Annotated in this window: 46 protein-coding genes (1 of these 46 cut by a window edge); 20 read left to right on the top strand and 26 right to left on the bottom strand. The window is 73.9% G+C overall.

Going from position 1 to position 47,670, the window contains the following annotated elements; all coding sequences use genetic code 11:
* Nucleotides 1–117: 117 nt before the first annotated feature.
* Nucleotides 118–765, bottom strand: coding sequence for a hypothetical protein (locus tag ACGFI2_RS17330; RefSeq protein WP_393517601.1), 648 nt, complete (start codon nt 763–765; stop codon nt 118–120).
* A gap of 209 nt (nt 766–974) precedes the next feature.
* Between ACGFI2_RS17330 and ACGFI2_RS17325 the strand changes: the two genes are divergently transcribed.
* Together ACGFI2_RS17325 and ACGFI2_RS17320 are read left to right on the top strand one after the other, a co-directional pair.
* The gene (locus ACGFI2_RS17325) at nt 975–1,217 is read left to right on the top strand and encodes an ABC transporter permease (RefSeq protein ID WP_393517598.1); all 243 of its coding nucleotides are present in this window, start codon (nt 975–977) and stop codon (nt 1,215–1,217) included.
* A 7-nt stretch (nt 1,218–1,224) separates the two neighbouring features.
* Complete coding sequence (locus ACGFI2_RS17320; RefSeq protein WP_393517595.1) at nt 1,225–6,150, top strand: FG-GAP-like repeat-containing protein; 4,926 nt, start codon at nt 1,225–1,227, stop codon at nt 6,148–6,150.
* 93 nt (nt 6,151–6,243) lie between these two features.
* Here ACGFI2_RS17320 and ACGFI2_RS17315 read toward each other — a convergent pair whose 3' ends face one another.
* From ACGFI2_RS17315 to trmB, 3 genes are all read right to left on the bottom strand, one after another.
* Nucleotides 6,244–6,927 (bottom strand): FkbM family methyltransferase, encoded by a 684-nt coding sequence (locus ACGFI2_RS17315; RefSeq protein WP_393517593.1) that lies wholly within the window; start codon nt 6,925–6,927, stop codon nt 6,244–6,246.
* A gap of 253 nt (nt 6,928–7,180) precedes the next feature.
* Nucleotides 7,181–9,685: a DEAD/DEAH box helicase gene (locus ACGFI2_RS17310; protein WP_393517590.1), complete on the bottom strand. Its 2,505-nt coding sequence runs from the start codon at nt 9,683–9,685 to the stop codon at nt 7,181–7,183.
* 62 nt (nt 9,686–9,747) lie between these two features.
* On the bottom strand, nt 9,748–10,434 hold the full coding sequence (trmB, locus tag ACGFI2_RS17305) for a tRNA (guanosine(46)-N7)-methyltransferase TrmB (protein WP_393517587.1): 687 nt from the start codon (nt 10,432–10,434) through the stop codon (nt 9,748–9,750).
* An 89-nt stretch (nt 10,435–10,523) separates the two neighbouring features.
* Here trmB and ACGFI2_RS17300 point away from each other — a divergent pair, with 89 nt between their 5' ends.
* Nucleotides 10,524–11,102 (top strand): hypothetical protein, encoded by a 579-nt coding sequence (locus tag ACGFI2_RS17300; RefSeq protein WP_393517585.1) that lies wholly within the window; start codon nt 10,524–10,526, stop codon nt 11,100–11,102.
* A gap of 425 nt (nt 11,103–11,527) precedes the next feature.
* Nucleotides 11,528–12,130, top strand: a complete 603-nt coding sequence (locus ACGFI2_RS17295; RefSeq protein ID WP_393517582.1) for a class F sortase — start codon at nt 11,528–11,530, stop codon at nt 12,128–12,130.
* A 27-nt stretch (nt 12,131–12,157) separates the two neighbouring features.
* Here the strand turns inward: ACGFI2_RS17295 and ACGFI2_RS17290 are convergent, their stop codons facing one another.
* Nucleotides 12,158–12,430: a winged helix-turn-helix domain-containing protein gene (locus ACGFI2_RS17290; RefSeq protein ID WP_393517579.1), complete on the bottom strand. Its 273-nt coding sequence runs from the start codon at nt 12,428–12,430 to the stop codon at nt 12,158–12,160.
* A 209-nt stretch (nt 12,431–12,639) separates the two neighbouring features.
* Here ACGFI2_RS17290 and ACGFI2_RS17285 point away from each other — a divergent pair, with 209 nt between their 5' ends.
* The gene (locus tag ACGFI2_RS17285) at nt 12,640–12,849 is read left to right on the top strand and encodes a hypothetical protein (protein WP_393517576.1); all 210 of its coding nucleotides are present in this window, start codon (nt 12,640–12,642) and stop codon (nt 12,847–12,849) included.
* 187 nt (nt 12,850–13,036) lie between these two features.
* Here ACGFI2_RS17285 and ACGFI2_RS17280 read toward each other — a convergent pair whose 3' ends face one another.
* The 3 genes from ACGFI2_RS17280 to ACGFI2_RS17270 are packed head-to-tail and all read right to left on the bottom strand — an operon-like array spanning nt 13,037 to nt 15,133.
* Nucleotides 13,037–13,357, bottom strand: coding sequence for an antibiotic biosynthesis monooxygenase family protein (locus tag ACGFI2_RS17280; protein WP_393517573.1), 321 nt, complete (start codon nt 13,355–13,357; stop codon nt 13,037–13,039).
* Between the two features lie 20 nt (nt 13,358–13,377).
* Nucleotides 13,378–14,175 carry an exodeoxyribonuclease III gene (locus ACGFI2_RS17275; protein WP_393517570.1) on the bottom strand — a complete coding sequence of 266 codons (798 nt, stop codon included), beginning with the start codon at nt 14,173–14,175 and terminating at the stop codon, nt 13,378–13,380.
* 37 nt (nt 14,176–14,212) lie between these two features.
* Nucleotides 14,213–15,133, bottom strand: coding sequence for a proteasome assembly chaperone family protein (locus tag ACGFI2_RS17270; RefSeq protein ID WP_393517567.1), 921 nt, complete (start codon nt 15,131–15,133; stop codon nt 14,213–14,215).
* A 390-nt stretch (nt 15,134–15,523) separates the two neighbouring features.
* Here ACGFI2_RS17270 and ACGFI2_RS17265 point away from each other — a divergent pair, with 390 nt between their 5' ends.
* From ACGFI2_RS17265 to ACGFI2_RS17255, 3 genes are all read left to right on the top strand, one after another.
* The gene (locus ACGFI2_RS17265; RefSeq protein WP_393517564.1) at nt 15,524–16,402 is read left to right on the top strand and encodes a peptidase M23; all 879 of its coding nucleotides are present in this window, start codon (nt 15,524–15,526) and stop codon (nt 16,400–16,402) included.
* Between the two features lie 93 nt (nt 16,403–16,495).
* A complete protein-coding gene (locus ACGFI2_RS17260) occupies nt 16,496–16,645 on the top strand; it encodes a hypothetical protein (RefSeq protein WP_393517561.1) in 150 nt (49 codons plus the stop codon).
* Between the two features lie 41 nt (nt 16,646–16,686).
* Nucleotides 16,687–17,427, top strand: a complete 741-nt coding sequence (locus ACGFI2_RS17255) for an EcsC family protein (protein WP_393517558.1) — start codon at nt 16,687–16,689, stop codon at nt 17,425–17,427.
* A gap of 89 nt (nt 17,428–17,516) precedes the next feature.
* Here the strand turns inward: ACGFI2_RS17255 and ACGFI2_RS17250 are convergent, their stop codons facing one another.
* Both ACGFI2_RS17250 and ACGFI2_RS17245 read right to left on the bottom strand, forming a co-directional pair.
* Nucleotides 17,517–18,359: a GDSL-type esterase/lipase family protein gene (locus ACGFI2_RS17250; RefSeq protein ID WP_393517555.1), complete on the bottom strand. Its 843-nt coding sequence runs from the start codon at nt 18,357–18,359 to the stop codon at nt 17,517–17,519.
* Between the two features lie 126 nt (nt 18,360–18,485).
* A complete protein-coding gene (locus ACGFI2_RS17245) occupies nt 18,486–19,085 on the bottom strand; it encodes an antibiotic biosynthesis monooxygenase (RefSeq protein WP_393517552.1) in 600 nt (199 codons plus the stop codon).
* Between the two features lie 172 nt (nt 19,086–19,257).
* On the opposite strand from ACGFI2_RS17245, the gene ACGFI2_RS17240 reads away from it, so the two are divergent.
* The 3 genes from ACGFI2_RS17240 (at nt 19,258) to ACGFI2_RS17230 (ending at nt 22,000) form a co-directional block, all read left to right on the top strand.
* Nucleotides 19,258–19,521 (top strand): DUF6343 family protein, encoded by a 264-nt coding sequence (locus tag ACGFI2_RS17240; protein ID WP_393517549.1) that lies wholly within the window; start codon nt 19,258–19,260, stop codon nt 19,519–19,521.
* A 12-nt stretch (nt 19,522–19,533) separates the two neighbouring features.
* Nucleotides 19,534–20,946, top strand: a complete 1,413-nt coding sequence (locus ACGFI2_RS17235; protein ID WP_393517546.1) for an NADP-dependent succinic semialdehyde dehydrogenase — start codon at nt 19,534–19,536, stop codon at nt 20,944–20,946.
* Nucleotides 20,947–21,034: 88 nt separating this feature from the next.
* Nucleotides 21,035–22,000 (top strand): TIGR03885 family FMN-dependent LLM class oxidoreductase, encoded by a 966-nt coding sequence (locus ACGFI2_RS17230; protein WP_393517543.1) that lies wholly within the window; start codon nt 21,035–21,037, stop codon nt 21,998–22,000.
* Between the two features lie 107 nt (nt 22,001–22,107).
* On the opposite strand, the gene ACGFI2_RS17225 is transcribed toward ACGFI2_RS17230, so the two are convergent.
* The 3 genes from ACGFI2_RS17225 to ACGFI2_RS17215 form a co-directional block, all read right to left on the bottom strand.
* Entirely contained in the window at nt 22,108–22,641 is a 534-nt protein-coding gene (locus tag ACGFI2_RS17225) for a GNAT family N-acetyltransferase (protein ID WP_393517540.1), read from the bottom strand.
* A gap of 12 nt (nt 22,642–22,653) precedes the next feature.
* Nucleotides 22,654–23,919 (bottom strand): MFS transporter, encoded by a 1,266-nt coding sequence (locus ACGFI2_RS17220; RefSeq protein WP_393517537.1) that lies wholly within the window; start codon nt 23,917–23,919, stop codon nt 22,654–22,656.
* Between the two features lie 287 nt (nt 23,920–24,206).
* A complete protein-coding gene (locus ACGFI2_RS17215; RefSeq protein ID WP_393517534.1) occupies nt 24,207–24,809 on the bottom strand; it encodes an HAD family hydrolase in 603 nt (200 codons plus the stop codon).
* Nucleotides 24,810–24,870: 61 nt separating this feature from the next.
* Here ACGFI2_RS17215 and ACGFI2_RS17210 point away from each other — a divergent pair, with 61 nt between their 5' ends.
* Nucleotides 24,871–25,383 carry a GNAT family N-acetyltransferase gene (locus tag ACGFI2_RS17210; protein WP_393517531.1) on the top strand — a complete coding sequence of 171 codons (513 nt, stop codon included), beginning with the start codon at nt 24,871–24,873 and terminating at the stop codon, nt 25,381–25,383.
* Nucleotides 25,384–25,449: 66 nt separating this feature from the next.
* On the opposite strand, the gene ACGFI2_RS17205 is transcribed toward ACGFI2_RS17210, so the two are convergent.
* The 3 genes from ACGFI2_RS17205 to ACGFI2_RS17195 form a co-directional block, all read right to left on the bottom strand.
* Complete coding sequence (locus ACGFI2_RS17205; protein WP_393517528.1) at nt 25,450–26,340, bottom strand: hypothetical protein; 891 nt, start codon at nt 26,338–26,340, stop codon at nt 25,450–25,452.
* A 411-nt stretch (nt 26,341–26,751) separates the two neighbouring features.
* Entirely contained in the window at nt 26,752–27,075 is a 324-nt protein-coding gene (locus ACGFI2_RS17200) for a DMT family transporter (protein WP_393517525.1), read from the bottom strand.
* A 132-nt stretch (nt 27,076–27,207) separates the two neighbouring features.
* Nucleotides 27,208–29,817, bottom strand: coding sequence for a glycoside hydrolase family 9 protein (locus ACGFI2_RS17195; protein ID WP_393517522.1), 2,610 nt, complete (start codon nt 29,815–29,817; stop codon nt 27,208–27,210).
* A gap of 215 nt (nt 29,818–30,032) precedes the next feature.
* On the opposite strand from ACGFI2_RS17195, the gene ACGFI2_RS17190 reads away from it, so the two are divergent.
* The gene (locus ACGFI2_RS17190; protein WP_393517519.1) at nt 30,033–30,758 is read left to right on the top strand and encodes a PP2C family protein-serine/threonine phosphatase; all 726 of its coding nucleotides are present in this window, start codon (nt 30,033–30,035) and stop codon (nt 30,756–30,758) included.
* Between the two features lie 10 nt (nt 30,759–30,768).
* On the opposite strand, the gene hrpB is transcribed toward ACGFI2_RS17190, so the two are convergent.
* Nucleotides 30,769–33,330 carry an ATP-dependent helicase HrpB gene (gene hrpB / locus ACGFI2_RS17185; protein WP_393517516.1) on the bottom strand — a complete coding sequence of 854 codons (2,562 nt, stop codon included), beginning with the start codon at nt 33,328–33,330 and terminating at the stop codon, nt 30,769–30,771.
* 107 nt (nt 33,331–33,437) lie between these two features.
* Nucleotides 33,438–34,262, bottom strand: a complete 825-nt coding sequence (locus ACGFI2_RS17180) for a SigB/SigF/SigG family RNA polymerase sigma factor (RefSeq protein ID WP_393517513.1) — start codon at nt 34,260–34,262, stop codon at nt 33,438–33,440.
* A 298-nt stretch (nt 34,263–34,560) separates the two neighbouring features.
* Between ACGFI2_RS17180 and ACGFI2_RS17175 the strand changes: the two genes are divergently transcribed.
* A complete protein-coding gene (locus tag ACGFI2_RS17175; RefSeq protein WP_393517510.1) occupies nt 34,561–35,295 on the top strand; it encodes a hypothetical protein in 735 nt (244 codons plus the stop codon).
* Here the strand turns inward: ACGFI2_RS17175 and ACGFI2_RS17170 are convergent.
* The gene (locus ACGFI2_RS17170; protein WP_393517507.1) at nt 35,244–36,833 is read right to left on the bottom strand and encodes a phospholipase D family protein; all 1,590 of its coding nucleotides are present in this window, start codon (nt 36,831–36,833) and stop codon (nt 35,244–35,246) included. The genes ACGFI2_RS17175 and ACGFI2_RS17170 overlap by 52 nt on opposite strands.
* Nucleotides 36,834–36,979: 146 nt before the next feature.
* On the opposite strand from ACGFI2_RS17170, the gene ACGFI2_RS17165 reads away from it, so the two are divergent.
* Nucleotides 36,980–37,108, top strand: coding sequence for a hypothetical protein (locus ACGFI2_RS17165; RefSeq protein WP_255292629.1), 129 nt, complete (start codon nt 36,980–36,982; stop codon nt 37,106–37,108).
* 52 nt (nt 37,109–37,160) lie between these two features.
* Here the strand turns inward: ACGFI2_RS17165 and ACGFI2_RS17160 are convergent, their stop codons facing one another.
* Complete coding sequence (locus tag ACGFI2_RS17160) at nt 37,161–38,147, bottom strand: pirin family protein (RefSeq protein ID WP_393517504.1); 987 nt, start codon at nt 38,145–38,147, stop codon at nt 37,161–37,163.
* A 10-nt stretch (nt 38,148–38,157) separates the two neighbouring features.
* Entirely contained in the window at nt 38,158–38,640 is a 483-nt protein-coding gene (locus ACGFI2_RS17155) for a MarR family winged helix-turn-helix transcriptional regulator (RefSeq protein ID WP_393517501.1), read from the bottom strand.
* A gap of 127 nt (nt 38,641–38,767) precedes the next feature.
* Here ACGFI2_RS17155 and ACGFI2_RS17150 point away from each other — a divergent pair, with 127 nt between their 5' ends.
* The gene (locus tag ACGFI2_RS17150; protein WP_393517498.1) at nt 38,768–38,989 is read left to right on the top strand and encodes a DUF1684 domain-containing protein; all 222 of its coding nucleotides are present in this window, start codon (nt 38,768–38,770) and stop codon (nt 38,987–38,989) included.
* A gap of 53 nt (nt 38,990–39,042) precedes the next feature.
* Here the strand turns inward: ACGFI2_RS17150 and ACGFI2_RS17145 are convergent, their stop codons facing one another.
* Complete coding sequence (locus tag ACGFI2_RS17145) at nt 39,043–39,630, bottom strand: general stress protein (RefSeq protein ID WP_393517495.1); 588 nt, start codon at nt 39,628–39,630, stop codon at nt 39,043–39,045.
* Between ACGFI2_RS17145 and ACGFI2_RS17140 the strand changes: the two genes are divergently transcribed.
* The 3 genes from ACGFI2_RS17140 to ACGFI2_RS17130 are packed head-to-tail and all read left to right on the top strand — an operon-like array spanning nt 39,629 to nt 42,888.
* Nucleotides 39,629–41,575, top strand: a complete 1,947-nt coding sequence (locus tag ACGFI2_RS17140) for a glycoside hydrolase family 15 protein (protein WP_393517492.1) — start codon at nt 39,629–39,631, stop codon at nt 41,573–41,575. The genes ACGFI2_RS17145 and ACGFI2_RS17140 overlap by 2 nt on opposite strands.
* The gene (locus tag ACGFI2_RS17135; protein ID WP_393517489.1) at nt 41,572–42,351 is read left to right on the top strand and encodes an SDR family oxidoreductase; all 780 of its coding nucleotides are present in this window, start codon (nt 41,572–41,574) and stop codon (nt 42,349–42,351) included. The genes ACGFI2_RS17140 and ACGFI2_RS17135 overlap by 4 nt, the downstream gene beginning before the upstream one ends.
* A gap of 36 nt (nt 42,352–42,387) precedes the next feature.
* The gene (locus tag ACGFI2_RS17130) at nt 42,388–42,888 is read left to right on the top strand and encodes a metallophosphoesterase family protein (RefSeq protein ID WP_393517486.1); all 501 of its coding nucleotides are present in this window, start codon (nt 42,388–42,390) and stop codon (nt 42,886–42,888) included.
* 6 nt (nt 42,889–42,894) lie between these two features.
* On the opposite strand, the gene ACGFI2_RS17125 is transcribed toward ACGFI2_RS17130, so the two are convergent.
* Nucleotides 42,895–43,116 carry a DUF3072 domain-containing protein gene (locus ACGFI2_RS17125; protein WP_393517629.1) on the bottom strand — a complete coding sequence of 74 codons (222 nt, stop codon included), beginning with the start codon at nt 43,114–43,116 and terminating at the stop codon, nt 42,895–42,897.
* An 80-nt stretch (nt 43,117–43,196) separates the two neighbouring features.
* Between ACGFI2_RS17125 and ACGFI2_RS17120 the strand changes: the two genes are divergently transcribed.
* Nucleotides 43,197–44,156, top strand: coding sequence for an NAD(P)/FAD-dependent oxidoreductase (locus ACGFI2_RS17120; RefSeq protein WP_393517483.1), 960 nt, complete (start codon nt 43,197–43,199; stop codon nt 44,154–44,156).
* 65 nt (nt 44,157–44,221) lie between these two features.
* On the opposite strand, the gene ACGFI2_RS17115 is transcribed toward ACGFI2_RS17120, so the two are convergent.
* From ACGFI2_RS17115 to ACGFI2_RS17105, 3 genes are all read right to left on the bottom strand, one after another.
* Nucleotides 44,222–45,514: a cation:proton antiporter gene (locus tag ACGFI2_RS17115; RefSeq protein ID WP_393517480.1), complete on the bottom strand. Its 1,293-nt coding sequence runs from the start codon at nt 45,512–45,514 to the stop codon at nt 44,222–44,224.
* 101 nt (nt 45,515–45,615) lie between these two features.
* A complete protein-coding gene (locus ACGFI2_RS17110; RefSeq protein ID WP_393517477.1) occupies nt 45,616–46,293 on the bottom strand; it encodes an HAD family hydrolase in 678 nt (225 codons plus the stop codon).
* Between the two features lie 18 nt (nt 46,294–46,311).
* Nucleotides 46,312–47,670 carry the 3' portion of a SpoIIE family protein phosphatase gene (locus ACGFI2_RS17105; RefSeq protein ID WP_393517474.1) on the bottom strand. Its footprint extends 750 nt past the window's final position, so only the last 1,359 of its 2,109 coding nucleotides appear in the window; its start codon lies beyond the right edge, outside the window; its stop codon occupies nt 46,312–46,314.

The following is a 47,670-nucleotide window of genomic DNA, read 5'->3' as shown; positions in this document are numbered from 1 at the left end:
GAAGATCAACCACCCCCCGACCAGCCCACCAACTACCAGACACCCCACCGTCAACCCCACCCCACCAGCCCAAACAAGATGGAACTACTCCCGTGAATCAGCGCGCCTGGCGCCGCGCTAGGCGGCGGTGGACCAGATGGCGCGGAACGCGGCGGCCTCGCCGGCCAGCCACTGCTCGATCTGTTGGGGCTTGGCGTCGGCGGGCATCCGGTGCGCCTCGCCGCGCCGCACGTCGACCAGCACCGGCTCGGCGTGCGGAAGCACGGCGTCCATGTGTCGGGCCATCAGGTGCAGCGTGGCCAGGGTGGCCTCCTCGCTCGGCGGCGCCTCGTCGAAGTGCAGCCGGATCGCCTCGGCCCGGCCGTCGGCGAAGCGCACGCCGAACTGCGGGTTGATCTTCACGGGCAGGTCGCCCAGCATCGCCAGGGCATCACGGGCCTGGACCAGGTCGACGCCGGCCGGCTCGCCGAGCGATTCCAGCCAGCGGGTCGCGCCCGGCACGAGCGCCTCGTAGAGCGGGCGCCAGCGCGGCTTGACCAGGTCGGCCACCTGGGCCAGGTGGGTGCCGCCGGTGTGGAACGCGACGTCGGCCTTGAGCGCCTTGACGAACTGGCCGTGCGGGTTGAAGCCGTGCCGGCTCGCCCGCTGCCGGCGCAGGCCGCCGACGAAGGTGGCCTTGGTGGGGCCGGTGCGGTCCACGTAGCGGGTGAACCCGAGAAGGGTGGCGTAGGGGGTGACAGGGGCAGCGGAGGTGGGCGCAGTCACGAGCATCCTCCCAGGTCAACAGCTCGTTTAGTACATACATTCTAATCGACGGGTCTGACATCGCCCAGGGTGTCGGCGGACTTGGGCGTGCGGATGGCGCACGTTCTCCGGCGCTGTCGTTCAGCCGACGGCACCGGGCGCGGCGCGGGCCTACGCTGAGCGCCGTCAGCCCCCGGTTGACCTGGCCGGACGACGTCGAGGAGCACCCCATGAAGCCTCCGCACCGCAGGTTCCGGACCCGGTTCTGGGCCGAGATCGTCTCCGCGTCGCTCTTCGGCGCGCTGTTCGTGCTGACGCTGTTCTGGAAGGACTGGCTCGAGGCGTTCGGCATCGAGCCCGACAACCACGACGGGACGGTCGAGTGGCTGCTGGTCGCCGGCCTGTTCGTGCTCTCCGCCGGGTGCGCCGTCTCCGCCGGGCTGGAGTGGCGCCGGACGGCTCCGGCCCGGTGAGGTCGTCATGACCACGATCGACGACGTCGGTCCCACCCGGTCCAACACGCCGCACCGCAAGTCGGGGCAGTTCACCACCGGGCGGATGCTCTCGCTCGACAGTTCCGACGACGGCCGGCTGGTCTTCGCCGGGTCCTTCTCCAGCGACCTCTGGGTCTCCGAGGACGGCGGCGAGTCGTGGTCGCAGGTCGGGTGGCCCGAGCCGGCCGCCGGCCAGTTCGGCGTGCCGGGCGCGATCGGCGGCTACTGCGTCACCTCGATCGCCGTCGCACCGGACGTGGCGCACTGGTCCGGCGCACGCAACCCCCGCCTGCTGGGCCGGATCTCCGCGCAACCCGGCGCCGGCATCGTCGGCTTCGGCGACACCGGCGTGTGGACGGCGACGAGCGGATCCGACGGTACGTTCGCCGCGCCCCGGCTGCTGTCGGCGGACTTCGGGGCGGAGGCCGGCGGTTGGCGGGTGGACCGGCACCCGAGGTTCCTGGCGGATGTGACAGGTGACGGTCGGGCGGACGTCGTGGGCTTCGGTGACGACGGCGTGTGGGTGGCGTTGAACAACGGCGACGGCACGTTCGCGCCGCCGAGGTTCGTGCTGGCGGATCTGGGTTACCACTCGGGCTGGCGGGTGGAGAAGCACATCCGGGTCCTCGCGGATCTGACCGGGGACGGCAAGGCCGACATCGTGGCGTTCGGCGACGCCGGTGTCTATGTGGCGCTGAGCCAGGGGGACGGGAGTTTCGCGTTCACGCCGGTGCCGGCGGTGGCCGGGTTCGGGGCGCAGGCCGGTGGCTGGCGCGTCGATCGGCATCCCCGGTTCGCCGTGGACGTGACCGGGGACGGGAAGGCGGACATCGTCGGGTTCGGTGACGACGGGGTGTGGGTGGCGTTGAACAACGGCGACGGCACGTTCGCCGCCCCGCGGTTCGTGCTCGCCGATCTCGGCTACGACTCGGGTTGGCGGGTGGCGAAGCATCCCCGGTTCCTGGCGGACCTCACCGGGGACGGCAAGGCCGACATCGTCGCCTTCGGCGACACCGGCGTCTACACCGCTCGCAGCAACGGCGACGGCAGCTTCGCGTTCATCCCGACGCCCACCCTCGCCGACTTCGGCTACAACGCCGGCGGCTGGCGGGTCGAGCGGCACCCGCGCCTGGTCGCCGACGTGACCAGCGCCGGGCACGCCGACCTCGTCGGCTTCGGCAACGCCGGCGTGCACCTCGCCCGCAACAACGGCGACGGTACGTTCGCACCCCGCCAACTGGTGGTCGCCGACTTCGGCTACGACCAGGGCTGGCGGGTGGAGAAACATCCCCGGTTCCTGGTCGACGTGACCGGTGACGGCCGCGCCGACGTCGTCGGTTTCGGCGACGCCGGCGTCTACGTCAGCCTCGCCAACGGAACCGGCTTCGACCCGCCCCGATTCGTGCTGCCCAACTTCGGCGCCGGGGCGACCGTCCTCGCGCTGGCGCAGAGCGACCGGGAGACGCAGGACGCCGGCGTGTGGCGATCGAGCGACCGGGGCGCGACCTGGTCCCGCGTACACGCGTTCCCCCGCGCCCGCGGTGCGGCGCGGCTGGGTGGCGCCGGCCAGCTCGTCTGGGCGCCCGGCACCGCGGACCTGGTCTACGCCGCCGGCGGCAGCTCACTCGCCGTCAGCACCGACGGCGGGGCGACGTTCACCGACGTCCTGCGCCGACCGGCCGGCGACCTCCAACCGGTCAACCACGTGGCGGTCGCCGAGACGCCCGCCGGCAGCCTCCGACCCCCGATCGTGTACGCGCTCACCGACGGGAAGGTCTTCGTCTCCGTCGACGCCGGGACCACCTGGGTGCCCGACGCCGGCGGAGTCCCGGCCACCGTCGGCGGTGCCACCGGCCTGTTCAACGCACCGAACGAGCGGGTCATGGTGGTGTCGCCACGCTCGCCGCTGGAGGTGTTCGCCACCGGGAACGCCAACCTGGTCCCGCCTCAGCTGTGGCGAGGCGACTACTCGCGGTTCGCGCAGACGGGCGTGTCGCAGTGGGCCCCGGTGCCGCTGCCGACCCTGGGCCAGCAGTTCAGCGGCAACGTGTTCGTCGCGGCCACCCGGCCCGGCCGTGGCGAGGTGCTGTTCTACGGGCCGCAGCGCGCCAAGGTGTTCGCCGCGCCGCTCGACCCCGCCTCCGCCGCCGACTGGCAGGAGCTCGACGACGGCCAGCACGCCCACGTCGACCTGCACGGCATCTTTCTGTCCGGCGACTTCGCGGCCACGTTCCGGGACGGGTCGTACACGCCGACCGCCGGCACGGTCTGGTTGGCGAGCGACGGCGGCATCTTCCGCAGCACCGACGGTGGTCGGCACGTCCACGCCGCGGGCAGCATCAGCACGCTGTCGGTGGTGAACATCGCCGGGCTCGCGCTGCCGGGCCGGGGCCCGGTGATCTCGCTCAACACCGGCGACAACGACGGCTTCGCCTCACCCGACGGCGGGCGGACGTGGCGGCCGCAGGACTACGGCGGCGGCGACAACGACTGCTCCTTCGCCGACCCGCTGCGGCCGTCGCAGATGCTGGTCCTCACCCCGCGCTGGAACACCGACGGCGGGCTCGCCGTCGGCGGCACAGGGCAGACCCTGGCCCTGTACGGGGCTGCCGACGGTGAGCTGCCCGACGTGACCAGCACGGCGCGGCGGCAGATGATCCCCGGTCCGCCGCTACGGCCGGGTTCGAGGATCTGGAACGCGAGCAGTCCGTTCGTCATCCGCGGGTACCGACCGGTCGTGCTCGACCTGCCGGGCGATCCGCCGCAGCCCGACGACCACGTCTTCATCCGCTTCTTCGGCAACTTCTCCTCGCCCGACCTGGGCACCTTCCCGGACAACCTGGCCGTCCTGCTGCGCGTGCGGAACCTCCGCGACGTGAAGAAGCGCACGGACTGGGACACGCCCGGCGGGTGGCGGGTGGACCGGCATCCGCGCCTGCTCGCGGACCTGACGGCGGACGGCCACGCCGACATCGTGGGCTTCGGCGACGCGGGCGTGTGGACGGCGTTGAGCACGTCCGGCGGCTCGTTCGCCGACCCCCGGTTCGTCCTGGCCGACCTGGGCTACGACGCGGGTTGGCGGGTGGAGAAGCATGTCCGGGTGCTCGCCGACCTGACCGGGGACGGGAAGGCCGACATCGTGGCGTTCGGCGACGCCGGGGTGTATGTGGCGTTGAGCCAGGGCGACGGCTCGTTCGCGTTCACTCCGGTGCCGGCGGTGCCCGGGTTCGGGTACGCCGAGGGTGGCTGGCGGGTGGACCGGCATCCCCGGTTCGCGGCGGACGTGACAGGTGACGGTCGGGCGGACGTGGTGGGGTTCGGTGACGACGGGGTGTGGGTGGCGTTGAACAACGGCGACGGCACGTTCGCGCCGCCGCGGTTCGTGCTCGCCGATCTCGGCTACAACTCGGGCTGGCGGGTGGAGAAGCACATCCGGGTCCTCGCGGATCTGACCGGGGACGGCAAGGCCGACATCGTGGCGTTCGGCGACGCCGGGGTGTACGTGGCGCTGAGCCAGGGCGACGGCACGTTCGCGTTCACTCCGGTGCCGGCGGTCGCCGGGTTCGGGCCGCAGGCCGGCGGTTGGCGGGTGGACCGGCATCCGCGCTTCGCGGTGGACGTGACCGGGGACGGGAAGGCGGACATCGTCGGGTTCGGTGACGACGGGGTGTGGGTGGCGTTGAACAACGGCGACGGCACGTTCGCCGCCCCGCGGTTCGTGCTCGCCGATCTCGGCTACAACTCGGGCTGGCGAATGGAGAAGCACCCCCGGTTCCTGGCGGACCTGACCGGGGACGGAAAGGCCGACATCGTCGGGTTCGGCGACGCCGGGGTCTACACCGCTCGCAGCAACGGCGACGGCAGCTTCGCGTTCACGCCCACGCCGGCCCTCGCCGACTTCGGCTACGACGCCGGTGGCTGGCGGGTCGAGCGGCACCCGCGCCTGGTCGCGGACGTGACCAGCGCCGGGCACGCCGACCTCGTCGGCTTCGGCGAGGCCGGCGTCCTGGTCGCGGTCAACAAGGGTGACGGCACGTTCCGGCCCCGCCCGCTCTTCGTCATCCCCGGCCTCGGCGCCGGCCCGAGCGGGCCGTTCACCCAACAGGGGCCGTTCCTGCCGGACCCGACAGTCGGCGTCGTGCAGGCCTCCGGCGGGCACCGCGACACGGTGTTCCACGTCGGCGGCGACTCCGCGCGCCGGCTCTGGAAGTGGACCGAGGGAATGCCGGCCTGGCAGCAGCTCGTCCCCGGCGGGGGCGCCGACAAGGCCCGCCGGTTCTTCGTCGACCCGTACCGGCCGAGCCTGCTCTACCTGCTGGACAGCGACCACGTGCGGCGCTCCGACGACGGCGGTGTCACCTGGCAGGTCGACGCCGCCCTGGAGCGGATGCTCACCTGCGGCGGCCGGATCGAGGTCGACCGGGACGAGGACGCCGACGGCCAGGGCGACCACTACGGCGCCGTCCTCAACGACATGCAGTTCGATTCCACCGATCCGGGTCGGCGCTTCGCCGTCGGCCTCGCCGGCGCGTTCACGACCGCCGACGGCACGACGTGGACCCGCCTGCTCGACACCGGCGCGCTGCGGGGTCGGCCGGCCAACTGCTACTACGACCGGATCTCCGACCCGGCCGACCCGGCGCTCTACGTGTCGTTCGCCGGCCGGAGCATCGTGCGGATCAGCGGGTTCGCGCCGACCGGGGCCCCGCCGATCCCCGCCGTGCCGGCCCGGTTCTCCGACGCTCCGCCCGAGCCGCCCCGGGCGGTGGTGCGGACCCGCGACGGGAGAATCGGCACCGTACAGGTCCGGCCGGACGGCCGCGCGTCGGTGACCTTCGACGACGGCGGATCCACCGTCGTCGACGCCGACGAGCTGGGGCCCGGCGGTGAGGGCGGTCGAGCCGAGGCGTAGTCCGGGCGGCGGTCGCCGTCCGAGCCTGTCGCAGGCCGGCCGGTGCCTGTGGCACAAGGCGTCATCCGCCTCGGTGGACCGGACCGAGCAGCCCTACGGTCGGTTGCCCACCAGCGCGGGGCGGGACGCGTAGACGTAGTAGGGCACCCAGGGACGGGGATCGTCGGGACGGGTGCGAATGGAATAGCCGGCCTCGCGGAGCAGCTCGGTCACGCCCTTGAAGGTGCGCTGCCACTCCCGGCCCGGCTCCTCGGCCAGGAAGTCGTGGCAGGAGACCGCAAGGTTCCGGACGTGGCGGAGGGCATCCGACGAGCCGCGCAGCGCGGGCAGCTCCGCGCCCTCGATGTTCATCTTGAGCAGGTCGACCCGATCCAGACCGAGGGTAGAGATGATCTCGGCGAGGGTACGCCCCGGCACCTCGACCCCATCCGTCCCGTCGCTGGTCAACGCGTTGCGAAGGTGCGTCTGGTCGTGCTCGTCCAGGCGTACCGTGCCCGGCTCGTCGACGACTGCGCACGACACGAGCGTGACGTTCGACAGCCCGTTCAGGGCGACCGCGCGACGCAGGCAGCGGAATGTGCGGGGATGACCCTCGACGGCGACCACCCGGCCCTGTGGGCCCACCAGGCGGGAGAGGAGCCGCACCTCGCTGCCCACACCGGCGCCGACGTCCAGCACCGTGTCTCCCGGCCGGGGGCGGTAGCCATGGAGGAAGACGTCCTCCGCGGCGCGGTCCTCGGCGGTGGGTGGGGTGTGCATCAGCGACGTGTTGACCACCGTCCCCTCCGGGTATCGGAAGATCCAGTCGCCGTCTTCGTACCGGAGCCTGCAACGGGTCCTGTTGCGCACGCTGAAGCGGACCGACCCGGCCAGGGCAACGAGATGTGGGGTGTGCCGGATCAGTAGATCCGTCAACTGCCGTCTGACGCGCACCTGTCCTGCTCCTCACCGACCGACGGGCACCCCCCTGCGGCGGCGCCTTCGCTCCTGGAACAACGAGACAGCCGGACTGTCGTCACGGAAGGCCGGGTCAGAGCTGACCGACGTCGGTGACCCGGATGACCGCCGCGCCCACCTCGTCCGAGGCGGCGAGGTCCACCTCGGCGCTGATGCCCCAGTCGTGGTCGCCCTCCGGGTCGTCCAGGATCTGGCGTACGGTCCACCGCTCCCGGCCCTGCTCGATCATCAGCAGCGCCGGCCCGCGCGCGTCCGGCCCCACCCCGATCGAGTCGTACGCGTCGAAGTACGGCTCCAGCGCGTCCGCCCACGCGTCGGCGTGCCAGCCGTCCCCGGCGTCCAACTCGCCGAGCAGGTCCCAGCGGCGCAGGGCGGCCAGCTCGACCCGGCGGAACAGCGCGTTGCGCACCAGCACCCGGAACGCCCGCGCGTTGCGGGTGACCGCCGGCGGCCGGTCGTCCAGTGAGGCGGCGACCTCGGCCACGTCGGACGGGTTGCGCAGCCGCTCCCACTCGTCGATCAGGCTGGAGTCGACCTGGCGGACCAGCTCGCCCAGCCACTCGATGAGGTCGACCAGCTCCTCGGTCTTGGCGTCCTCCGGCACGGTCTGTCGCAGGGTCTTGTACGCGTCCGCGAGGTAGCGCAGCACCAGGCCCTCGGACCGGGACAGCCCGTAGAACTGGACGTACTCCGGGAAGGTCATGGCCCGCTCGTACATGTCCCGGACCACGGACTTCGGGGCCAGCTCGTGGTCGGCGACCCACGGGTGGCCCTGCCGGTACATCTCGTACGCGCCGGTCAGCAGCTCGGCGAGCGGCTTCGGCCAGGTCACCTCGTCGAGCAGCTCCAGGCGCGCCTCGTACTCGATGCCCTCGGCCTTCATCGCGGCGACCGCCTCGCCGCGGGCCTTGAACTGCTGCGCGGAGAGGATCTGCCGCGGGTTGTCCAGGATCGCCTCGATCACGCTGAGCACGTCGAGCGCGTACGACGGGGACTCGCGGTCGAGCAGCTCGATGGTGGCCAGCGCGAGCGGCGACAGCGGCTGGTTGAGCGCGAAGTCGAGCTGGAGGTCGACGGTGAGGCGGACCCGCCGGCCGGTCTCGTCCGGCTCGGGCAGCTCCTCGACCACGCCCCCGGCGCGCAGCGCCCGGTAGATGGCGACGGCCCGGCGGATGTGCCGGCGCTGGGCGGCCGGGTCCTCGTGGTTGTCGGTGAGCAGGTGCCGCATCGAGGCGAACGCGTCGCCGGGCCGGCCGATCACGTTGAGCAGCATCGAGTGGCTGACCTGGAAGCTGGACGTGAGCGGCTCCGGCTCCGCCTCGACCAGGCGCTGGAACGTCGGCTCGCCCCAGCCGATGGAGCCCTCCGGCGGCTTCTTCTTCACCACCTTGCGGCGCTTCTTCGGGTCGTCGCCCGCCTTCGCGAGCGCCTTCTCGTTCTCGATCACGTGCTCGGGCGCCTGCACCACCACCCGGCCGATGGTGTCGAACCCGGCCCGCCCGGCCCGGCCGGCGATCTGGTGGAACTCGCGGGCCTTGAGCAGCCGGGTCCGGATGCCGTCGTACTTGCTCAGGCCGGTGAAGAGCACGGTGCGGATCGGCACGTTGATGCCGACGCCGAGCGTGTCGGTGCCGCAGATGACCTTGAGCAGGCCGGCCTGGGCGAGCGTCTCCACCAGGCGGCGGTATTTCGGGAGCATGCCGGCGTGGTGCACGCCGATGCCGTGCCGGACCAGCCGGGACAGCGTCTTGCCGAAGCCCGAGGTGAACCGGAAGTTGCCGATCGCGGTGGCGATCATGTCCTTCTCGGCACGGGTGCAGACGTTGACGCTCATCAGCGCCTGCGCGCGCTCCAGTGCGGCGGCCTGGGTGAAGTGCACCACGTACACCGGGGCCTGCTTGGTCTCCAGCAGCTCTTCCAGGGTCTCGTGCAGCGGCGTGGTCGCGTACGAGAAGAGGAGCGGGACCGGCCGTTCGGCCGAGCGGACGACGGCGGTCGGCCGCCCGGTGCGCCGGCTCAGGTCGTCGACGAAGCGGGTGGTGTCGCCGAGCGTGGCGGACATCAGCACGAACTGGGCCTGCGGCAGCTCGATGATCGGCACCTGCCAGGCCCAGCCGCGGTCCGGCTCGGCGTAGAAGTGGAACTCGTCCATGACCACCTGGCCGACGTCGGCCCGGCGGCCCTCCCGCAGCGCCAGGTTGGCCAGGATCTCCGCGGTGCAGCAGATGATCGGGGCGTCGGCGTTGACGCTGGCGTCACCGGTGAGCATGCCGACGTTCTCCGCGCCGAAGACCTCGCAGAGCGCGAAGAACTTCTCCGACACCAGCGCCTTGATCGGCGCGGTGTAGAAGCTGGTCCGGTCGTCGGCCAGCGCCGCGAAGTGCGCCGCGATCGCCACCAGGCTCTTGCCGGAGCCGGTCGGCGTATTCATGATCACGTTCGCGCCGGAGACGATCTCGATGACCGCCTCCTCCTGGTGGGGGTAGAGGTCGAGACCGCGCCCGGACGCCCAGGAGGCGAACGCGTCGTAGAGGGTGTCGGGGTCGGCGGTCTTCGGCAGCGCGGCGGTGAGAGTCATGGCGGCTCCCATCGTGCCTGGGCCACACCCCGCCGCGCCAACCGGGTTCAGCGCCGCCGGGTTCAGCGCCGCCGGTGGATCAGGTCGAAGACCTCGCGGCCGGCGGTCCGCGCCCGACGCTCGAACTTGGTCACCGGCCGGTGCGCCGGGCGGGGCGCGTAGCCGCCGTGCACGTCGACCAGCTCCGGGTCGGCGGTCAGCGTCCGGCGCATCGACTCGGCGTACTCGGCCCAGTCGGTGGCGCAGTGCAGCGTGCCGCCGGGCGCCAGTCGGGACCGCAGCAACGCCACGTGCGCCGGCTGGATGATCCGCCGCTTGTGGTGCCGGGTCTTCGGCCACGGGTCCGGGAAGTAGACGTGCACCGCGTCCAGGCAGCCCTCCGGCATGGCCCGGACCAGGTCCAACGCGTCACCCTCGGCGACCCGGACGTTGTCCAGCCGGTGCCGCTCCACCAGCTCCAGCAGGTTGGCGATTCCCGGCGTGTGGACCTCGACCGCCAGATAGTGTCGGCTCGGGTCGGCCGCCGCCATGGCGGCGGTGGCGTCGCCCATGCCGGAGCCGATCTCCAGCACCAGCGGCGCCCGCCGTCCGAACAGCGCCGTCGGATCGCACGGCCCGTCGAGGGCGGCGATCTGGAGGCCGTACGCGGGCCAGAGCCGGGTCAGCGCGTCGCGCTGCCGCTCGCTCATCCGCCCGCGACGCGGATGGAAGGTGCGGATGCGGGCGGTGGGGACGTCGGTGGTGGTCACAGCGACCCGAGCCTACGCGACCGACGCGCCGATCGGATGTGAGGTGCGGTCGGGGGTGAGAGGATTCATCCCGTACGCCGGGAGGGGTCATGGGGTCAGTCAGGGGACGTGCGGCGCTGCTGGTCGCGGTTGCCGCGTGTGCCGCCCCGCTGCTCGGCGCGGTGCCCGTCCAGGCCGCGCCGCGCGCCGCCGAGCCGGTGCCCGAGCAGCCGCCGGCCGACGTGATCTTCGTGGAGGTCACCCCGAGCACGGTGGAGCCGGGCTACCTGGTCGGCATCCGGGCCAGTTGCCGCGACAACTCGGTGCCCGCGATCGTGGCCTCCGACGCCTTCGGCAAGATCCAGGTGCAGCCGCAACGCGGCCTGCTCACCGCCTCGCCGATGGTGAACGAGCGCACCCGGCCCGGCAACTACCGGATCAAGCTCGAATGCCCGGGCGGTGAGACGGCGTCCACCATGCTCCAGGTGGTGAAGCGCGCGCAGCCCACCCGGCCGCCGAGCCACCCGCCCAGCCACTTTCCCAGCCGCGGCCCGGCCACCGGCTTCGGCGGCACCGCTGGCACCGGACTCGGTGGCCTGCTGGTGCCGGTCGGGCTGGCGCTGACCGTGGTCGGCGCCGGGCTCGGCGTGGCCGCCTCCCGCCGCAACTCCGGCGCCGCCCGGCGCTGAGTCACGCCATGACCGACCACTCCGCCCCGCCGCCCGCCGGCTCCCGGCGCTCCGGCTGGCCCTTTCTCGCCCTGCCCCCGGCCGCCGCCCCGCCCGCCGGTCCGCGTGCGGCACCTGCGTCGTCCGCAGGGCCCTCCGGGCCATCCACTTACTCCCGGCCGTGGAGTCCGCCGCCGGCTGTCGACGAGACGCCCGCCGGCTCCGGGCCGGGGCACGCCCCGCCGGCCGGATCGCGGCCCTGGATGCCGCCGCCTGCCTCGTCTCGTCCCTGGCACGCGTCGCCGGCCGGTCTGCCGTCCGTGCGGTTCCGGCCGGCCGGTCCACCGCCCACCGGTCCACCGCCCACCGGTTTACCGCCCACGGGGTCGCCTCCCGCCGCTCCGCCGACCGAACGGCAGCGGCATCGGAGCCCCTGGTCGAAGCCGATGGCCGTGGTGCTGGTGCTGGTCGGCGTGTTCGCCGTCGGGGCCGGACTCGGCCGCACCGCCGGGCCGTTCGACTTCGCCGACGCCTCGACCGGGGGGTCGAGTGCGGTCGCGCCCGCGCCGGCCTCGGTCTCCGCGCCGGCCCGGAAGCCGGCCAGCCTGCCGGTCCGCCTGTCGGTGCCGGCCATCAAGGTGGCCGCGCCGGTCACCCCGGTCGGTCAGGCGCGGGACGGTTCGGTGGACGTGCCGCCGCTGACCGAGACCGACCAGACCGGCTGGTACAACCGGGGCGCGGTGCCGGGGGAGCCCGGACGGGCCATCATCGTGGGTCACGTCGACACCAAGAGCGGGCCGGCCGTGTTCTACCGGCTGCGCCAACTCAAGCCGGGCGCCCGGATCCAGGTGACCCGCGCGGACCGCAGCGTGGTGACGTTCAAGGTCGACACCGTCGAGTACTTCGACAAGGCGAAACTGCCCGCCGCCCGGGTGTACGGCGACTCCGGCCCGGCGGAGCTGCGGCTGATCACCTGCGGTGGCACGTGGCTCGGCGGTCGCACCGGCTACGAGGACAACGTGATCGTCTTCGCCTCCCTGGCGCGCTGACCGCCCCGTCCAGATTCTGGCGAACGGCTACTCGGCCTCGGCGACATAGACACCCTTGCCGGGCTGCCCCTCAACCATCTCGCGATCCTTCAGGATCGACATCGAGCGGTTGATGGTGGAGATGTGCACGCCGTACTGGTCGGCAAGCTCGCGAGTGGAGGGAAGCTTCTCACCCGGTGCAAGCTCTCCGGACTTGATCTTTGCGGCGATGTCATTGGCGATGCGCCGGTAGTCGACTCTCTCCGTCGGCATGGATGGATCTCCGATGGTCCCCTGATTTCGGCAGACCAATTCGATCACGCGGAAACCTGATCCAGCAAGTTTCATCATCTGCCCTTGTGTCGACTTGACCTGCTCCTACAAGTTGGAATAGGTTCCTTCCCGGTCGGTTCTCTGGTTTCGGCAAACTCCGGGTCCCCGGCCGCCTACCCACCTGGGGGAGCACGACGCATGGACTCTGCCTCCCAGGTGGGCCCTCATTGCGACCGTCGGGAAGGGGTCGTGCTGCCATGCCGATGGACGAGCCGGGTGCGGGCTCCGCGGCCCGTGAAATCTTCGAGGCGCACCGGATCGTCAATGCCCACTGGACCCGCTCGGCTGATCGGCCCTGGCGGGCCGGCGGGTGCCTGCAATGCCGTGACCTGCACTCCTGCGCGCAGCTCGACTGGGCCCTGGAGCGGTATGCGCACTACGCGTCGATCATGCTGCAGAAGCCCTGACCGCCCCGACGTCGGCGCGGTCGATCATGAAGTTGGCGGTGACAAAGCGGGGTTGGGGCCGGTCGGACGGGATGATCGACTCCGTTGCGGGGAAGTGGTGTGGTCCCGGTGGGGGTGATGCCGCCACCTCGGCGAGGTGGTGTTGATCAAGGCGGGTGATGTCGCCAGTTCGGGGAAGTGGTGTCGATCAAGAGGGGGTGGGGACCTGGAGGGCCACCTCGAACTCCAGGAGAGTGGCGCCGGTGGCCACCGGTTGGCGGGGTTCGGCGCCACCGGGCGCGGCGTGCGCGGCGCGGGACGGGCCCTGCGCCCACGCCTGGTAGTCCTCCTCCGTCTCCCAGCGGGTGTAGACGAAGTAGCGGGTCTCTCCGGCGACCGGGCGCAGCAGCTCGAAGCCGAGGAAGCCGGGGGAGTTCTCCACCGCGCCGGCCCGGGCGGCGAACCGCTTCTCCAGCTCCTCGCCGGCGCCGGGCGGGAGGTCGATCGCGTTGATCTTCACGACTGCCATGCCGTCCACCCTACGGCGACTCAGAGCGCTTCGACGGTCGGCACCAGGTCGGCGTCGACCACGATCGGGGCATGGTCGGAGGGACCCTTGCCCTTGCGGGCCTCCCGATCCACGTACGCGGAGCGGACCGCGTCCGCGAACGGCGCGGTGGCGTACACCAGGTCGATCCGCATGCCCTTGTTCTGGTGGAACATCCCGGCCCGGTAGTCCCAGTAGGTGTACGGGTGTGGTCCCTTCATCGGGGTGGGCACCACGTCGCTGAGCCCCAGGTCGCGCAGCGCGGCCAGGGCCGCTCGTTCGGCCGGCGTGACGTGGGTGGAGGCGGCGAACAGCGCCGGGTCCCAGACGTCGGCGTCGGTCGGCGCCACGTTGAAGTCGCCGCAGACCGCGAGCGGGAGACCGGCGGCCGCCTCCGGCTCCAGCGCGTCGCGAAGCGCCGCGAACCAGGCCAGCTTGTAGGCGTAGTGCGGGTCGTCCGTGGCGCGGCCGTTCGGCACGTACACCGACCAGACTCGCACGCCGTCGCAGGTGGCGGAGATGGCCCGGGCCTCGGGCTCGGGGAAGCCGGGCTCGCCGGGGAAGCCGACCGCCACGTCGGCCAGCCCGACGCGGGACAGCACGGCCACGCCGTTCCACCGGCCGTCGCTGTGGCTGGCCACCTCGTAGCCCAACTCGCCCACCTCGGCGACGGGGAACGCCCCGTCCGGGCACTTCGTCTCCTGCAGGCAGACGACGTCGGGCTTCGTGGTGGCCAGCCAGTCGAGCAGCCGGGGGAGGCGGGCCTTCACCGAGTTGACGTTCCAGGTCGCCAGGCGCATGTCTCCAGCCTGCCGTATCCCGGTCGGCCCCGCCCGCTCAGCGTTCCGGGGTGTCGCCCGGGTGGGTCTGCTCGGCCAGGAAACGCTCCAGCTCGGCGCCGAGTTCGTCGGCGGTCGGCAGCGGGCCGGTCTCGGCGGCGAGCAGGTTCTTCTCGCCGCGCCCGCGGGCGAACGCGTCGTACTGCTCCTCCAACGCCTGGACCAGCGTGGCCGCCTCCTCGGTCTGGGCCACCTGGCGGTCGATCTCCAGCCGGATCGCCTCGGCCGCGGTGCGCAGGCCGTCGCGCGGCAGCAGCAGGCCGGTGCCCTTGGACACGGCGGCGAGCAGCGCCTCCGCGGCGGCCGGGTACTCGGTCTGGGCGACGTAGTGCGGCACATGCGCGGCGAAGCCCAGGGCGTCGCGCCCCTGCTCGCCGAGCCGATATTCCAGCAGGTGCCCGACGCTGGCCGGAACCTGGACCTTCTGCAGCCAGGGCTCGTGCCCGGCGATCAGCTCCGGCCGGGTGGCGTGCGCGGTGACGCCGCTGGGCCGGGTGTGCGGCACGGCCATCGGGATCGAGTTGAGCCCGACGGTGAGCCGGACGTCGAGGCGGGCCGACAGCCCGGCGACGGCGGCCACGAACCGTTCCCACTGCAGGTCCGGCTCGGGGCCGGTGAGCAGGAGGAACGGCGTCTCGTCGTCGTCGTGCAGCAGGTGCAGCTCGAGTTCCGGGGCGTCGTACTCGGCCCAGTGGTCCTCGACGAAGGTCATCACCGGCCGGCGGGAGCGGTAGTCGAACATCTGGTCGACGTCGAAGCGGGCGATCGTCCGGGCGTCCAGCGAGGTGAGCAGTTGCTCCCGGGCCAGCCGGGTGGCGCTGCCCGCGTCGACGAAGCCGGTGAGCGCCTGGATCAGCACCGGCTGGCCGAGGTCGGGCAGCTCGTCGGTGAGTTCGTAGAGCTCGTGTGGGTCGAGCACCGGTGGGTCCTCCCTGTCGACGCGTACGGGGAGGCGCCGCGCGACGGCGTCCCCGATTCGGCAAACGTACCGGGGGTCGTGGTCCATTCCGTTACGGACCCGTCCGGTGCTCGGATGGTGATCACAATTCGGCCACGCCCCGGTCGTCCGGTCCATCCCGGGTCGACCGAAAGGGTGAGTTAGTCGATCACCGGCCGCGACGGGTGCGGCTGCGACGTTCCTGCCCCGGCGGACCGGGCGCGTGGCGGACCGGAGGTTCGACCGTTCCGCGAGGTTGGCACCGTGCTGGGGGTCCACTCGCCGCGATGTCCGACTGGTGCGGGCCGAACTGTGGCGAGGGCCACCCTTTGGGCCTGGGTGATCCCGGTTTGCCCTGTCTAGCCTCGTCGGATGCGTGACGACGGCACCCTCGACGACCCGAATGGCCCTGGCCGCCCGGCTGACCGTTTGGACGATGCCCCCTCCATCGACCAGACAGACGGTACCCCCTTCACCGACCGGGCAACCGCTTCCGCGCCGCGGAACGCCGGCACCCTGCGTACCCGCCTGCGGGGTTCGGTGAACCGCCGCACCAAGCTGGTGGTCGCCACCGGCGCGGCCTGCTGCCTCGGCCTGGTCGGCGTCAGCCAGGTGGGCTTCGGCGCCACCGACCGCCCCACCAGGCCGGCCCCCACGGCGGAGATCGCCGAGCGGGCGGCGCTCGACGCCGCCTCGCGGAGCCTGGCCCGACCGAGCACCGCACCGGCCACCCCGAGCGCCAGCCCGTCCCCCACCGCCAAGCCGAAGCCGAAGCCGAAGGCCACGGTCAAGCCCAGACCGAAGCCGCGCCGGATCGTCCCGGTCGCCGGCCTGAACCGCGTCCAGATGGACAACGCCACCAAGATCGTCCGGGCCGGCAAGGAGATGGGCGTGCCGCGCCGCGGGCTGGTCATCGCGGTGGCCACCGCGATGCAGGAGAGCACCCTGCTCAACTACGCCAGCGGCGTGCTGCCCGAGTCGCAGAGCTACCCGCACCAGGCCATCGGCTGGGACCACGACTCGGTCGGGCTGTTCCAGCAGCGGCCGAGCAGCGGCTGGGGCACCGTCGAGGAGCTGATGGACCCCGAGTACGCGACCAAGGCGTTCCTGTCCGCGCTGGAGGAGATCCCGGGCTGGGAGGACCTGCCGCTGTCCGTCGCCGCCCAGGCGGTGCAGATCTCGGCGTTCCCCGACGCGTACGCGCAGCACGAGTGGAGCGCGGGCACGGTGGTGGCCGAGATCCTGGGCTGAGCGGAGCGGACGGTTGCCGGAGCGCCGGTTCGGGTACCAGGGACTTGCCGGTTCCAGGTACACATTGATGGGAACCCCGGACTGGAGGACGCCATGTCGCTGATGCAACGGATCACCACCTTCCTGCGGTCGCCGCGCGGCCAGCAGCTGGTCGACCGTGGCCGGCGCGAGATGGCCAAGCCGCAGAACCAGGCGCGGCTGCGGCAGATCGCCGCCCGCCTGTCCTCGGCGCGCCGCCGCTGACCGGTCCGTCCACCCCCGCCGCACGAACCCCGGAGCGTCCCGTGACCGACCCCGCCCCCGACGGCGGGGAACCCAACGTCCCGGCCGCCCCGGTCCCACCGGTCGAGGCGCCCGAAGGGCCCCCGGCCACGCTGTGGGACCGGATGCGCGAGGACCCCCAGTACGCGCCGGAGCACCTGGCCCTCGAGGCGGTACGCCGGCTCGGCCCGGAGGCCGCGCAGTGGGCGGCCCGGGAGCGGGCGCTACGGCCGGACGTGCCGCCCGAGCAGCTCGCCGATCAGGCGGTCCGCAAGTTCGTCAACCACGCCCGGCTCTCCGGCGCGGTCTCCGGCGCCGCCGGGCTGCCCGGCGCCGTGATCGACGTGGGCGTGCTGGCCTGGACCCAGGCCCGGTTGGTGCTGCACGTGGCGGCCGCCTACGGCGCCGATCCGACAAATCCCGACCGGGCCACCGACCTGCTGGTGCTCCAGCGGGTGCACAAGGCCGCCGAGGCCGCCCGGCTGGCGCTGGGCGTGGCCGCCGGTCGGGAACGGGCCGGCGCGCTGTTCGGCTCGGCCGGCAACCGGGCGCTGGGCCGGGTGATGCTCCAGCTCGGCGTCCGGCTGGCCCGGATGGCCGGGGTGCGCGCCGCCAAGCGGATGTTCGCCAAGGTCATCCCCGGCGCCGCGATCATCCTCGGCACCTGGGCCAACTCCTCCGCCACCAAGGAACTGGCCGACCGGGCCCGCGCGCTCTACCGCGCCGTCGGCCCACGACAGATCCCCGGCCCGCGCCAGCCGTGACCGGTTCGCGCCGCCGGGCGTGGCCGTCCCGCGCCGGCGGGCGTGACCGTCCGGCGGGTGTGACGGGCCGGCCGGCGTGACGGGCCGGCTCAGTCGGCCCAGCCGGAGGCGTTCCAGGCCACCTCGGCCAGCCGGCCCTGCCCGGCCGCGTTCGGGTGGAACCAGTCCAGCGCGTTCACCTGGTCCAGGCTGAACCGGTGGCGGTGCACCGCGCCGCCGTCCCAGCGGCAGCGCGACCCGTACGCCCGGCAGGCGGCGCGCAGTTGGTCGTCGTACGCCTCGATCCGCTCCTTGACGCGGGCCCGGCGGGCCGTCGCGGCGGGCGCGGTCGACGTGGCGTCGGCCAGCAGCGCCGGGCAGACGCCCCGCGACCAGGCCCGGACGGCGCGCGACTCGGTGTGCCCGATCTCCCAGAGCCGGTGCAGGTCCGGGATGCTGACCACCAGCACCCGGGCCTTGGGCCGGCCCTTGCGCAGCACGGTGAGCGCGGCGTCGACCTGGTCGCGGAACGTGGCGACCGGCGTCATCGCGTCGGCGTCGCCGCGGCAGACGTCGTTCGCCCCGATCAGCACGGTGACCAGGTCGGCCTTGTCGCGTACCGCGGCTCGGGCCTGGTCGGCGAGCCCGGCCGCGCGGGCGCCGGGCACCGCCCGGTTGTACGCCCGCAGCGCCGGCGCGTCCGTGCGCAGCCGGCGGTAGAGGCTCTCCACCCGCAGGCTGTCCCCGGTCGACCAGGAGTTGCGCTCGCAGCTCACCAGCACCAGGCAGGAGCCGAAGCCGGTGCTGACCGAGTCGCCGAGCGCGGTCAGCACCCGAGGGGCACCGGGGCGGGGCGAGTCGGAGGGGCGGGGCGACGCCGAGCCGGAGCCGTCGCAGGCGAGCGCGACAAGCGCCGCGAGACAGGCGAGCGCGGCGATCCACCGTCGCGGCATGCGGTCCTCCGTCCGGTGGCACGCAGGGGCGGATCGACCCTATGCGCTCCGACCACCGGTACGGGAAGTCTGTCGCCTTTCTTGCATCGACACCTGTCGTTCACATGGGTGTGCGACGAACGGTGGTCAGCGCCGCCAGGGCGCCCGCCGGCCGTGCAGCCACCAGTGCAGCGCCCGGGTGATCCGGGGCAGCACCAGATAGGTCATCAGCGGGGTGAGGACGAGCGTCATCAGCAGCGTCCGGCCGGCGAGCGGCACGTCGGCGGCGAACCGGGCGGTCAGCAGCGTGGCGGTCAGGCTGAGCGGGAAGAACGCCAGCCAGATGGTGACCGCCTGCTTCCAACGCGGCGGCGCGACCGCGCTGACCGGCTCGGGCTCGCCGAACGTCTCCACCACGTGGTCCACCGGCGGGTCGAACCAGCCCTCGATGCCGGTGCGACGCTCCACCCGGGTGTGCTCGACGATGCCCTGCGCCGAACTCAGCCACCAGTGCCGCTGCGGCGAGTCCTCCCAGCCGTGCAACGTGTCCGCGTCGGCGAAGCGGTACATCACGTGCCATTCGCCGGAACCGGGCGCGCTGCGCACGAAGCCGGCGCCCAGGAACCCCGGGAAGCTCTCCGCGAGCGCCGTGCCGGCCCGCATCCACGCCACCATCTCCCCGGTACGCGCCGGGTCGGCGCGCCGGGACACGGCGACGGTCACGGGCCCCGCCTGCATCGTGGTCATGCCATCCTCTCCACCGCCGCGGGATCTCCGCCTCGGCCGGCAGCACGATCCAACGCGTCCACCCGGTGTTCGCGTCCGCCGCGTACCCGTTCCGTGTCCCGGATCACCGGGCGCGCGGTGCCGTCCGGGGCCCGACCGGTTAGCCCCGGCCGTGCCGGGGTAGCCCGGTGGAATGACCCGATCACAGCCCCGCCGCGCCCGAGGCACGGTCGGCCACGCGAACAGCGCGCTGAACCTGCGCCTCGTGCTGGCCCTGTTCGGCCTGGTCGTGATGACCGTCCTCGCGGTGTTCGCGTTCGCCGCCGACCTGGCCTGGCTGGGCGTCGTCTGCGCGATCCTCGCCGTGGTGGCCGTGGTCGATCTGGTCGTCATCCAGCGCCGTCGCGCCGCCCGCCGCCGGGAGGAGCCGGGCGTGCGGCACTCGCTGTTCGAGTGACAGGAGCACGACATGCCCATCGCCACCACCGATCCCGCCACCGGACAGGTGCTCAAGACGTACGACGCGATGTCGGACGAGCAGATCGACGCCGCGATCGAGCGGGCCGACCTCGCCTTCCGGCAGTTGCGCGACACCACCGTCGCGCAGCGGGCCCGGTGGCTCACCGCCGCCGCCGACCTGCTCGACGCCGAGCGGGACGAGACCGCCCGGCTGATGACCACCGAGATGGGCAAGACCTTCGCGGCCGCGAAGGCGGAGGTGACCAAGTGCGCCGCCGCCTGCCGCTTCTACGCCGGGAAAGCGCCGGAGATGCTCGCCGACGAGCCCGTCGACGCCGCGGCGGTCAAGGCGAAGCGGGCGTACGTCCGCTACCAGCCGATCGGGCCGGTGCTCGCGGTGATGCCGTGGAACTTCCCGCTCTGGCAGGTGATGCGCTTCGCCGCGCCGGCCCTGATGGCCGGCAACACCGGCCTGCTCAAGCACGCCTCCAACGTGCCGCAGACCGCCCTCTACCTGGAGGACGTGTTCCGCCGCGCCGGCTTCCCGGAGGGCGCGTTCACCACGCTGCTGGTCGGCTCCGACGCGGTGGAGCGCGTGCTCAGCGACCCACGGGTGCGTGCCGCCACGCTCACCGGCAGCGAGCCGGCCGGCCGTTCCATCGCCGAGATCGCCGGCCGGGAGATCAAGAAGACCGTGCTGGAACTGGGCGGCAGCGACCCGTTCGTGGTGATGCCCTCGGCCGACCTGGACAAGGCCGCCGAGGTCGCCACCACCGCCCGGTGCCAGAACAACGGCCAGTCCTGCATCGCGGCCAAGCGGTTCATCGTGCACACCGACGTCTTCGACGCGTTCGCCGAGAAGTTCGCCGCCCGGATGTCGGCGTTGCGCGTCGGCGACCCGATGGACGAGAACACCGACGTCGGGCCGCTGGCCAGCGAGCGCGGCCGGGACGAGGTGCACGACCAGGTGACCGACGCCGTCGACCAGGGCGCCACCGTGCTCTGCGGCGGCGAGAAGCCGTCCGGTGACGGCTGGTACTACCCGCCGACCGTGGTCACCGACCTGCGGCCGGAGATGCGGATGTGGAGCGAGGAGGTGTTCGGGCCGGTCGCCGGGCTCTACCGGGTCGGCTCCTACGCCGAGGCGATCGAGGTGGCCAACGGCACCAGCTTCGGCCTCGGCTCCAACGCCTGGACCACCGACCCCGCCGAGCAGGAGCGCTTCGCCACCGACCTGGACGCCGGCAACGTGTTCATCAACGGCATGACCACGTCCTATCCGGAGCTGCCCTTCGGCGGGGTGAAGAACTCCGGGTACGGCCGCGAGCTGTCCGCCCTGGGCATGCGCGAGTTCTGCAACACCAAGACGGTGTGGATCGGCGAGGGCGAGGCCGGCGCGGGCGCCGGCGCGCACGCCGAGTGAGGTGTGGAGAGGGGCCCCCGCCTCTACCGGAGGCGTTGAGCGGGGGCCCCTGCTTACATCCGCGGCGGGGTGGGTAGGAGTGCTGCCCATGACGGCGTTCGGCTTCCACGCATCCCATGAGCAGATCCACCCCGCCCGGCTGCTGGCGGCGGTGATCCACGCCGAACGCGCCGGCTTCGACGCGGCCATGTGCTCCGACCACTTCTCCCCGTGGAGCGAGCGGCAGGGGCAGTCCGGGTTCGCCTGGTCCTGGCTCGGCGCCGCGCTCCAGGCCACCAACCTGTCCTTCGGCGTGGTCAACGCGCCCGGCCAGCGCTACCACCCGGCGATCATCGCGCAGGCCATCGGCACCCTCGGCGCCATGTACCCGGGGCGGTTCTGGGCGGCGCTGGGCACCGGCGAGGCGAGCAACGAGCACATCACCGGCGACGTCTGGCCCCGCAAGGACGTCCGCGGCGCGCGGCTGCGCGAGTGCGTCGACGTGATCCGGGCGCTGCTGGCCGGCGAGGAGGTCAGCCACGACGGGCTGGTCACCGTGGACCGGGCGAAGCTGTGGACCCGCCCCGAGGAGCCGCCCGCGCTGGTCGGCGCCGCCGTCAGCGTCGCCACCGCCCGCTGGTGCGCCGAGTGGGCCGACGGGCTGATCACGGTCAACGCGCCGGTCGACCACCTCCGGCAGATGATCGACGCCTACCGGGACGCGGGCGGGCGCGGCCCGCTGCACCTCCAGGTGCACGTGAGCTGGGCGCCCGAGCAGGCCGAGGCCGAGGCGATCGCGTACGAGCAGTGGCGCAGCAACGTCTTCGCCCCGCCGGTCTGCTGGGACCTGGAGACCCCCGAGCACTTCGACGTGGCCAGCGCCGACGTGCCGATGTCGACGGTCACCGACACCGTCAACGTCTCCAGCGACCTGGGCCGGCACGTCGGCTGGCTGGAGGAGTACGTGGAGCTGGGTTTCGACCAGATCGCGCTGCACCACGTCGGGCAGGAGCAGCGGGCGTTCCTCGACGCGTTCGGCGCCGAGGTGCTGCCGAAGGTGCGGCCGGCCGCGTGATCACCCCCGGACGTAGCACTTCGAGTCCGCCGGGCGCCCGGTGATGCGGTCGATCCAGCCGGGGGAGTCGTGGCGCTGGTGCTTCGTCGACGAGGAGATCGGCTGACTCAGTCGAGCCGGCGGGCCAGCACCTGACCCGGCCACGGCGGCCGACCCGGTCGGGTCACCGTGAACGGGTCGGTGGCGGTGAAGCCGCAGCCCTCGTAGAAGCGCACCAGCGCCCGGTCCGCGCTGCGGAAGCAGTCCACCCGCAGCAGGCCCAGCCCACGCTCGCGGGCCAGCTCCGCCGCGTGCGCCAGCAACCGCGCGCCGATCCCCCGGCCCGCGTACGCCCGGTCGGTGACCAGCAGATTGACGTACAGCTCCGGCTCGGCGGCCGGCGGCACGTACTCCGTCGCCGCGCCGACCACCAGCGCGCCGACCTCGGTGCCGTCGATCTCGGCGAACCACAGGCCGTCGCCGTGGGCGTAGCCGTCGGCCTGGGCGATCCGGCGCGGGTCGGTCGAGGCCCGGCCGGTGCCCCACTGGTCCGGCCGGCCCTGTTCGGCCAACCACGCGATGGCGCTGTCGAACAGCCGCAGCACGATCGGCGCGTCCGCCGGCCCGCCCGGCCGGATGGTGATGCTCCCCTGCTCGGTCATCCCGCCATGCTGCTACACGGGTGTGACCGACTGCCCGGTCGCGACCGGATCTCCGGTGGGCGCCGGCCGGCTGGCCACCGCGCGGCGGGCCAGCGCCGGGGCGGCCAGCCCGACGGCGGCGTACAGCCCGCCGAGCACCAGCCAACCCGCCCCGCCCCCGCCCAGCACCAGCAGCGTGAGCAGGCCCCGGCCGAGCGCCTGGGCCAGCCCGGCGAGCAGCCCGTCCGCCCCCTGGTAGGCGCCGATCGCACCCGGCGGCGCCAGGTCGTAGGCGAGGCCCGCGCCGGCCGCGCCGTGCCACAGGTCGCCCACCGTCCACACCGCCGTCGCCACCAGCAGCAGCGCCACCGCCGGGAGCGCCGGCAGGCCGGCGGTCAGCGCGTACAGCGGGCTCGCGGCGGCCAGCACCAGCCCGGCGCGGCGCAGCTTGCGGGCGGCCGGGGCGGCGGTGTCCGCGCCGCGGCTCAGCCGCACCGCCAGCAGCACGGTGAGGATCGTGTTGGCCAGCAGCACCGCGGACACCACCGGCGGCGGCGCGCCGGCGCGGCCGACCGTCCACAGCGGCACCACCAGCACGAGCACGGTCACGTGCGTGCCGAGCACCGCCGACGCGCCGCTCACCGCCAGGAACCAGCCGTCCCGCAGCGGCCCGCCCCGGCGCGCCACGCCGGCCGCGCGCCGCGGCGCGCCGCCGGCCCGCTGCGTTGGCAGCCGCAGCAGCAGCGCCGCCGAGAGCAGATAGGTGGCCGCGTTGCCGACCACGAGCACCTGGTACGCCCGGTGGGTGTCCACCGCCAGCGCGAACCCGGCCAGCGCGGTGCCGGCGCTGATGCCCAGGTTGGCCACCGCCCGCAGAGTGGCGAACGCGTGCACCCGGCCGGTCGGGCCGCCGACCGCGGCGACAAGCGCCGCCCGTACCGCCAGGTTGCCGGCCACCAGCAGCGCCTCGGGCACCGCCACCACCAGGAACGTCGCGAACGAGTCGACCAGCAGGTATGCCGCCGCGACGAGCGCCTGGCCCACCTGGAGGACGGCACGCAGCGTACGCGGGTCCCACCGGTCCGCCAGCCCGCCCAGCGGCACGCTGGCGGTCAGCCCGACCAGGCCGGCGACGGTCAGCCCGGCGCCCACCGAGGCGGGGGAGAGGCCGATGTCCCGGGTCAGGTAGAGCGCGCCGCCGGCCAGCCAGAGCCCGGTGCCGAGCGTGTTGGCCAGGGTGGCGAGCGCCAGGACGCGCAGCGGGCCGGGCGGCGGAAGCGGCGATACGCGCCCCGTCAACGCCGGGCCGGCTCATGGGGGCCGCGGCTGACGGCGCACCGCGTCGCGCCCGGATCGACGCTGACGTCCTCGTTGACGGTCACGACGTCGACGCTAGGTGCGGACGCCTTCTTGCCGGACCCCCGATCCGGGCGACGCTTGTCACACCTGACGCACGGCAGGCGGGGCGCGGTGTGGCCACGTCGGCGTGTCGCCGCGGGCAGACTCGGTCACGGTCCGCGGCCAAGCTTCCGACCGGGAACGTCTGGCCTGCGGCTCGGGGTTGCCGGCCCGCCGAGCGCGATCGGTCACCGCGCGGTGGCCCGCTCGCGGGGGTGCGGCACCCGGACCGACGCCATGCCCGCCGCCGTCGCGGCCGCCACGCCGAGGTCGGTGTCCTCGAACACGAGACACCCGGCCGGGTCGACACCGAGCCGCCGGGCGGCCAGCAGGTAGCCCTCCGGGTCGGGCTTGGGTCGGGCGCAGTCCTCGGCACAGACCAGCGTGTCGAACCGGTCGAGCAGGCCCAGTACGGTGAGCGAGGCGGTCACCGACTCCCGGGTGCTGCCGGAGACGACCGCGAACGGCAGCCGCCCGTGCGCGTCCTCGATGTGCGCCAGCACCTCCGGCACGGCGGTCACCCCGGGCAGCAGCCGCTGGAACAGGTCCTCCCGCCGGCGGGCCACCGCCTCGACCGGCATGGCCAGTCCGTGTCGCCGGTTCAGGTCGACGACGATGTCGGCGACCGGCCGGCCGCCCCAGGCGTAGAACAGGTCCTCCGGGAACTCGCAGCCCCACTCGGCCAGCGCCGCGCACCAGGCCCGGTGGTGCACCGGCATCGAGTCGACGATGGTGCCGTCGCAGTCGAACAGGAACGCGCGGAAGTCGCCGGCCGGCAGCGGGAGGGTCACCGGTGCAGGGTACGCCGAAATCCGCTCGCCCCGTACCGCCCGCTCTGCCAGGGTCGGCGTCGTGGAGCGCAGCAGAACCGCCCGGGCCGACGAGCTGACCGAGGTGCAGCGGATCGAGGTGGCCTCCGGCGCCCCGTTCCGGGAGATCGGCATGCACCTGGTGGCCGACATGCCACCGCTGCCCCTGGCCGCGCTCGCCGCCGGGCAGCGCGCCGGCCGGCTGTGGGTCGCGGTCGACCCGGCCGACCGCCTGATCGCGTTCGCGCTGGTCGACCTCGTCGACGGTGCCGCGCACGTGCAGCAGCTCAGCGTCGACCCGGCGTACGCGCGACGCGGCATCGGGCGGGGACTGCTCGACGAGGTGGCGCGTTGGGCGGCGGGGGAGGGGCTGCCCGCGTTGACGCTGACCACGTTCCGCTCGGTGCCGTGGAACGGGCCCTACTACGCGCGCTGCGGCTTCCGCGAGCTGACCGGGGCGGAGCTGACGCCTGGGCTGGTCGACCTGCTCGCGGCCGAGGCGGCGCTCGGCCTCGACCCGGCCGACCGGATGGCGATGCGCCGGCCGGTTCGCTGAACCGTCCTCCGGCGGCGCGGCCGGGTGGCGGCGCGGCCGGGTGGCGACGCGGCCGGGCGGCGGCGCTCAGTCGGTCGGCAGGCGTTCGGTGGCGAGGCAGGAGATCAGGCAGCGTTCCTTGGCGTCACCGAGCAACCGGGCGGTCCAGTCGGTGAAGCCGCCGTCGCCGACCTCGTCCGCGCCGTCGGACAGGGTGAGACGCAGCGCGGCTCCCCGGTAGTAGCCGCGCCCCCGTTGCCGCCGCGGCTCGTCGTGCAGCGGGACCGGGCCGTCGCCGAGCGCCGGGCGGACCGAGTCGGCGAGCCGTTCGGCGACCACCGGGTCGAGGGCCGTGACGTGCAACCGGGGCGCGGCGGCCGGGGCCAGGTCGGCCAGGACGGTGCGCCAGAAGCGAAGATGTCGGGCGAGCAGCCGGGCCTCGGTGCGACCCGATCCGGTGTCCCGCGCGGTGGAGACCAGCGCGCAGAGCCGGAAGTGCGCGGACCGGCCGGGACCGAAGTCCTGCGCCCGCAGCACCCGGTGCATCGCGGCGAGATGAACCTCGTCGGCGTGCCGCCGGCGAACCGCCGCCTCGACCGCAAGGGCGTTCGTCGGGTCGCTCACCACCTCCGTGCCCCGCATGGTGGAGACGATCCGGTGCTGGCTGACCGGCGCGACGGCCGCGCAGGTGCCGAGCGGCGCCACCGGCGCCAGCTCGACGCCCTGCACGTCGGTGGGGAGCAACGCCCAGATCCGTCCCTCCACCCGGGACAACGCGCGCGGGTCGACGGTGGCCGGCCGGACGAACCGATCCTCCCGCCAGTTCCGCAGCACCCGCGCCGGCCGGACCGCCGTGGCGCGGTCACGGGCCACGGCGAGCAGCAGCGTCCGCAGGTCCGAGGCGGGGAGACCGGCCAGGGCCGCCCGGGCGCCGGCCGGCATGGCCGCCCACACCCGACGTTCCGCGTCTCCGTCCACGGCCTCACGTTCCCGTACCGGCCGGTGAACGTCCACCGGGTTACGGCCGGGTCTCCGGGTGGCGAGGTCTCCGCGCCGGGCCGGGTAGTCGATCGCTCGGGATCCGCTGCCCTGCCACGATCTGCCGGTGACCACCTCGGCCGGCAGCGTGACGACGTGGCGTGGCCGGGGGAGGAGACGATCGCCTGGCTGCATGGCCTGCGGACGACGTGGACGGAGAAGCTCGATCACCTGACCGCGGGCGACCTGGTGCGACCGGCCACGTTCCCGTGGTCGGCGGACGCCGGGCCCACGGTCGAGCACCTGGTCGGCCGGGTCAACGCGGAACTGATGAAGAACGCGGCCGAGATCGGCAACTTCGGTTGCCGCGCGCGGCGCAGGACCGACGCTGACCGTTCGTCCCGCCCGGGCTCAGTGCGTGCCGCCGCCCAGGTTGAGCACCACCACGCCGGCGATGACCAGACCGGCCCCGACCACCTTCGTCACACTCAGCGGCTCGCCCAGGAACGCCGCCCCGACCGCCATGATGGCGGCCGTGCCCAGCCCGGACCAGATCGCGTACGCCACGCCGACCGGGACGTCCCGGACCACGAGAGCGAGCAGTCCGAACGCCGCGAGGTAGCACGCCACCAGGCCGACCGTCGGCCAGAGCCGGGTGAAGCCGTCGCTCGCCTTGAGCAGGCTCGTGCCGATCACCTCGGCCGTGATCGCGAGGGCCAGGAGCAGGTACGCCATCTGCGGACCGTACCCGGGGTCCGGTCAGTTGCAGGCGGGAGATTAGCCGATCATGGAGTTGTGGCACCGGATGGAAGCCGCCGAAGCGACATCCTGGGCGCCACAACTCCATGATCGACGGTTCGGGGCGGGTCAGGAGACGGTGCAGGCCCGCCCGTTCAGGGTGATCAGGGTGGGGTCGGGGTTGGGGACGGTGGAACCGGTGCCGTTCAGGCCGAACGTGGTGGACGCGCCCGGAGCGAGCTTCGCGTTCCACGGCAGGTTCTTCGCGGTGACCGTGGCGCCGGTCTGGCTGACCTGCGCCGACCAGGCGTGGGTCACCTTCTGGTCGGTGGTGAACGCCCACCGCAGGCTCCAGCCGTTCACCGCCGAGGTGCCGGTGTTGCGCACCGTCACCTGGGTGGTGAAGCCGGTCGGCCAGCTCCCGTGGGTGGTGTACGTGACCGCGCAGGTGGGCGCCGGCACGGCCGACGCGTCACCCTGGTCGGCCAGGAACGAGGCGAGCCAGGCCAGCGCCGAGTTCCAGTTGATCGCCACCTCGTTCGTCGCGTACGAGTTGATGTTGTCGACGTAGCAGAACATCGGCGCGCAGCCGGCGAGCAGGTTCGCCGCGTACGGGTCCTGGAGGGCGGCGTTCGGGCCTCCGGCGAGCGAGCCGGCCGGCGGGGTCGGCAGGTTCGGGTCCAGCTGGTTGCCGAAGATCCGGCTGTGCTGGTTGTGGGCGTTCTGCTCGCCCCAACCGGTCACGTAGGACATGTTCAGCGCGTTGCGTCCGAACAGGTAGTCGGCGCTCTGCACCGCACCGTCCCGGTACTTCGCGTCGCGGCTCAGGTCGAACGCGGTGGCCAGCACGATCGCGTTGTTCACCACGTTGCTGTTGCTGCCCCAGACGTACGCGTCGGCGGTGCCGGGCAGCGGCAGCCCGTACGCCTGGGCGCCGACGGTGGCCAGGTAGCGGTCGGCGCCGGCGGTCACCGAGGCGCGGATCCGGGTCTTCTCCGCGGCCGGCAGCGTGTTCGGCACGGTGGCCAGGTCGAGCCGGCCCAGCGCGGCCACGCTCTGCCAGCTGAACGCGCCGTTGGCGGTGAACACGTCGGCGGTGTGCATCGGCGAGCCGGTGACGTCGGCCAGGTAGGCCTTGTCGCCGGTGGTCAGCCACAGCTCGGCCGCGGCCCAGTAGAACTCGTCGCGGACGTCGGTGTCGTCGTACGCGCCGCCGCCGGTGCCGTCGGTGGCCGAGGCGTAGATCGCCGGGTGCGCCTTGGCCGCCGCGTACGCGGTCTTCGCGGCCGTGCCGCAGCGGGCCGCGTAGGCGGCGTCGTACGGGGCGAACAGCCGCGCGCACTGGGCGGCGACGGCGGCCAGGTTGAGCGTGGCGGCGGTGGACGGCGGGTGCAGCTCGCGCAGCTGCGGGTCGTCCTGCGGGGCGAGCGGGAGGCCGGTCCAGTTCTGGTCGTGGATCTTGTGGTGCACCATCCCGGCCAGCGGCTTGCCGGCCGGCACCTGCATGCGCAGCAGGAAGTCCAGCTCCCAGCGGGCCTCGTCGAGCACGTCCGGGACGGCGTTGCCGCGCTCCGGCACCCGCAGCGTGGCGTCGCCGAGGGCCGCGCCGCCGTCGGCGGTCTCCGCGGTCTTGGTCCGCTCGAACGAGTTCAGCAGCTGGTAGGTGGCGATGCCGCCGTTCACCACGTACTTGCCGTGGTCGCCGGCGTCGTACCAGCCGCCGCGCACGTCCAGCTTGTAGTCGCAGACGCCGGGCTGGCAGGGCACGTCGGTGTCGCCCTTGTTGGGGGCGACGTCGAGGTGCCCGGCCGGCCGGGCGTACTCGTCGCCGATCAGGTCGCCGTCGATCGCGACGCCGCTGCGCTGGGCGTAGAAGAACTGCATCGAGTCGGCGCGCAGCCGGTCGTAGAGCGTGCCGGAGATGTCGAACGGGTGGCTGGTCTCGCCGTCGACGGTGAGCGTGTAGCCGGTGCCGGGCGTGCGGTAGGCGGAGAAGTCGACGGTCTGCACGTTCTGCGCGGAGGCGTCGTCCACCCCGCGCGGCGTGGTCTCGCCGCCGGCCACCACGGCACCGGCGGCCGACTTCAGCTGCCAGCGCAGCGCCTCGGTGGCGTCGGTCACCACGGTGGCGTGCTTCGGCCCGCCGGGCAGGTAGCCGACCTGGTTGACCCGGACCCGGGGCCCGGTGTCCGGCTCGTACGGCGGGGCCGCCTCGCCGCCGCGCAGCGACACGTTGTCGAGGCAGAACGTCTGCGCCTGCGCGCTGCCGCCGACCTGGAAGATCAGCTGGGCGCCGGCGTTGTCGGCCGGCGCGGTGAACGTGGTGGTGACGTGCTTCGCGGTGGCGGTGGCGGTGGCGTCGACGCTCGCGTACGTCGTGTAGGGGGCGCTGCCGAGCTGGAGCACCGCCTTGAGGGCCGCGCCGGGCGTGGCGGAGACGTCGAAGGACAGCTCGTACTCGGCGCCGGAGATCAGCGGCACGGCGTCCTGGCCGATGCCGGCGTCCCAGGGGTTCGCCGTGCCGGCGGCGACCGTGGTGCAGAGCCGGCCGTCGGTGACCGCCAGCTCGCCGGTGCCGTACGAGAACCAGGGGGAGACGCCGGCGCTGAAGTCGCCGTTGCGCAGTTGTTCGGGGGCGTCCGGGGGTACTTCGGCAAGGGCCGGACCGGCGGTGGCGCCGGTGAGGGCCAGAGCGGCGGCCGCGGTGAGCGCGACCAGCCGACGACGGGATCGGGTCACGGAGGTTCCTTCCGTGCTCGGGGGTGGTGGGGGAGAGCACGGGAGCTGGGAGCGCTCCCAATATCGAGCCGATGTTTCCATCGCGTTCCGCCGCTGTCAATCGATCCGGCCCGATGGCGGTGCTGCGCCCGTGCGCAGTGAGATTCACCGCGCCACGTACGATGATGGTGATCTCCTAGAGACAACCGAGTCCCCGACCTGGCAGGCTGCGTCCCATGACCCTGAAGCTTCGTTCCGTCGGAGCGAGCGACCGTGGGCTGATCCGCAGCGGCAACCAGGACGCGCAGCACGCGGGCCCCTGGCTGGTCGCGGTCGCCGACGGCATGGGTGGCATGGCGGCCGGCGACCTGGCCAGCCGCATCGCGATCGACGCGATCGCCCCGCTGGACGTGGAGACGCCGGAGGACGCGCTGGTCGCCGCGTTGCAGGGCGCCATCGAGCGGGCCACCGTGGGGATCCGCCAGGCGGTCGAGGAGGACCCGGAGCGCCAGGGCATGGGCACCACGCTGACCGCGCTGCTGTTCGCCCGCACCGGCAGTTGCCTGGCGCTGGCGCACGTCGGCGACTCCCGGGCCTACCTTTTCCGCGAGGGCGTGCTCAAGCAGGTCACCCGCGACGACACGTTCGTGCAGATGCTCGTCGACCAGGGTCTGATCACCCCCGACCAGGCGAGCAGCCACCCCCGCCGCGCCGTGGTGACCCAGGCGTTGCAGGGCGACCAGGTCTCGCCGGCGTACGCGACCATGGTGCCCCGAGCCGGCGACCGCTGGCTGCTGTGCAGCGACGGCCTCTCCAACGTGGTCCGCGCCGACACCCTCACCGAGGTGCTCAACGAGCGCCTGGAGCGGGACGCCTGCGCCGCCCGGCTCATCGACCTCGCGCTGCGGGCCGGCGGCCCGGACAACATCACCGTGGTGATCGCCGACGTGGTCGAGGAGTGAGGCGCACCGTTCAGCGCCGGCGCGGGCTGGCCCGGCGGGTCGGTTCGGCCGTGGTCGGATCCTCCGGCCACGGGTGACGCGGGTAGCGTCCGCGCAGCTCCGACCGCACCTGCGGGTAGCCGCCGCGCCAGAACGAGGCCAGGTCGGCGGTGACCGCCACCGGCCGGCCGGCGGGGGAGAGCAGGTGCAGCAGCACCGGCACCCGTCCGTCGGCGATCCGCGGCACGTCCCGCCAGCCGAACGTCTCCTGGAGTTTCACCGCGAGCACCGGCGCCGCCGGGTCGGCATAGTCCACCCGGACCCGTGAGCCGCTGGGCACCGGCAGCCGTTCCGGCGCCAGCTCGTCGAGCCGTGCCGCCTGCCGCCAGTCGAGCAGCCGGCGCAACGCCGAGGCCACGTCCACCCGGGCCAGGTCGGCCCGTCGGCGGGCCCGGGCCAGCTCCGGGCCGAGCCAGACGGGCGCGGCGTCGAGCAGCGCGGCGTCGGAGACGTCCGGCCAGTCGTCGCCGAGCGCCTGCCGGCAGAAGGCCAGCCGGCGGCGCAGCGCGGTCGCCTCCGGCGTCCACCGCAGCAGCCCCGGGCCCTCCTGCCGCAACCCGTCCAGCACCGCCGCGGCGAGCAACTCCCGGTCCGGCGCGGCGAGCGACCGGTCGAGCAGCACGATGGCGCCGAGGCGAACCACCTCCCGGGCCACCACGTCCCCACCGGCCCAGGCGACCTCCCGGCCGGCGCGCAGCAGCGCCGCGCCGGCCTCACGCGCGGTGGCCTCGTCGACCGGCGCGGCCAGCCGCACCCGGGCGGCCGGCGCGCCCGGGGAGCGGTCGGCCACCGCAACGGCCAGCCACGTCGACCCGGCCAGCCCCGACCCGGCCGCCAGCTCCGCCTCGGTCCCGCCCGCCATCAGGTACGCGGACCCGCCGGTCCGCCGCACCCGGGCCAGCCGCTCCGGGTACGCCAACCCGGCCAGCAGCCCCGCGGCCAGATCGTCGGGCAACCGCTCCGGCCGGCCGCCGGCCTCCTCCACCCGTCGCCCCGGCCCGCCGCCGGTTCCTCCGGCGGGCAGGGCGGCCTTCAAGCGGCGTACCTCCGCCCGCCAGCGGCCGGTGGCGGCCGGGTCGGCGGCGGCGCGCAGCCGCCGCCAGCGGGCCGGCAGGTCGTCCCCGGCGCCGCCGAGCGTCTCCTCGGCGAGGATCGCCACCACCTCGGCGGCCCGGTCGACGCCCACCCGCGACGCGCCGTCGAGCAGCGCCCGGGCCAGCCGGGGATGGGCGCCGACCGCCGCGATCGCCCGTCCCCGCGCGGTGATCCGGCCGTCGGCGCCGACGGCGCCGAGTGTGGTCAGCGTCTCCCGGGCGACGGTCAGCGCGGCGGCCGGCGGCCGGTCGGGCAGGGCCAGGCCGGTGCCGTCGGGCGCGCCCCAGGCGGCCAGCTCCAGCGCGAACCCGGTCAGGTCGGCGGTGGCGATCTCCGGCTCGGGCTGCGGGGCGAGCCGGGTGTGCGTCGCCTCCGACCAGCAGCGGTAGACGGCACCAGGCCCCTCCCGCCCGGCCCGGCCGGCCCGCTGGGTCGCCGCCGCCCGGGACACCGGCACGGTGACCAGCGCGCCCAGTCCGCGGGCCAGGTCGGTACGCGGAACCCGGCTCAGCCCGGCGTCCACCACCACCCGCACCCCGGGCACGGTCAGGCTGCTCTCCGCCACCGCGGTGGCCAGCACGACCCGCCGCCCGGCGGCTGTCGGTCCGGTCGGCGGAGCCAGCGCCGCGTCCTGGGCGGCCGCGGACAGCCGGCCGTGCAGCGGCAGCACGGCGACCGTGTCGCGCAGGTCCGCCAGCCGTCCGGCGACCGCCGCGATCTCACCCGCCCCGGGCAGGAAGACCAGCACGTCACCGGCGCGCTCGCGCAGTGCCCGGCGGACCGTGGCGGCCACGTGGTCCAGCAGGGCCGGGTCCACCCGGCCCGCGCCCGGCGGGACGACCGGGCGCGGTGGCGGCGCCCACACCCGCTCGACCGGGTGCAGGGCGGCCTCGGCCCGCACGATCGGGGCGGGCTCGTCGCCGCCGAGCAGCGCGGCGAACCGGTCCGCCTGCGGGGTCGCCGACATCGCGAGCAACCAGAGGTCCGGACGCAGCGTGGCCCGGGCCTCCACGCTGAACGCCAGTGCCAGATCGGCGTCGAGCTGCCGCTCGTGGCACTCGTCGAGCAGCACCGCGCCCACTCCGAGCAGCTCGGGATCGTGGTGCAGCCGGCGGACCAGCAGGCCGGTGGTGACCACCTCGACCCGGGTACGCGGCCCGCCGCGCCGCTCGCCGCGCACCGCGTAGCCGATCCGTTCGCCGACCCGCTCGCCGAGCAGGGCGGCCATCCGGTGCGCGGCGGCGCGGGCGGCCACCCGTCGGGGCTGGGCGATCACCACCCGCCCGGTGACCGCGTCGGCGACCGCGAGCGGCGCGGTGGTGGTCTTGCCGGTGCCCGGCGGCGCCACCAGGACGCCGGCGCCCCGCTGACGCAGCGCGGCGACAAGCGTGGGCAGCACCGGCCGGACCGGCAGATCGAGGGATACGTCGGCGAGCACGCCCCCCACTCTCGCACCCACCCCCACCCCGCCCGGAGGAAGGCGGGGCCCCGCCTTGCATGGAACGGCCCGGCCGGCGCATCGCCGGTCGGGCCGCCCGCCTACCGCTAGTACGTTCCGTCGAGCTGACCGCGCAGCTTGGTCAGCGCCCGGGCCAGCAGCCGGGACACGTGCATCTGCGAGACGCCGATCTGCTCGGCGATCTGCGACTGGGTCAGGTTGCCGTAGAAGCGCAGCGTGAGGATCTTCTGCTCACGCTGGTCGAGGGTGGCCAGCGCCGGGCCGAGGGCGACCCGCATCTCGGCCAGCTCGAACTCGCCGTCCTCGCCGCCGAGCAGGTCGCCCAGCTCGGTGGCGCGCTCGCCGTCACCGGTCGGGGTGGACAGCGACACCGCGTTGTAGGCGCGGGCGCCCTCCAGGCCCTCCAGCACCTCCTCCTCGGTGACCTTGAGGTGGGCGGCGATGTCGGCGACCGTCGGCGAGCGGCCGAGCGTCTGGAGCAGGGTGCTGTTGGCGTCGGAGATCGCCAGGCGCAGCTCCTGGAGCCGGCGGGGCACCCGGATGTCCCAGGTGCGGTCGCGGAAGTGTCGCTTGAGCTCGCCGATGATGGTCGGGATGGCGTAGCCGGCGAAGTCGACGCCGCGGGACGGGTCGAACTTGTCGATCGCCTTGATCAGGCCGATCGCCGCGGTCTGCGCCAGGTCGTCGTTGGGCTCGCCGCGACCGCTGTAGCGGTGGGCCAGGTGGTTGGCCAGCGGCAGCCAGGCCTCGATGGCGCGGTCGCGCAGGGCGGCCCGCGAGGGGTGGTTCGCCGGCAGCGCGGCCATCGCGTCGAGCAGGTTGGCGGCGCTGTCGGTGAGCGAGCGGGGGTCGAGCTTCGCGGAGCCGGCCGGCCTGGTTGTCGCCGGGGCGCTCATCGTGTGGGCGGTCATGGTGGTCCTCCCTGCACCTCGTCCGCGGAGAAAAAAGAAGAGACGCTTTGGTTCAGGTTTAACTGGTCCGTTCGGGAGCAACCGTAACCTGATCGGCCGAGAAAAATCCAGCCGAAAGTACGATGTACTTAAGGCGTATGCGGGCAGGAAAGGGCCGGATCGGGGCATAGTCGGCGCAGAGCGTCGACCGATCGGTCAAGGAAGAACCCGACAGTCGGGCCGCAGTGTCGACTTTCTGTCGTTGTCCCGCCGACGAGACTGCCCGTAGCGTCCGTAGGTACACGTCTACGGAGGCACCGTGCTGGATCCCGCCGCGCCGCAACTCGTCATCAACGCCCGGACGCTGCTGTTCAGCTGGCTCCCGGCGGACCCCGGCGCGGCCGAGGCGCTGGTTCCCGCCGCCCTGCGCCCGCACCCGGACCGACAGGTCTTCCTCAGCCAGTACGTCGTCGACGACGAGACGCAGACCTCCGGCTTCGGCGCCTACTCGCTCACCTACCTCGGTGTCTCACTGGCGGACATGGAGCCGCCGGACCGGGAGACCCCGGGCGGATGGTGGACGCACTACCTGGCGTCCAGCACCCGGGTGCGGCAGTACGCCGCCGCGCGCGGCGCCCCGGCCCAGGAGGGCGTCACCCAGATCGAGTTGCGGGGCGGGCGTCTCACCGCCGAGACCTGGGCCGACGGCCAACCGCTGATCCGGGTCACCGCCCGGGTGGGGCACACCGGCACCGCGGCGCACAGCGGCCATCACCGCTACCTCACCCGCCGCGACGGGGAGCTGATCGTCGCCGACTATCCGTACGTGGCCGAGCCGGTCTCGCCGTTCGAGGTGGAGTCGGTGGAGTTCCTGGCGCCCGAGCACCCGGTCTACGCGCTGCGCCCGGCCAACCCGCTGCACGTCTGCTGGGGGTTCTACTCGCCGCGGGTCTCCTTCGCGTACCCGGCCCGACCGAACCCGCTGGACGAGCCGGCGCCGCTTCACCAGGTGCCGGCGCGCCGGGCCCGCAGCGGCCTGCCGTCCGGGTCGTAGACCAGCCGGTAGGCCGGCAGCGCCCAGACCCGGGTACGCCAGGGCAGTCGCTCCGGCCGGTGCGGCCGCAACCGGCCCGGCGGACGGGGACCGACCCGGCCGCCGGTGTGCCAGCGGTCCAGCTCCTCCGCCGCCGCGGTGATCGCCCTCACCGCGTCCGCCGGGTTTAGCAGGCCGTCGTCCTGGGTGCCGTCCGGATCGCGGTCCAGGTGCTCGCGCCACAGCCGCAGCCGCAGGTCCCGGGCGAAGGCCCGGGCGCCGTCGCCCAGCCCGGCCGGGTCGGCGGGCGCCCGTTCGTCGCGGGTGTCGTCGAGCACGGCGCAGGACAGCTCGCTGTCGTGGGTCCAGGAACGGCGGTTGAAGTTGTCGCTGCCCACGCTGGCCCAGACGTCGTCCACCACGCAGACCTTCGCGTGCACGTAGACCGGGGTGCCCTCGTGGTTCTCCACGTCGAACACGTGCACCCGGTCCGGCGCGGCCCGGTGGCAGAGCGAGAGCGCCTGCTCGCGGCCCACCATGTTCGGCGGCAGCGCCAACCGACCGTCGACGTCGGGATGCCGGGGCACCACCGCCACCAGGTGCATCTCCGGATGCTCGCGCAGCGCCTGGGCGAACAGCTCGGCCACCTCGGTGGACCAGAGGTACTGGTCCTCCAGGTAGATCAGCCGCCGCGCCCGGCGTACCGCCTTGGTGTAGCCGCGGGCCACGGTGCGCTCGCCGTCCGGGGCGAACGAGTAGCGCGGGCGGACCGCCGGATAGGTGCGCAGCACCTGCACGTGGTGCGGGCCGACCGGCGGCGGGTCGGCCGGCTGCTCGGGCAACGGGTCCGGGGTGAGATCCGAGCCGCGCAGCCGGTCCCGCAGGTAGGCCAGCGGGTTCTCGGAGTCCAGCGGCATCGGGTCGGTCCACCGCTCACGGAACGTGGTGTCGAGCGCGCCGACGACCGGGCCGCGCAGCGCGAGCTGCAGGTCGTGCCAGGGCGGGGTCGGGCCGTACCGGGGGGACATGCCCACCGGCTGCGGGTCGCCGGCGTGCGTGGCGTCGTCGCGGCGGCTGTGGCAGAGGTCGATGCCGCCGGCGAACGCGACGTCGCGGCCCGGGTCCTCGGGGTGGCGCAGCACCACCAGCTTCTGGTGGTGCGAGCCGCCGCGCCGGACCCGCTGGTCGAGCAGCACCTCCCCGCCGGCCGCGCGGATCGTCTCGCTGAGGTCGCGGTTCTCCGCCTCGCTGTAGGAGAGGGTGTCGAGGTGGGAGCGCCAGACCAGCCCTTTGACGATCACCCCGCGCTGGGCCGCCTGGGCGAACAACTGGGCCACGGTCGGGCCGTCCGGGCGCATCCGCTGGTCCGGGTCGCCCCGCCAGTCGGTGAAGAACAGGTGGTCGCCGGCGCGCAACGCCTCCACCTCGCTGACCAGCCGGTCAAAGTACGCGGCACCGTGAATGAGCGGCTCGGCGAGGTTTCCGTCGGCCCAGACGGGTAACTCAGACCCTGGGTTGGCGCGTTCCGGTGCGGTGAGGAACCAGTCCCGCAGGGTCACGTTCCAACCTCCCGAGGTCGACGACGTCCTCAACACGGTAGGACCCCCGGCACGGCCCCGCATGTCGAAGCAGCAGGTCGGCGGCGATGCGCACGCGTCAGGGGTGCGCCGGACCCCTGGATCGCGAAGCCGAGGAGGCAACCCACATGCCCGCCGAGACGACGAACACCGTGACCGACGACCGCGACCAGGCGGTGGAGGGGGAGCGGGGGGCGCTGGTGGCGGTCCTGTTGATGGTGATCCTCGGGGTGGCCGGGATCTTCGCCGTCTCCTGAGCCGCCGCTCGGGCGCCCCGGCGAACCGGAGCGCCCGAGCGTCCTCACCCGGTCAGGGGCGGTCGCCCTGGCCGTCGCTGTGCGGCAGCCGCCCGGTCGGGACGACCCCGAGCCGGCCGGCCTGGAAGTCCTCGACCGCCTGGATCAGCTCGGCCCGGGTGTTCATCACGAACGGGCCGTAGTGCGCCACCGGCTCGCGGATCGGCTGTCCGCCCATGAGGTAGAGCTCCAGGGTCGGGGTGTTGCCGTCCTGCGCCCGGTCGGCGGTGATCCGCAGCGCGTCGCCGGGCCCGTGCACGGCGAGCTGACCGAGGCGGATCGGCTGCCGGTCGGTGCCGACCGTGCCCCGGCCGGCCAGCACGTAGACCAGCGCGTTGAAGTCCGCCCGCCAGGGCAGGCTCAGCTCCGCGCCGGGCTGCAGCGTCACGTGCGCGATGGTGATCGGGGTGTGGGTCGAGCCCGGGCCCCGGTGCCCGGCGACCTCACCGGCGATCACCCGGATCAGGCCGCCGCCGTCCGGCGTGGTCAGTAGTGCCGACTCCCGGCCGCGGATGTCCTGGTAGCGCGGCGCGCTCATCTTGGCCACCCGGGGCAGGTTGACCCAGAGCTGCAGGCCGTGGAACAGCCCGCCGCTCATGACCAGGTGCTCCGGCGGCGCCTCGATGTGGAGCAGGCCGCTGCCCGCCGTCATCCACTGGGTGTCGCCGTCGGTGATGGTGCCCCCGCCACCGGTGGAGTCCTGGTGGTCCATGATCCCGTCGATCATGTAGGTCACCGTCTCGAAGCCCCGGTGCGGGTGCCACGAGGTGCCCCTCGGCTCGCCGGGCGCGTAGTCGACCTCGCCCATCTGGTCGAGATGGATGAACGGGTCGAGATCGGTCATCGAGACCCCGGCGAAGGCGCGGCGGACCGGGAAGCCCTCACCCTCGTAGCCGCTCGGCGCGGTGGTGACCCGGCGGACCGGGCGGTAGGCGGTGGACTCGTCGAGCTTCGGCAGGCGGGGCAGGACCAGAACGTCGTCGACGGTGATCGCGGGCATCGCGGTCTCCTTACTTGTCGGCCGGGGCGGGCGACGCGATCCGGTCGGCGCGCAGGCGCCGGCCGAGCCGCTCGAAGACCCGGGTGAGGCAGGCGACCTCGGCGTCGTCGAGATCGTCGATCAGGTGGGCGCGCACGGAGCGCCTGTGGTGCGGCGCGGCCTCGCGCAGGGCCAGCAGGCCGGCCGCGGTGAGCACGGCCTCGCTGCCGCGCCGGTCCGCCGGGCAGGACTCCCGGGCCACCAGGCCGCGCTTCTGCATGGTGGTGATCTGGTAGGTCAGCCGGCTCGGTGAGAACACCAGCCGGTCGGCCAGCTCGCCCATGCGCAGCCGCTGCCCGGGCGCCTCGGAGAGCAGCACCAGCACGTGGTAGTCGGCGAAGCTCAGCTCGCTGTCCGCGCGCAGGTCGTCCTCCAGTTGGGTGAACAGCCGCTGGCTCGACTCGATGTAGGCGCGCCAGCAAGCCGTCCGCTCCGCGTCCAGGCTCTCCGTCATGGTCGCAACAGTAGCACTATTTAAAATTTAAACAACACTCGTTCAAGTGGTCGCGCTCACGCGCAACGGCACGGTCGGAGGATCGATCGAAATTTGAAGCGATCGGCCGGTTAGGGTCGGGGGATGGATGATCTCGACGTGCTCGACTGGCGCTGTTCGGGACCCACCCGAGCAGTCCGCTGCCGGCCGCCGACCGGGCCGGCTTCAGCGGGCTGCGCTGGTACCCGCCCGACCCGACGGCAGTGACCCCAGTTGCGCCTACCACGACCGGTGGGCCTGCCCGCTCGCCCCGCCGGAGAACCGCGTCGACGTGCCGTTGCGCGCCGGTGAGCGGGCCTGGCACGACTGACGCGCGGGGGAGGGCCCCGGGCCGGACCCTCCCCCGGGTCGGCGCCGGCCGCCTCAGCGGGCGGTGGCGCCGGTGGGCGTCAGGTGCATCCGGCCCAGCACCTGCCGGGCCTGCTCCGCCAGCTCCGCGTCCACGGTGACCGCGTACTGGCCGGCCCGCAACGAGCTGGCCGAGGTGAAGTCGCGCTGCCCGCCGCTCATGGCGTGCGCGACCGCGCCGAACACGGCGCCCCAGATCGCGCCGATCACCAGGCCGACCAGGATCACCGCCAGCCAGTTGCCGGCCGTGAAGATGCCGAAGAGCAACCCGATGAACAGGCCGAACCAGGCGCCGGTGCCGGCGCCCAGCAGGGCCGCCCGGCCGGTGCTCAGCCGCCCCAGCACGGTCTCCACCAACGTCAGGTCGGTGCCGATGATGGACGTCCGTTCCACCGGGAACCGGTTGTCGGCCAGGTAGTCCACCACGCGCTGGGCGGACGGATAGTCCGGATACGAGCCGATCGTGAGGGTCGGCGAGCCGGCCTGCGGGCCGTGCCCGTCCCCGCTCGGCGGCATCGGGCGACCGCCCGGGCCGGACGGGAGGTTGTCGCCGCCCGGCATGCCCGGTTGCCAGGCCGCGGTCGGAGTCGAGGGTCTGGTCATGAGCATCCTCCTTCGTCAACCCGCCGCGTTCCCGTGGCCGGCGAGCGGTAACGCGCGGCCGGCGGCGATCCGCCAGGCATGGCGAGGCCGTGGCCGGGTAGGCACCACCGTGCGGACCGGACGGATCAGCGAGCACGGTTTCCTCGCCGACGGGCGGAGCGCCGCCCTGGTGGACACCGGTGGCGCGGTGAACTGGTGGTGCCCGGCCCGGTTCGACGGGCCGTCGGTCTTCGGACGGCTGCTCGACGACGACGCCGGTCACTGGGCGATCCACCCCGAGGGCGACTTCACCAGCTCCCGGTCCTACCTGGACGAGGCGCTGGTGCTGCGTACCGTCTTCACCACCGCGACCGGGACGGTGTCCGTCACCGACGCCCTGGCGCTGGAGCCCGGCGCGCGCGGCCACGACATCGGCATGCGCTCACCCCGGGTGCTGGCCCGGGTGGTCCAGGGCCTCGACGGCGCGGTGCCGATGCGGGTGCACTACGCGCCCCGGTTCGAGTACGGGCGGGTCGGCGCCTACCTCACCGAGCACGACGGGGTGATCGGCGCCACCGCCGGCGCCTGCCGGCTGGAGCTACGCACCGACGTGCCGCTGACGTTCGCCGACGGCGCCGCCGCGGGGCGGTTCACCGCCCGCGCCGGCAGCGCCCACCACTTCACCCTCGGGTACGCCCCGACGTACGCCGGCGACGCGCCGGTGCTGCCCGACGCCGCCGACGTGGTGGCCGGCACGGTCGCCGGCTGGCGCTCCTGGATGGACCTGCACGACTACCTGGGCGAGTACCGGGACCAGGTCCGGCGCAGCGCGCTGGTGGTGCAGGGGATGACCTACGGGCCGAGCGGCGCGGTCGTCGCGGCGGCCACCACCGCGCTGCCGGAGCGGCTCGGCGGGGACCGCAACTACGACTACCGGTTCGTCTGGCTGCGCGACTTCAGCCTGACCCTCCAGGCGCTCTGGCGGGCCGCCTGCCCGGACGAGGCGGACCGGCAGTTCACCTGGGTGGCCCGGGCGATGGGCCGGCTCGGCGACGCACCCGCCCCGATCATGTACGGCGTCGAGGGGGAGCGGGACCTGACCGAGCACGACCTCGACCACCTCGCCGGTTACGGCGGCAGCCGACCGGTGGTGGTCGGCAACGACGCCTGGCGGCAGCGCCAGAACGACGTGCTGGGCGAGGTGCTCGACGCGGCGTGGCTGATGCGGCACTACCTCGACCCCATGTCGTCCGAGGTGTGTCACCTGCTGCACACGCTCGCCGACCAGGCGGTGCGCGACTGGCACCGGCCGGACTCCGGGATGTGGGAGGCGCGCGACGCCGAGCGGCACTACCTGTCGTCCAAGGTGCAGTGCTGGACCGCGCTGGACCGGGCGGTCCGCTTCGGACCACGGATCGGCCAGCCCGCCGACGTGGCCCGCTGGGCGGCCGCCCGCGACGAGGTCCGCGCGGCGGTGCTCACCCAGGGCTGGAACGAGCGCGTCGGCGCGTACACCGGGGCGTTCGACTCCGACGACCTGGACGCCTCGGTGCTGATCATGCCGATGGTCGGGTTTCTGCCCGCCGCCGACCCGCGGATGCGCGCCACCGTGGACGTGATCGAGCGCCGGCTGTCCCGCGACGGGCTGCTGCGCCGCTGGGACGGCGACCCGGCGGGCTTCGTGATCTGCTCGTTCTGGCTGGTCGGCTGCCTGGCCGAGGCGGGCGAGCTGGACCGGGCCCGGCGGCTGTTCGAGCAGCTCGCCGCCCGCACGAACGACCTCGGCCTCTATGCCGAGCAGATCGACCAGGCCACCGGCGAGCAGCTGGGCAACTTCCCGCAGGCGTTCTCGCACATCGGCCTGATCAACGCCGCCGGCCGGATCACCGACGCGGCGGCGCGGTTCGCGCACGAGCGACCGGCCGTGCCGACCGGCGCGGCCCGCACGGAGGGAGCAACCGGATGACCGGACGGCTGGCGGGGAAGACCGCCCTGATCACCGGCTCGGACTCGGGCATCGGCCAGGCCACCGCCATCGAGTTCGGCCGGGAGGGCGCCGACGTGGTGGTGCACTACCTGCACGACCACGCCGGGGCGAACCACACCCGGGGCGAGATCGAGTCCGCCGGCGGGCGGGCCGTGGTGGTGCAGGGCGACATCAGCGTCGAGCACCAGGTGGAGGCGATGTTCGACGAGGCGCTGGCCGAGTTCGACCGGCTGGACGTGCTGATGAACGACGCCGGCGTGGACGCCTCCGGCATCCCGGTGGCCGACCTGGACACCGAGACGTGGGACCGGTGCATCCGGACCAACCTCTACGGCATGTTCTTCTGCTGCCGGCGGTTCGTCCGGCACCGCCGGGACGTCGGTGGCGGCGGCAAGATCATCAACATCACCTCGATCCACCAGGAGGTGGCCCGGGCCGGCGGCGCGGACTACGACTCCAGCAAGGGCGGCATGCTGGAGCTGGCCAAGAGCCTGGCGCTGGAGGTCGCCCCGATGCGGATGAACGTGAACAACATCGGGCCCGGCATGGTGCTCACCCCGTTCAACCAGGAGGCGATCGACGACCCGAAGTACCTCCACGAGCAGGTGCAGAGCATCCCGTGGAAGCGGGCCGCGGAGCCGGCCGAGATCGCGAAACTGGCCGTCTTCCTCGCCAGCGAGGACGCCGACTACGTGACCGGGTCGACCTACTTCATGGACGGCGGCCTGATGCAGAACCAGGGGCAGGGCGCCTGAGCGGCGCCGCCGCGCCGGGTGCGGGAGGATGGCGCGGTGGAGCTGGTCATCATGGCGGACACGCACGTGCCGAAGCGGGCGCGGGACCTGCCGGCCCCGCTGTGGGCGGCGGTGGAGGCGGCCGACGTGGTGCTGCACGCCGGCGACTGGGTGGACGTGGCGCTGCTGGACGCGCTGGAGGCGCGGTCCCGCCGGCTGGTCGGGGTGTACGGCAACAACGACGGGCCCGCCCTGCGTGCCCGGCTGCCCGAGGTGGCCCGGGTCGAGCTGGCCGGGCTGCGGGTGGCGGTGGTGCACGAGACCGGCCCGAAGACCCGCCGCGAGGAACGCTGCGCCGCCGCCTACGGCGATCGGGACCTGCTGGTCTTCGGGCACTCGCACATCCCCTGGGACAGCGTCGCGCCGGGCGGGCTGCGGCTGCTCAACCCCGGTTCGCCCACCGACCGGCGGGCCCAGCCGCACGCGACCTACCTGACCGCCCGGGTGGCGGCGGGCCGGCTCGACCGGGTCGAGCTGCACCGCCTGCCCCCGCGCTGACGGCCTCTAGCGGCCCCGGCCGGTCTCCGCCTGGAGCTCGTCGATGCGGCGGGACGCCTCGGCCTTGGTCAACCCGTCCGGCACCGTCTCACCCGCCTCCTGGGCCAGCGTGTGCAGGTAGGACTCCTGTGCCGCGGTCGGCGGCTCGTCGCCGGTCACCCAGTCGTCCGGGTCCTTGACGGCGGCGTCCGGGTTCACGTTGCGGTTGTCGTTGGCGCGGTCGGCCATGCTCATCACCTCTCCTCGAACAGGTGTGCCAGTACCCCCGTGCCGGCGGGTTCATGCCGGCCGGCACCTACGATCGACCGATGACAGCGGACCGGGCAGGTGTGGTGGTGGTCGGCGCGGGGATCGCCGGGGTGGCCTGCGCGACCGAGCTGGCCCGGGCCGGCATCCCGGTCGAGGTGCGGGAGCGCGCCCGGGTGACCGGCGGGCGGATGGCCAGCAAGCGCTTCGACGGCCGCCCCGCCGACCTGGGCGCCGCCTACTTCACCGTGGACGAACCGGACTTCGCCGCCGTGGTGGCGGACTGGCAGGCCGCCGGGCTGGCGCGGGAGTGGACCGACACGCTCGTCGCGTACGGGCCGCGGGGGCGGGAACAGGTGACCGGGCCGGTGCGCTGGGCCGCACCGCGCGGGCTGCGCTCACTCGTCGAACATCTGGCCGCCGGGCTGGCGGTGACGCACGACCGGCTGGTCATGACCGTCGAGCCGGGGCCCCGGGTGGACGGGCGGGCGGCCGAGGCGGTGGTGCTCGCCATGCCCGGCCCGCAGGCCGCCCTGCTGCTGGACCCGGCGCTGGCCGAGGCCACCCGCGCGGTGGCGGCCCAACGCTGGTCGTCCGCGCTGGCCGCGGTGCTGCACTTCCCGTCCCGCCGCTGGCCCGACTTCCGGGGCGCGTTCGTCAACGACCACCCGGTGCTGAGCCTGGTCTGCGACGACGGCGACCGCCGCGGCGACGGCGCCCCGGTGCTGGTCGCGCACACCACGCCGGAGTTCGCCGCCGGGCACCTGCTCCAACCCACCGGGGCGCGGTCCGCGGTCGAGCAGGCCGTCCGGGACCTGCTCGGCCTGCCCGAGCCGGCCGCGTCGACCCACGTGCACCGCTGGACGTACGCCCGGCCGACGGTGGTCGGCGAGGGCGGGACGTACCACCTGGACGGCGACGGGATCGGCCTGGCCGGCGACGCGTACGGCCGACCCCGGGTGCAGAGCGCCTGGCGCTCCGGCCGGGACCTGGGCCGTGCCCTGGCCGAGCGGCTCGGCTGAGCCCGCCGGCCCGCTCAGCCGATCGGGCATGCGCTCACGGCCCTCGCTCCGCTCGGTGCGTTCGCTCATCCGGTGCCCGCCGGCACGGGGTGCTCGGCCCGGCCCGCCTCCGAGCTGTCCCGGGTGCGCTCGCCGGCCCGGTCCAGCAACTGCATGATCGGGGTCGCGGCGATCCCGTGCGCCACCACCGAGACCACCACCACCAGGCCGACGGTGGCCCACAACAGCTCCGCCTGCGGGAAGTCGGTCTTGCTGGTGGCGTAGGCCAGATAGTAGAACGACCCGACGCCGCGGATGCCGAACAGTGAGATCACCCAGTGCTCGGACGCCCGGCCCGGCGCACCGCGCAGCGACAGCCAGCCGACCAGCGGCCGGATCACCAGCAACAGGGCCAGACCGACCACCGCCGCCGTCCAGGTGAGCGGCGCGAGCAGGCCGCCGATCACCGCGCCGCCGAACAGCAGCAGCAACAGCACGGTGAGCAGGCGCTCGACCTGCTCGGCGAAGTCGTGCAGCACGGAGTGGAACTCGTGGGTGCGCTCGGCGGACCGGATCGCCCGGGCGGCCACGAAGACGGCCAGGAAGCCGTACCCGCCGATCACCTCGACCAGCCCGTACGCGAGGAAGGTCGCGGCCAGCGCGAGGAAGCCCTCGGAGTGCTTGGCCAGCCGCAGCGCGTTCGGGGCCCGGAAGAACAGCTTGCCGAGCAGCCAGCCGACGAGGAGTCCCCCGCCCACGCCGGCGGCGAGCTTGTAGACCACGTCGACGGCCAGCCACTCGCCCAGCCAGTCGGACGGGGCGAGGCTGGTGCTGGCGATCGCGATGGCGGCGTAGACGAACGGGAAGGCCAGCCCGTCGTTCAGGCCGGCCTCCGAGGTGAGCGCGAAGCGGACCTCGTCCTCCGAGTCCTCCGCGTCGGTCGGTTCGCCCACCTGCACGTCGGAGGCGAGCACCGGGTCGGTCGGGGCGAGCGCGGCGCCGAGCAGCAGCGCCGCCGCCGGCACCAGACCGGCCCACCACCAGCCGAGCAGCGCCACCGCGGCGATGCACAGCGGCATGGCGATGGCCAGCAGTCGCCAGGTGGACGACCAGCGGGCCCAGCTCAACGGGCGGTCGATCTTCAGACCGGCGCCCATCAGGGCGACGATCACCCCGACCTCGGTCAGGTGGGTGGTCAGCTCCGGCGAGCGCAGCGGATCCGGCATCGGCAGGCCGGTCGGCAGCGCGAAGACCAGCATGCCGAGACCGAGGAACGCGATCGGCATGGACAGCGGCCGCTTCTCCAGCATCCGGGGCAGGATCCCCGCCAGCAGCGCACCGACGCCCAGCAAGGCGAACGCGACATCGACCGGTTCCACGACCCCACCCTTCCGCCGCCCGTGGGCCGGGCGGAGGTGGTCAGCAGTGCCCCGAACCGGTGCCGGCTAAGCGCTTCGACGCGGCCCGGTTGACCGGCGGCTCAGCCGAGGGATCCGATGGCGCTCTCCGACAGCGCGTCCAGCAGCTCGGCCGGGTCCTCGTACACCGCCACCGCGCCAGCGCCCGCCAGCTCCGCCCGGCCGGTGCCGCCGCAGGTCAGCCCGATGCAGGGGATGTCCAGCTTGCCGGCGGCGGCCACGTCCCAGACCGAGTCGCCGACGAAGACCACCCGCTCGGCGGCCAGCCCGGACTGCTCCAGCGCGGCGGCCAGGATGTCCGGCGCGGGCTTGCTCTCCTGCGCGTCGGCGGAGGAGGTGACGGTGTCGATCACGTCCTCGGCGTCGAGCACGGCCCGCAACGCGGCCGCCTCGTGCTCGGCCGCCGAGGTGGCAAGCACCACCCGCAGGCCCCGATCCGCGCAGGCGTACAGCAGATCCCGGGCCCGGGGCAGCGGCGCGAGCCGCTCCCAGTACTCGGCGTAGAGCGCGTCGTGCGCGTCACGCAGGCGCTCGTCGGCGTCGGTGTCCCGTTCGGCGCCGAGCAGGTGGTCGAGGAGCTTGTCCGAGCCCATGCCGATGGACCGGTGGATCCGCGCCATCGGCACCCGGTGGTCGCCCTGGCGCAGCGCTTCCCACCAGCTCACCGTGTGCAGGTAGGTGGAGTCGACCAGGGTGCCGTCCACGTCGAAGAGGACGCCGTAGCGCTTGTCGTCGGCCATGGTTGCCTCCTACCCGGGTCAGGCGCCGCCGACTCGCGGCTCACCCGGTGGAATGCGGATCTCGAACCAGACCGTCGAGCCACGCACCGTCGGATCGGTGCCCCAGGTGTCGCTGAGCTCCTCGATCAGGCCGAGCCCGCGGCCCCGGCTGCTCAGCGTGTCGGTCTGGGCGCGGGTGACCTGCCCCCGGGTGCCCGAGTCGGCGACCGAGACGAGCAGCCGCTCGACGCTCAGGTCCACCTCGACCCGGGCGGCGGTGCCGGCGTGCAGCAGGGCGTTGGTGGTCAGCTCGCTGGTGCAGAGCACCGCCGCGCCGACCACCGCCTCGGGCACCTGCCACTCGGTGAGCTGGGCGGTCATCCAGTGCCGGACCCGGCTCGGCGCGGTCGGCTCGGCCGGCACCTCCATGCCGGCCGACCGGCTGGGCCGGACCGCGTGCTCCACCGCCAGCACGGCCACGTCGTCCTCGGTGGCGCCCGGCACGGCGGCGGTCGCGACCGCGCACAGCGCCCGGGGGTCGCCGCCGCTCGCGGCGCTCACCGCCGCGCCCAGCCCGGCCAGCCCCGCGGCGAGGTCCTGCCAGCGCCGCTCCACCACGCCGTCGCTGTAGAGCAGCAGCGTGTCGCCGGGGCGGAACGGCACGGTGACGGTGCGCGTCCGGCCACCGAGGCCCAGCGGCGGGCCGGGCGGCACGTCGACGAACTCCGCGGTCGGGTTGCCGTCGTCGGACCGGCCGCGCCGGATCAGCGGCGCGGGGTGGCCGGCGCTGGCCAGCGTGATCCGCTCCCGGTCGACGTCGACCACACCGAACACCACGGTGACGAACAGCTCGTGCGTGCCGCCCTCGGTGCCGAGGCTGGCCACCAGCCGGTCCAGGCCACCGAGCACCGCGTCCGGCCGGGGGTCGGACAGGGCGAGCGCGCGCAGCGCGGCGCGTACCTGGCCCATCCGCGCGGCGGCCTGTACGTCGTGACCGGCCACGTCGCCCAGCACCACGCCGAGCGCGCCGGTGGGCAGCAGGAACGCGTCGTAGAAGTCGCCGCCGGCGGCGTTGCCGTCGACACCCGGGTCGTAGCGGGCGGCGATGCGCAACCGGGGCAGGTCCGGCAGCTGCTCCGGCAGCATGCTGCGTTGCAGCAACTGGGCGGTGCCGTGCTGGGTCTCGAATCGGCGGGCCCGCTCGGCGGCCTGGCCGACCAGCTCGGCGGACGCGGCGAGCAACGCCCGTTCCGCCGGCGACCAGGGACGCGACGCCTGATAGCCCACGGTGAGCGCGCCCCGGACCACGGTCGAGCGCAGTGGCAGCGCGGCGATCGCGCGGATCTTCTCGTCGTGGCGGTCCACCGCGACGTCGCGCAGCGGCTGCCCGTCGGTGGC

Source organism: Micromonospora sp. NPDC049282, assembly GCF_043197045.1.
In the GTDB taxonomy this organism is placed as follows: Bacteria; Actinomycetota; Actinomycetes; order Mycobacteriales; family Micromonosporaceae; genus Micromonospora.
The sequence above is the reverse complement of the archived record's forward strand: the minus strand, read 5'-3'. Positions and strand labels throughout refer to the sequence as shown.

What these genes read in the sequence shown, in the direction of transcription:
- ACGFI2_RS17325 (WP_393517598.1), top strand. Translation starts at nt 975, where the DNA reads ATGAAGCCTCCGCACCGCAGGTTCCGGACCCGGTTCTGGGCCGAGATC.
- ACGFI2_RS17320 (WP_393517595.1), top strand. Translation starts at nt 1,225, where the DNA reads ATGACCACGATCGACGACGTCGGTCCCACCCGGTCCAACACGCCGCAC.
- ACGFI2_RS17310 (WP_393517590.1), bottom strand. Translation starts at nt 9,685, where the DNA reads ATGACTCTCACCGCCGCGCTGCCGAAGACCGCCGACCCCGACACCCTC.
- ACGFI2_RS17300 (WP_393517585.1), top strand. Translation starts at nt 10,524, where the DNA reads ATGGGGTCAGTCAGGGGACGTGCGGCGCTGCTGGTCGCGGTTGCCGCG.
- ACGFI2_RS17295 (WP_393517582.1), top strand. Translation starts at nt 11,528, where the DNA reads ATGGCCGTGGTGCTGGTGCTGGTCGGCGTGTTCGCCGTCGGGGCCGGA.
- ACGFI2_RS17285 (WP_393517576.1), top strand. Translation starts at nt 12,640, where the DNA reads ATGCCGATGGACGAGCCGGGTGCGGGCTCCGCGGCCCGTGAAATCTTC.
- ACGFI2_RS17280 (WP_393517573.1), bottom strand. Translation starts at nt 13,357, where the DNA reads ATGGCAGTCGTGAAGATCAACGCGATCGACCTCCCGCCCGGCGCCGGC.
- ACGFI2_RS17275 (WP_393517570.1), bottom strand. Translation starts at nt 14,175, where the DNA reads ATGCGCCTGGCGACCTGGAACGTCAACTCGGTGAAGGCCCGCCTCCCC.
- ACGFI2_RS17265 (WP_393517564.1), top strand. Translation starts at nt 15,524, where the DNA reads ATGCGTGACGACGGCACCCTCGACGACCCGAATGGCCCTGGCCGCCCG.
- ACGFI2_RS17260 (WP_393517561.1), top strand. Translation starts at nt 16,496, where the DNA reads ATGTCGCTGATGCAACGGATCACCACCTTCCTGCGGTCGCCGCGCGGC.
- ACGFI2_RS17250 (WP_393517555.1), bottom strand. Translation starts at nt 18,359, where the DNA reads ATGCCGCGACGGTGGATCGCCGCGCTCGCCTGTCTCGCGGCGCTTGTC.
- ACGFI2_RS17245 (WP_393517552.1), bottom strand. Translation starts at nt 19,085, where the DNA reads ATGACCACGATGCAGGCGGGGCCCGTGACCGTCGCCGTGTCCCGGCGC.
- ACGFI2_RS17240 (WP_393517549.1), top strand. Translation starts at nt 19,258, where the DNA reads ATGACCCGATCACAGCCCCGCCGCGCCCGAGGCACGGTCGGCCACGCG.
- ACGFI2_RS17235 (WP_393517546.1), top strand. Translation starts at nt 19,534, where the DNA reads ATGCCCATCGCCACCACCGATCCCGCCACCGGACAGGTGCTCAAGACG.
- ACGFI2_RS17230 (WP_393517543.1), top strand. Translation starts at nt 21,035, where the DNA reads ATGACGGCGTTCGGCTTCCACGCATCCCATGAGCAGATCCACCCCGCC.
- ACGFI2_RS17225 (WP_393517540.1), bottom strand. Translation starts at nt 22,641, where the DNA reads ATGACCGAGCAGGGGAGCATCACCATCCGGCCGGGCGGGCCGGCGGAC.
- ACGFI2_RS17200 (WP_393517525.1), bottom strand. Translation starts at nt 27,075, where the DNA reads ATGGCGTACCTGCTCCTGGCCCTCGCGATCACGGCCGAGGTGATCGGC.
- ACGFI2_RS17190 (WP_393517519.1), top strand. Translation starts at nt 30,033, where the DNA reads ATGACCCTGAAGCTTCGTTCCGTCGGAGCGAGCGACCGTGGGCTGATC.
- ACGFI2_RS17180 (WP_393517513.1), bottom strand. Translation starts at nt 34,262, where the DNA reads ATGACCGCCCACACGATGAGCGCCCCGGCGACAACCAGGCCGGCCGGC.
- ACGFI2_RS17165 (WP_255292629.1), top strand. Translation starts at nt 36,980, where the DNA reads ATGCCCGCCGAGACGACGAACACCGTGACCGACGACCGCGACCAGGCG.
- ACGFI2_RS17160 (WP_393517504.1), bottom strand. Translation starts at nt 38,147, where the DNA reads ATGCCCGCGATCACCGTCGACGACGTTCTGGTCCTGCCCCGCCTGCCG.
- ACGFI2_RS17155 (WP_393517501.1), bottom strand. Translation starts at nt 38,640, where the DNA reads ATGACGGAGAGCCTGGACGCGGAGCGGACGGCTTGCTGGCGCGCCTAC.
- ACGFI2_RS17150 (WP_393517498.1), top strand. Translation starts at nt 38,768, where the DNA reads ATGATCTCGACGTGCTCGACTGGCGCTGTTCGGGACCCACCCGAGCAG.
- ACGFI2_RS17140 (WP_393517492.1), top strand. Translation starts at nt 39,629, where the DNA reads ATGAGCATCCTCCTTCGTCAACCCGCCGCGTTCCCGTGGCCGGCGAGC.
- ACGFI2_RS17145 (WP_393517495.1), bottom strand. Translation starts at nt 39,630, where the DNA reads ATGACCAGACCCTCGACTCCGACCGCGGCCTGGCAACCGGGCATGCCG.
- ACGFI2_RS17135 (WP_393517489.1), top strand. Translation starts at nt 41,572, where the DNA reads ATGACCGGACGGCTGGCGGGGAAGACCGCCCTGATCACCGGCTCGGAC.
- ACGFI2_RS17125 (WP_393517629.1), bottom strand. Translation starts at nt 43,116, where the DNA reads ATGGCCGACCGCGCCAACGACAACCGCAACGTGAACCCGGACGCCGCC.
- ACGFI2_RS17120 (WP_393517483.1), top strand. Translation starts at nt 43,197, where the DNA reads ATGACAGCGGACCGGGCAGGTGTGGTGGTGGTCGGCGCGGGGATCGCC.
- ACGFI2_RS17110 (WP_393517477.1), bottom strand. Translation starts at nt 46,293, where the DNA reads ATGGCCGACGACAAGCGCTACGGCGTCCTCTTCGACGTGGACGGCACC.